The sequence below is a fragment of the Desertivirga arenae genome, assembly GCF_017355785.1.
Lineage (GTDB): Bacteria > Bacteroidota > Bacteroidia > Sphingobacteriales > Sphingobacteriaceae > Desertivirga > Desertivirga arenae.
Window position 1 is genome coordinate 346028 of sequence record NZ_JAFEWE010000005.1, and the last position, 57671, is coordinate 403698.

Annotated in this window: 43 protein-coding genes (1 of these 43 cut by a window edge); 13 read left to right on the forward strand and 30 right to left on the reverse strand. The window is 40.7% G+C overall.

Translation table 11 applies throughout. The annotated features are described in order from the left end of the window. The first annotated feature begins 156 nt into the window (after window positions 1–156). The 4 genes from J4N24_RS13240 to J4N24_RS13255 all read left to right on the forward strand — a co-directional run bounded on the left by J4N24_RS13240 (window position 157) and on the right by J4N24_RS13255 (window position 3370). Window positions 157–387: a hypothetical protein gene (locus J4N24_RS13240; RefSeq protein WP_207534169.1), complete on the forward strand. Its 231-nt coding sequence runs from the start codon at window positions 157–159 to the stop codon at window positions 385–387. Between the two features lie 273 nt (window positions 388–660). After that, window positions 661–1350 (forward strand): response regulator transcription factor, encoded by a 690-nt coding sequence (locus tag J4N24_RS13245; protein WP_207534170.1) that lies wholly within the window; start codon window positions 661–663, stop codon window positions 1348–1350. After that, window positions 1350–2714: a HAMP domain-containing protein gene (locus tag J4N24_RS13250; RefSeq protein ID WP_207534171.1), complete on the forward strand. Its 1365-nt coding sequence runs from the start codon at window positions 1350–1352 to the stop codon at window positions 2712–2714. The genes J4N24_RS13245 and J4N24_RS13250 overlap by 1 nt, the downstream gene beginning before the upstream one ends. Window positions 2715–2812: 98 nt before the next feature. Next, window positions 2813–3370: a sugar O-acetyltransferase gene (locus J4N24_RS13255; protein ID WP_242691617.1), complete on the forward strand. Its 558-nt coding sequence runs from the start codon at window positions 2813–2815 to the stop codon at window positions 3368–3370. Between the two features lie 83 nt (window positions 3371–3453). Here J4N24_RS13255 and J4N24_RS13260 read toward each other — a convergent pair whose 3' ends face one another. From J4N24_RS13260 to J4N24_RS13315, 12 genes are all read right to left on the reverse strand, one after another. After that, complete coding sequence (locus tag J4N24_RS13260; RefSeq protein ID WP_207534172.1) at window positions 3454–6312, reverse strand: response regulator; 2859 nt, start codon at window positions 6310–6312, stop codon at window positions 3454–3456. A gap of 174 nt (window positions 6313–6486) precedes the next feature. Continuing rightward, window positions 6487–6891, reverse strand: coding sequence for a GreA/GreB family elongation factor (locus tag J4N24_RS25725; protein ID WP_256439376.1), 405 nt, complete (start codon window positions 6889–6891; stop codon window positions 6487–6489). Window positions 6892–6973: 82 nt separating this feature from the next. Next, complete coding sequence (locus tag J4N24_RS13270) at window positions 6974–7372, reverse strand: GreA/GreB family elongation factor (protein ID WP_207534174.1); 399 nt, start codon at window positions 7370–7372, stop codon at window positions 6974–6976. Between the two features lie 6 nt (window positions 7373–7378). Then, window positions 7379–8623: a hypothetical protein gene (locus tag J4N24_RS13275; protein WP_207534175.1), complete on the reverse strand. Its 1245-nt coding sequence runs from the start codon at window positions 8621–8623 to the stop codon at window positions 7379–7381. A gap of 515 nt (window positions 8624–9138) precedes the next feature. Then, complete coding sequence (locus J4N24_RS13280) at window positions 9139–10374, reverse strand: peroxiredoxin family protein (RefSeq protein ID WP_207534176.1); 1236 nt, start codon at window positions 10372–10374, stop codon at window positions 9139–9141. A 164-nt stretch (window positions 10375–10538) separates the two neighbouring features. Further along, window positions 10539–10721, reverse strand: coding sequence for a BF3379 family histone-like protein (locus J4N24_RS13285; protein ID WP_207423314.1), 183 nt, complete (start codon window positions 10719–10721; stop codon window positions 10539–10541). Between the two features lie 100 nt (window positions 10722–10821). Further along, window positions 10822–11640, reverse strand: a complete 819-nt coding sequence (locus J4N24_RS13290) for a universal stress protein (RefSeq protein WP_207534177.1) — start codon at window positions 11638–11640, stop codon at window positions 10822–10824. A 146-nt stretch (window positions 11641–11786) separates the two neighbouring features. Continuing rightward, window positions 11787–13163 (reverse strand): aspartate kinase, encoded by a 1377-nt coding sequence (locus tag J4N24_RS13295; RefSeq protein ID WP_207534178.1) that lies wholly within the window; start codon window positions 13161–13163, stop codon window positions 11787–11789. 114 nt (window positions 13164–13277) lie between these two features. After that, entirely contained in the window at window positions 13278–14072 is a 795-nt protein-coding gene (locus tag J4N24_RS13300; protein ID WP_207534179.1) for an SDR family NAD(P)-dependent oxidoreductase, read from the reverse strand. 15 nt (window positions 14073–14087) lie between these two features. Further along, complete coding sequence (locus tag J4N24_RS13305) at window positions 14088–14762, reverse strand: type 1 glutamine amidotransferase domain-containing protein (protein WP_207534180.1); 675 nt, start codon at window positions 14760–14762, stop codon at window positions 14088–14090. A gap of 288 nt (window positions 14763–15050) precedes the next feature. Beyond that, a complete protein-coding gene (locus J4N24_RS13310; protein WP_369806230.1) occupies window positions 15051–15452 on the reverse strand; it encodes a Crp/Fnr family transcriptional regulator in 402 nt (133 codons plus the stop codon). A gap of 186 nt (window positions 15453–15638) precedes the next feature. Beyond that, the gene (locus tag J4N24_RS13315) at window positions 15639–17078 is read right to left on the reverse strand and encodes a hypothetical protein (RefSeq protein ID WP_207534181.1); all 1440 of its coding nucleotides are present in this window, start codon (window positions 17076–17078) and stop codon (window positions 15639–15641) included. A gap of 333 nt (window positions 17079–17411) precedes the next feature. Here J4N24_RS13315 and J4N24_RS13320 point away from each other — a divergent pair, with 333 nt between their 5' ends. The 5 genes from J4N24_RS13320 to J4N24_RS13340 all read left to right on the forward strand — a co-directional run bounded on the left by J4N24_RS13320 (window position 17412) and on the right by J4N24_RS13340 (window position 25082). Continuing rightward, window positions 17412–20561: a SusC/RagA family TonB-linked outer membrane protein gene (locus J4N24_RS13320; protein ID WP_207534182.1), complete on the forward strand. Its 3150-nt coding sequence runs from the start codon at window positions 17412–17414 to the stop codon at window positions 20559–20561. A 5-nt stretch (window positions 20562–20566) separates the two neighbouring features. Continuing rightward, window positions 20567–22054, forward strand: coding sequence for a SusD/RagB family nutrient-binding outer membrane lipoprotein (locus J4N24_RS13325; RefSeq protein WP_242691619.1), 1488 nt, complete (start codon window positions 20567–20569; stop codon window positions 22052–22054). 13 nt (window positions 22055–22067) lie between these two features. Then, complete coding sequence (locus J4N24_RS13330) at window positions 22068–22895, forward strand: glycerophosphodiester phosphodiesterase (protein ID WP_207534183.1); 828 nt, start codon at window positions 22068–22070, stop codon at window positions 22893–22895. A 1-nt stretch (window position 22896) separates the two neighbouring features. Next, window positions 22897–24435, forward strand: coding sequence for an alkaline phosphatase family protein (locus J4N24_RS13335; protein ID WP_207534184.1), 1539 nt, complete (start codon window positions 22897–22899; stop codon window positions 24433–24435). Between the two features lie 272 nt (window positions 24436–24707). Continuing rightward, entirely contained in the window at window positions 24708–25082 is a 375-nt protein-coding gene (locus J4N24_RS13340) for a BLUF domain-containing protein (protein WP_207534185.1), read from the forward strand. An 83-nt stretch (window positions 25083–25165) separates the two neighbouring features. Here J4N24_RS13340 and J4N24_RS13345 read toward each other — a convergent pair whose 3' ends face one another. Beyond that, complete coding sequence (locus tag J4N24_RS13345; protein ID WP_207534186.1) at window positions 25166–26188, reverse strand: LLM class flavin-dependent oxidoreductase; 1023 nt, start codon at window positions 26186–26188, stop codon at window positions 25166–25168. A 197-nt stretch (window positions 26189–26385) separates the two neighbouring features. On the opposite strand from J4N24_RS13345, the gene metA reads away from it, so the two are divergent. Then, window positions 26386–27330, forward strand: coding sequence for a homoserine O-acetyltransferase MetA (gene metA / locus J4N24_RS13350; RefSeq protein WP_207534187.1), 945 nt, complete (start codon window positions 26386–26388; stop codon window positions 27328–27330). A 205-nt stretch (window positions 27331–27535) separates the two neighbouring features. Here metA and J4N24_RS13355 read toward each other — a convergent pair whose 3' ends face one another. The 3 genes from J4N24_RS13355 to J4N24_RS13365 form a co-directional block, all read right to left on the reverse strand. Beyond that, window positions 27536–29350, reverse strand: a complete 1815-nt coding sequence (locus J4N24_RS13355; RefSeq protein ID WP_207534188.1) for a chloride channel protein — start codon at window positions 29348–29350, stop codon at window positions 27536–27538. Window positions 29351–29703: 353 nt separating this feature from the next. Further along, window positions 29704–30594: an NAD(P)H-binding protein gene (locus J4N24_RS13360; RefSeq protein WP_207534189.1), complete on the reverse strand. Its 891-nt coding sequence runs from the start codon at window positions 30592–30594 to the stop codon at window positions 29704–29706. A 50-nt stretch (window positions 30595–30644) separates the two neighbouring features. Next, a complete protein-coding gene (locus J4N24_RS13365) occupies window positions 30645–31073 on the reverse strand; it encodes a MarR family winged helix-turn-helix transcriptional regulator (RefSeq protein ID WP_207534190.1) in 429 nt (142 codons plus the stop codon). A gap of 209 nt (window positions 31074–31282) precedes the next feature. Between J4N24_RS13365 and J4N24_RS13370 the strand changes: the two genes are divergently transcribed. The 3 genes from J4N24_RS13370 (at window position 31283) to J4N24_RS13380 (ending at window position 35519) form a co-directional block, all read left to right on the forward strand. Further along, on the forward strand, window positions 31283–32380 hold the full coding sequence (locus J4N24_RS13370; RefSeq protein ID WP_242691620.1) for a sensor histidine kinase: 1098 nt from the start codon (window positions 31283–31285) through the stop codon (window positions 32378–32380). Beyond that, window positions 32380–32823 carry a response regulator gene (locus J4N24_RS13375; RefSeq protein ID WP_207534191.1) on the forward strand — a complete coding sequence of 148 codons (444 nt, stop codon included), beginning with the start codon at window positions 32380–32382 and terminating at the stop codon, window positions 32821–32823. The genes J4N24_RS13370 and J4N24_RS13375 overlap by 1 nt, the downstream gene beginning before the upstream one ends. Before the next feature lie 188 nt (window positions 32824–33011). Next, complete coding sequence (locus tag J4N24_RS13380; RefSeq protein WP_207534192.1) at window positions 33012–35519, forward strand: M1 family metallopeptidase; 2508 nt, start codon at window positions 33012–33014, stop codon at window positions 35517–35519. Window positions 35520–35788: 269 nt separating this feature from the next. On the opposite strand, the gene J4N24_RS13385 is transcribed toward J4N24_RS13380, so the two are convergent. From J4N24_RS13385 to J4N24_RS13450, 14 genes are all read right to left on the reverse strand, one after another. Next, the gene (locus J4N24_RS13385) at window positions 35789–36931 is read right to left on the reverse strand and encodes a TlpA disulfide reductase family protein (protein WP_207534193.1); all 1143 of its coding nucleotides are present in this window, start codon (window positions 36929–36931) and stop codon (window positions 35789–35791) included. Window positions 36932–36952: 21 nt separating this feature from the next. Beyond that, a complete protein-coding gene (locus J4N24_RS13390; RefSeq protein ID WP_207534194.1) occupies window positions 36953–38377 on the reverse strand; it encodes a PKD-like family lipoprotein in 1425 nt (474 codons plus the stop codon). A 12-nt stretch (window positions 38378–38389) separates the two neighbouring features. Continuing rightward, on the reverse strand, window positions 38390–39205 hold the full coding sequence (locus tag J4N24_RS13395) for a DUF4843 domain-containing protein (protein WP_207534195.1): 816 nt from the start codon (window positions 39203–39205) through the stop codon (window positions 38390–38392). Between the two features lie 25 nt (window positions 39206–39230). Continuing rightward, a complete protein-coding gene (locus tag J4N24_RS13400; protein ID WP_207534196.1) occupies window positions 39231–40724 on the reverse strand; it encodes a RagB/SusD family nutrient uptake outer membrane protein in 1494 nt (497 codons plus the stop codon). 27 nt (window positions 40725–40751) lie between these two features. Next, window positions 40752–44231, reverse strand: coding sequence for a SusC/RagA family TonB-linked outer membrane protein (locus J4N24_RS13405; RefSeq protein WP_242691621.1), 3480 nt, complete (start codon window positions 44229–44231; stop codon window positions 40752–40754). Window positions 44232–44437: 206 nt separating this feature from the next. Continuing rightward, a complete protein-coding gene (locus tag J4N24_RS13410) occupies window positions 44438–45586 on the reverse strand; it encodes a FecR family protein (RefSeq protein WP_207534197.1) in 1149 nt (382 codons plus the stop codon). Between the two features lie 184 nt (window positions 45587–45770). Then, window positions 45771–46352, reverse strand: a complete 582-nt coding sequence (locus J4N24_RS13415; protein ID WP_207534198.1) for an RNA polymerase sigma-70 factor — start codon at window positions 46350–46352, stop codon at window positions 45771–45773. A gap of 217 nt (window positions 46353–46569) precedes the next feature. After that, the gene (locus J4N24_RS13420; protein ID WP_207534199.1) at window positions 46570–48849 is read right to left on the reverse strand and encodes a GH92 family glycosyl hydrolase; all 2280 of its coding nucleotides are present in this window, start codon (window positions 48847–48849) and stop codon (window positions 46570–46572) included. A 10-nt stretch (window positions 48850–48859) separates the two neighbouring features. Further along, entirely contained in the window at window positions 48860–49576 is a 717-nt protein-coding gene (locus tag J4N24_RS13425; RefSeq protein ID WP_207534200.1) for a basic secretory protein-like protein, read from the reverse strand. 75 nt (window positions 49577–49651) lie between these two features. Continuing rightward, window positions 49652–51976 carry a GH92 family glycosyl hydrolase gene (locus J4N24_RS13430; protein WP_207534201.1) on the reverse strand — a complete coding sequence of 775 codons (2325 nt, stop codon included), beginning with the start codon at window positions 51974–51976 and terminating at the stop codon, window positions 49652–49654. 110 nt (window positions 51977–52086) lie between these two features. Beyond that, window positions 52087–53103, reverse strand: a complete 1017-nt coding sequence (locus J4N24_RS13435) for a glycoside hydrolase family 43 protein (RefSeq protein WP_207534202.1) — start codon at window positions 53101–53103, stop codon at window positions 52087–52089. A 258-nt stretch (window positions 53104–53361) separates the two neighbouring features. Continuing rightward, window positions 53362–54486, reverse strand: a complete 1125-nt coding sequence (ald, locus tag J4N24_RS13440; protein ID WP_207534203.1) for an alanine dehydrogenase — start codon at window positions 54484–54486, stop codon at window positions 53362–53364. Window positions 54487–54605: 119 nt separating this feature from the next. Next, complete coding sequence (locus J4N24_RS13445; protein WP_207534204.1) at window positions 54606–56759, reverse strand: S46 family peptidase; 2154 nt, start codon at window positions 56757–56759, stop codon at window positions 54606–54608. A gap of 27 nt (window positions 56760–56786) precedes the next feature. After that, window positions 56787–57671 carry the 3' portion of a peptide MFS transporter gene (locus J4N24_RS13450; RefSeq protein ID WP_207534205.1) on the reverse strand. Its footprint extends 636 nt past the window's final position, so only the last 885 of its 1521 coding nucleotides appear in the window; its start codon lies off the right edge, out of view; the stop codon is at window positions 56787–56789.

Sequence of the window (57671 nt, forward strand, 5' to 3'; positions counted from 1 at the left end):
ACACAAAGAAACTAAAGAAAAACTATAAATAGCTTCTACGCTATCAGCTATTCAAAGGATGAAATAAAATGTTAAAAAAAAATTAAAACCACGTAATATAGAAACAGAAAAGATTGTCAATAGTAATTTATCTATTACTATTAAATACACCTGCACATGAGCATACTTAAAGAACCGTTTAAAATTAAGGTTAATATGAGAGGGCAGTCTGTTAGTCTGCAAATCCTTCATAAAACAGAAACATTCGATTTTGAAATGGAAGGTAACAAGGTTTCGATGATTAACAATGGAGACAACTCCTGGAGTATTGTAAGTGGTAATATAAGTCAGGAAGAAGCAAATTTGATAGGCGCCGAAATCGAAGAACATTTTAAAAGGATACTTTAATCTTTACATATCCTCGATCGGAAAAAAAGCCCTGACGCTATGGGAGCACCAGGGTAACCTAAACCTTATCACAATTGATCTTGAAAGATAACTGAAGAGCTATCTTGTTATAATAATTATCCAAAACAAATGGTAAAGGCTATAAAGCCCTTATTTCATATACAAAGGATGTAATAAAAAATTAAAAAAAAATTAAATTGCCAGGCCTTCTCGCAGCGGTATTTTAAAACAACTAATTTAATCGAGAATTTAAAGCAATGAATTATCTACTGGATGGAGCAGGCAAAAGTATTATTATTAGAGGATGATAAAACCGTAGCATCGCAAATTAACTTATTCCTGACTAATAATGATTTTAGCTGTGATGTCATGGAAGACGGGCTTAGCGTGTTGAAGTCGGATTTGAGTGATTATAAGCTCTTTATCCTTGATATAAATGTACCTATAATAGATGGCATACAAGTTTGCAGAAAGATCAGGGAGATCTGCAGAGAAACTCCGATCCTGATGCTGACAGCATACGGCTCCTTATCGGATAAATTGCAGGCATTTAATCTTGGTGCAGATGATTATATCATTAAGCCCTTCTACTTCGAAGAACTACTTGCGAGGATACAAGCCTTGTTGCGCAGGTACACCAAACAGCCTTTGCAAGAAAATCAGTTTATAAAAATAGATGATCTGGAGGTGAACTTGATTGACAAAACGGTTTTTAGGGCGGGGAGAAGAATTGATCTTACGTTGAAAGAATATAAACTTTTGGAACTTTTATTAAATGCAAAAGGGAGGATCCTTTCAAAGCAATTTATTGCATCTAAAGTTTGGGACATCAATTTTGAAACCGGAACCAATACTGTTGAAGTATACATTAATTTTCTCCGGAGCAAAATAGATAAAGGCTTTACAAAAAAACTTATTCATAATAAATCCGGCTTTGGTTACTGTCTAAAATTGCAGGATTAATGAATCTAAAACGGCGCTTTTCCATCTACTTCAGCCTGCTCTTCTCTCTCGTACTGGCAACGGTGCTGATTGCTGTTTACCTCCTTTTTTCAGAATACAGACGAGATGATTTTCGGACGCGCCTATTTCAAAGAGGAGAAACGTCCATTAAGTTTCTCGTAAGGGTTGGAAAAATGAATCCTGCTCTGTTAGACATGTTCGACCAAAACAGAGCCAACAAGCTGATGGACGAGAAAACCACCATATACAATAAACATTATCAGCCGGTATACACCAGCAATAACAACGATTATTACCCCTGGACTTTGGCCGACTTTGATAAGCTTCGGGTTAAAAGCCATCTTGCTTTGCGTAGAAATGGGCATCATATAGTTGCCAAAGCCTATTACTTCAACAACAAACCTTATTATGTGGTTGTCTCGGCTTTGGACGACTTTGAAGCGAATAAGGTTCCCTACCTAAAGTATCTTCTTTTTCTGGGCTTTATTTTTGGCACAGCCTCAGTTCTCATCCTTTCATTTTATGTTAGTAAGGCGGGACTTAAACCATTAGACAGCTTAAGGTCTCAGATGCTGGAGATATCCGAAAAGAACCTTCAAACGAGGATAGACCTGCATCCAAGGAATGATGAGATCGCACAATTGTCAAAAGCGTTCAATCAGATGATGGACCGTATTGATTCAGCTTATCAACGACAAAAAGAGTTTACAGCAAATGCTTCCCACGAATTAAGAACTCCTCTTGCCAGGATCACCTCAGTCATCCAAAATTCAATAATGCCCGGGCAATCACAGCAGGAGGAAAATCAAAAAAAAATATTACACGATATTCACCAGTTATCAGAGATTGTGACCTCACTTTTATTGCTTTCAGAGATTGAAGGAGTATCAGAAAGAAAGGCTTTCAAGATGATCCGGCTGGATGAAGTAATCTTCGCTGTTGTTCAGGACTTTTCGCTGATCCATCCAGAACTTAAGTTCAGCTTCGACATTGTTAACAACTCCGAGTCGATCGGTGTAGAAGTCCAGGGAGATGAGATCTTGTTGAAGGTAGCTTTCTCAAACCTTATTAAGAACGCCTATTTCTATTCCGAAGATAAATCTGTTCGCTCTATAATAACTGTATTTGATCATACCCTCACTGTTAGCTTCATTAATAATGGTCCGGTTCCAGAAATTGATAATCCCAACCTATTATTCAACACCTTTGCACGCGGAAGCAATAGCTCCGGAAAAAGCGGTAGTGGTGTCGGTTTAAGTTTGACTAAACGTATTCTAAAAACCCACGACGCCATTCTTTACTATCAAACCAAAGGCGATAAGATTAACGAATTGACGGCGACTTTCAAACGTGTAAAATTTTAATAAGATTCCAAGTAAAACCACGCTTGTATTTCCCCTACAAATAACTTTGCAAAAAATCCTTTGAAATTTTAAGCTTATTAATTTAATAATAACAACCTATGAAAAATAAAACCGAACTTCAAAGAATGCTTGATGGCGAGTTATATCAGGCATCAGATAAGGAATTAGTTGAGATGAGAGATAAGGCGAGAGCCCTCTTATCTAAATATAATCTAATGATCGCAGCTCCGCTGGAAGACCGGAAGACTGTTTTAAAAGACTTACTGGGAAATTGCTCAACTATTGACATACAGCCACCTTTCTTTTGCGACTATGGTTCTCATATTTCTGCAGGTAAAAACTTCTTTATGAACTTTAATTGCGTTATCCTTGATTGCGCAAAGGTAACCATAGGAGATAATGTAATGTGTGGCCCCTACGTTCAAATTTATACGGCCTATCATCCGGTCATTGCAGCAGAAAGAATCAAAGGTCCTGAACTGGCTGCCCCTATTACCATCGGAGATAATGTATGGATCGGGGGAGGTGCTATTATCTGTCCAGGTGTTACCATTGGAGATAACACAACCATCGGAGCTGGTAGTGTAGTGACGAAAAATATTCCAGCAAATGTGTTTGCGGCAGGTAATCCTTGTAAGGTGATACGGGAACTTTAAATATCCTAATTAAGATGTAGCTGGAGTAGCGCACCAAGAGCTTACAGGAGTTCTCCAGCTATATTTTCCAGCTACTTCACGCCCTATCTTTTCACCGGAACTGATTCAAGCACTTTTATCAAAGCATCTAAATTTATCGGTTTCGAGATGTAATCGTCCATGCCTGCTTCTATACATCTGATCCGGTCTTCAGTTAAAGCATTTGCAGTCATCGCTACAATATGAGGCTGAACAATTGAAGCGTTCTCTCTTATTACCTGAGTAGCCTCAAGACCATCCATTTCCGGCATTAGCATATCCATAAAGACAAGATCGTACTGTTTGCTATCTACCATTTCAACCGCATGCTTTCCGTTAGGTGCTACCTCAGGCTCATATCCTAACTTATTCAATATCCTTACCGCCAGTTTTTGGTTGATCAGGTTGTCTTCAGCAATTAGAATCTGTAGAGGAAACCGTTCTGCAAAATCTTCCGATAATAAAGGAGCTTTCTCTTTTGATATCTGAGGTTCATCCTTCTTTTGCTTTAGCTGCGTCTGCACTACTTTATACAATTGCTGTTGTTTTACAGGTTTTGTAAGCACAGCACTAAAAAGGTGCGGATACTTTGACATACTTTCATCTCCTATTGAACTGAGCAAAATAATGGTCTGAGAAGGAGCTATTTGTTTTATTAACTGAGCGAGCTCCACCCCGTCCATTTCAGGCATTTGCATATCTGATATAACGAGGTCAAAACTTTCTGTTTTAAGAACACTAAGAGCTTCAGCCGCAGAAAGCGCTACCTTCACCGACAACTTCCATAGTTCCAGCTGGTTTCTAAGGATAGTACAATTGTTCAAGTTATCGTCAACCACCAAAATTCGCTTACCTTCTGTTTCACGTCCAAAAGTGATATAATGCTTAACCGCACTTTCAGCTGCCTTAGATAGTATGTTGAAATAGAACGTAGTTCCCTCTCCTTCTTTACTCTTCACACCAATTTCACCGCCCATAAGTTCTACAAGCCGCTCACTTATTGCTAAACCCAAACCAGTGCCTCCATATTTCCGCGTTGTAGAGGAATCAACCTGAGAAAACGCTTTAAAAAGTTTGTTAAGTTTATCTTCAGGTATTCCAATCCCAGTATCGGACACCTCGAAGGTTATGTTCAAACTAGAATCATTACTCATTTGTTGGTATACCTTAATAAAAACCTCGCCTTCCTTCGTAAACTTAACCGCGTTACTTACCAGGTTGATAAGGATTTGTCTAAGCCTTAAACTATCGCCAATAATTGTTGCAGGTAAACGATGGTCTATTTGATAGATCAGGTCTATTCCTATCTGAGCAGCTTTTCCTGCAAATACGTCCATTACGTTCTCTACACATTGACGTAACTCAAACTCATGATGTTCTATTTCCATGTGTCCTGACTCAATCTTCGAGAAGTCTAATATATCATTTATCACACCCAGCAGTGCCTCACCACTTGTATTGATAACTTGCACATACTCTTCCTGCTCCTCACTCAGCTCGGTCTGAGCTAGTAATGAAGCCATTCCGATAACTCCATTCATAGGAGTTCGAATTTCATGACTCATAGTAGCCAGGAAAATGCTTTTCGCCTTGTCAGCTTTCTCTGCTTCTGCCTGTGCCAATTCTGCCTCATAACGTTTCGCATGAAGTTGCTCGTTCAGCAGGAGTAAAGTTTCTGACTGGACTTGTAGATCCTCCGACTGGACTTGCAACTCTTCTGACTGTGCTTGTAATTCCTCAGCCTGCGATTGCAGTTCCTCATTCATATTCTGCAAGGTTTGTGATTGCGCAAGCAGCTCTTCGTTTACCTCTTTAAGGTGCTCGGACTGATCATGTAATTGTCCGTTAAGACTAAGTACCTCCGAGTTTTTACGTTCCAGCGCTTTATTTGCCTTTTTAGCCCGGATCCATTGTCTTAATGCAACTATTCCAAGTAGAATCGCCAGAAAAAGTATTACTACAATTACCCTTAAAGTAAACTGCTGGCTTTTATAGATTTCCTGTTGCGACTCCATCAAGCGCTGTTGCCGGATGATATCTTCCTGTTGCCCACTGATCACCTTCCATTGAAGCTGCATCAGGTGAACATTAGAGGAGTCGATAACAAGCGTCGGCAGTTTATTCTCCTTTATATAAGGTCGTTTTTTTAAAATGTTGACAGCTACTTTAATTACTTCCTTTCCCCCGGTTGGATATAAAACAGAAGCATCTATCTTTCGTTCCGCTACCATCTGAATACCTCCATTCGCAGTGGGAAGCGCATCAATGCCGATAAACTTAGCATTCCGGTTTATTCCTAAAGAATCAAAAACCTGGCGGGCAGCAAAGGCCATCTCATCATTGTGAGCATAAACGGCATCTATGTTTTTTAACAATGAAAGGTTTTTAAGTAACTGATCCTTTGCCACAGACCGGTGCCAGGCACCGGATATTTTGGAAACGATCTTTATCCCAGGATAAGCCTTTACTCCTTCAGAAAATCCCTTGCCTCTATCCCTCGCAGGAGATGAATGCTCAGTTCCTGTAATTTCCAAAACCCTCGCTTTAGGCTTCAAACTTCCTAAATACTTACCGGCTATTTTTCCTATTTCAAGATTATCTCCACCTACGAAAGCAGTGTAATGATTAGATGTAGTCCTGCGATCCAATACTATAACAGGGATCCCTTTTCTGTAAGCAGCCTCCACAGCAGGAGTAAGTGGCTCAGTCTCATTAGGAGAAATTATCAAAAGGTCTAGCTTTTGAGAAGCTAGTTCTTCAATCTGACGGACTTGTGTAGCACTATTACCGTTGGCATCGCGGTAGATCAGATCAATATCCGGGTTGAAGGATAACTCCATCTGTACATCCTCCATCATCTTCTTTCGCCAATCGTCAGCACCTGTACATTGAGAAAAGCCAACAGTATATCTTACTTCCTGCATATCTCCACAGCTGAAAAGACAAAAAAACAAATACACGCAAAGGAGCCGAAAGAGCGAACGTTTTAGATCTGGCATAATAAATGGAGATGGTCTTAGTAAGTTGCCTAAGGCCTTCCTTGTTATACTGACCACCTCCACAATATGTTTCAGCTAAAAAAGCCTTTAATACCTCATCTAGGAATAAATTTTTGAAGTCCCTTCTATTCTGCTTACAGACAAAATTTTAAACCTTTCGATTTCATCACCGAACTCCCATTCAATTATGCTCCCCTCCCTGTATCCCAGAAGGGCAACGGCCAGGGGATCATAAGAAGATATTTCTATGCTTTTATCTGAACCTGTGGGTACAAGCACAATTTTAATTGTAAAATTTTGTCCTTTACTCATGTTCCATAGTAATACCTTTGAAAATAAAGAAACAACATTTGACGGAAGATTATTCCGATCTACAATCTTTGGATTAGACAATTCATTACATAACCTGTTTTGGTTGTGCGGTGTTAATAGAGTGCTTTTTTTGTAAGATTCCTTCAGAATGTGAAACTCGCTTTCAGAAAGAATGAGAGGATCATTAGTCATAAAATTTGATAAAAAGTATTAATTAAACTTGAATGATTTCTTCAATCACCTTTAACGTTTGCCAATGCTTGAGACATGAACGTCATTCAACTTGCTGTTCAATTGCGTTCTGTACTACCTTCAAAATTTTAAAGCTTTTTAACCCTCCTGGCATTTCCCACTGAACTTCGGCTCCAACCAAATATCCTAAAAGTGCTATACCCATAGGCGCAAATACCGAGATCCTATTTTTCTTCAGATTGGCTTCTGCTGGTGCTACCAGTGTAAAGCTGAACTTTTGCTTGCTGACCAGGTCTAATACTTCAACAAAAGAATTAAGCGCAACTGCATCATAGGGAAGCTTTTCCAAGGGTACCACCCTAGCATGGTGGAGTTCAAGTAGTAATTTCTTCCTGTTAAAATCCGAAAGAACAGCTTTTTGAAGATGCTGACTTAATAGGTCCATATCCTTTTGAAGGATAATTAATTGGGAATCTTTCATTTGATCTTATTTAAGTGTGTGTGTGTGTGTGTGTGTGTGTGTGTGTGTGTATAGAGCTGAGATTGTATTTCTATGATAATTCGCTAACTGAACAGACCTTGTAATTGGTTTAGCGAAAGAAAATGAACTTGCGGTAATTGCTTTGATCAGCGCAACTGTAGAAACGCAGGCGGATGCCCCTAAGGAAATAGCCCGGAGTAAATCCAGCTCTGATACTATAGGACCGGAATAAATCAGGGTAGTTGGGATACGAAGGTTTTCGAAATAATCCTTAACATTTTTAAGGATTCGATAATCAGACAATTGATCGATAGTTATAAAGTCGGGAATGATTGATGTGCATTGAATTGCCTGGGATATGGTTATTACATCCTCTTCCTTCCTCAAAGTTAAGCGCAGCCCTACCGGCTTTCCTTCTGCAAGAAAACGAAGTCGGGAAAGAATCGTTAGAATTTGAGCGAGATCTCCAACGTTCTTCTCCCAATCTCTATTTTGTTTCTCAAAACTTATCCGATTGTACTCGTCGACCCACATTCCGTATTGCCACCTCTCATCCCGCCTGATATTAATCTCGACCATCTTTATGTAGGGACGCAGGGCATTCCTCCTAAAAAACACCATTTCATCTGAAGACTCGAAATCTTTAACGCTGGATATAAGGAGCGGAAACTGCCAGATCAGGTCAGCGCCACCACGGATATGAGCAGCGCTCAAACCCGTCAAGCCTGTAAACAAACCAAATTTTCCAAGCCTGGCTCCCTGACTTGTTATATAAACTTCTTCTGAAGAAAAAGCGCCTAAAGCAGTTGAGTTTAATATGCTTAAAAAATAGGGATTAGAGCATTGTTCCGTTCCAACCTTCACTCTTGTAATGGGGGCAGTAAGTACAGTTCGAAAATCATTAGCATTGGGTGTTAAACTGTCTTGCTTCACCTGGATATTTCTGGCACGTTTCCTAACCAGCGCCTTTTCTGCAATGGTTAATGGAGGGCTTACTTCTTCTGATGCACGAGCTGTGCTCTTATCTTTGAAAAAAGCGATGGCGGCTCGGCTTGAAGAAATTGTTCCTAAAAATCTGTGTTTGGCCCCGAAATAACCTAACAAGTAAAATTGAAGGATGGAAAATAAAATAGCTAACGTTGTTAGAACGGGTCCATCTTTAACTATAGATTGGAATACAATCTGGCAATTAAATACAAAAAGCAAGACGAAACATATCTCTATTAGAGATACACGACGATATATTTTCATAAAACTTTATTAAGACAGTAAAAAAACTTTCGTTTAGAAACTGGCCCCGAGCCTGATCCTGGTCGGGGCTTAATTAATAAAGTCTTTGCTTGCTGTTCTAAAGGAGTAACCGAAATGAGAGTAAGCAGAAACCAACGTACAATACAAAGCCAGAAGAGCTCGCATTAATACTTGAAAGATTATAGCAATTTGACGTAAATAAGAGATGTACTGTATTTGGTTATTCATAAACATTTATTAATCAGCAGATAACATGAAAATATCTCGCCGGCCCCGAACCATTCTGGTAGGGGCTTAATTAATAAAGTCTTTACTGCATTGGAGGAAGGAATACATCAAATGGTTGAAACACTTCCTCAAGCCTGCATTCTTTATAAATGCAGATTCCTTAGAAGCTGTATGTTTCAGATGTACCAAAGACAATTCCCGTTAAGTTTTTTATAATAATTTCATCTATAACGCGAAGTTCTGAAAATTATTGTGAGAATGATTTCAATTTTAAGGAATACAGCCTGTTAATGCTGTATAAGAAGCTTATCCACTTCTTTATTAAACTCTTCTATAAACTCATCGTAATACTTACCCGTAGCAGGGCCATTAAATCCCGTATGAATTTTAGAAACATTTCCGCTCCTGTCGATAAAAATGGTTGTTGGATAGCTCACAAAGTTATCCAGCGCTGGAAGCGATTCAAAAATTGATTTTTTATCCGTAAGTCCCCCAACTAGCTGTTCATACTCGATCCCATATTTTTCCTTAACACGGCTTAGTACTTTCTTAAGGTAATCCGGATCTACTTTTCGTTCGTAGTGTATCGAAACCACTTCTATTCCGCGGACCTTGTTTTTCTTATACCATGGAGCAAGGAAAGCAGCTTCATCCATACAATTAGGGCACCATGTACCTGTAAGTGTTAGAATGAGGGGTTTATTCTTGAACTTTTCATCTTTAATGGAAACCATTTCCCCACTTGCATTGGGAAGGCTAAAGGTGAATCCTTGATACCCCTGTTTAAGGTGGGTTAAGGAATAAGCATCAGGTAGTTTGGCACCAGAATTCCTGGTTCCCCTAATTCTTGATGTACTTGAAGGAGTTTTTGATTCTCCGTTAAAGGTATTTGAATCAAGGAAAGATCCGGTTATCAAATTAGGCGCTATACCAATAAAAGAGGACAAGCTAAATTCCTTTCCGGAAACATCGCCCTGAAGAAAACGAGCGTCTCCCGTAGTTTTGAGAAAAGTGCCAGTAAGGCGGGATCCTTCCTGTTTAAATACACCAACTGTTTTGGTTTCCACTCCATCTGCGTTAGTAAAGACCACATCCCAAGTCCCATTCAGATCAACTTGTTGCTTAGCCGGCGAAGATGTGAAGCGATATGTTTTTCCGAATTCTGCAATAACTTCCAGAGCTTGTCCAGATTTGTCTTGCCTTCGAAAGCTCCCTGACAACCTATCCTTTCCTTCAACCTTGAAGGCCAATTCATTGTCAAATTGATCAATAGGAATTATAATAGAGTCTTTTTTAAAGATCACACGATCAGCAGGTAGACGTTCATCTCCGTTAATCAGGTAAACCTTAGGACTAGAACGACTACCTGTTACTTCAAAATTGAAGGGCACTTCCGATCCGTCCTTAAAAGAGAATGTTCCTCGCCACTTCCCTGCCTGCAGGGTGGATTGAGCATTAGAGACACTTACAGAAAAGATAAGAGAAAGGCAGCTGGTATATCTAAGAATGGAAATAAATTTCATGTTGTATTAAAACTTTATAACGTTTAACTGATACAGGAGATTACATTAAATCCACCCTTAGGAAAATATTTTCTAAGCTATTTCCCACGGAATGTTTTAGTGGCATATATACGAAAAAAGGTTGCCAGAACGCTGGCAACCTCCCAAAACAATTGTTATTGTTCTTATTCTTTTTCTTTATTTTTCAGCTCACTTACCTCTGCCCTACCTTCTTGCGCTGCATTCTTGATTTCTAAATAGGCCTTACGTAGACGAGTACCTGCAGCCTTGTTTCCTTTTTCGTAAAATGCAGTTGCATCAGCCTCTGCTGCAGCAATTAGTTCTTTTAGTTTTGCAAATGATGACATAGTTAATTTTGTTTTAATACCCCTAAGGTAGTATTTATCGCGGAATTAGAGGAATTATTGAAATTTCTGATGAGATAATCTTAATTTTTTTCATTCGCGACTATCCATCCAGGCAATTACTATTGAAAATGATGATCGGCAGATAAGTTTTCAAGGCGAAATCCTTGGTTACGCTTTTGTGAAATAAACGCTGCAGGAAGCCGTGTTTTTTACCAATTACCGAGATTATTTGAACTTGCTGGCAAGTTGCAAATTCCAGTAACCCCTCCTTTATATTCGAAACATTGATATAGTGATATTCTGGTTGCTCGCTTTCAAACATCCGCTGTAAGGTAGCCAGTTCGGAATTAACATCCGGATCGGGCTCTTCCGAAAACCAAACGTTCACGATAAGTAGTTGTGCTTTGAGCTCTTTAACAAACCATTTAACAGTGGTATCAGGGGTAAATTTGGTTACTTCATTCAGGTCTGTTGCAAGGGCAACTTTCCTGATTTCTTCAAACTTAACATTTTCTGGAATTAATATTACCGGGATAGATGATTTGGAAATAATATGCAAAGTATTACTTCCTGCTATGGCTCTTTCTATTCTGCCTTTTCCTGTTGTCGACATAACAATTAACTCTACCTTATGCCTTTGAACTAGATCTGAGACCCCATCAATAAGAAGAGAATCATTTAAGTAGGTTTCTATACCTGTACCCTTTTTCACATGAGGTATAAGCCTTTCTTTAAATCCTTCTAATAAAGTTTTTGTTTGTTTATGTACGAGAGGTAACTCGGTAGCCCGGGAGGGCAAGGCTTTAGAATGGTATAAGAGGATAGACGAAATCTGTATTGTGTTGCTCAGATTGACAGCCCAAAGAGCTGCATTGAAAGACGATTCTGAAAAATCTGTTGGGATTAAGATAGCTTTCATATCAGTTAAATGAGGAGGAACAAACCTGTAGGTAAACAGTAGCTACTTCTAAATTGATTTCGGAGGTAGGAGTTTGACTAATGTTATACCCAATATTTTGATCCTCCCTTTACTTCCGGATCTGCTAATCCGGTTGATAATCTTCCCTACCCCACTGCATCATTCAGTGCGATTATAGCAGTTTTAAATTGCTCACGGGCAATAATAAATTGAATATTTACCTTCCTTAAGGCCACCCCCGCACTGATTATATTAATCTCATTTTTAGCAAGAGCGGTAGCACTTTTTGCCAGGAGGCCAGGCTGATCCATATTTGTCCCTAGAAGACAGACCATGGCAACAGGCTCAACGGCAGTCTTCTCAAAGGCTTGTTCCAGGTCTTCGATCAATTGCTTCTTAAAATCCGATTCCCATATAACGATCGAAATGCTGTTTGCGCTTGTCGTTTTAAACGTATAACTAACATTGTGCTTTGCAAATAGTTGCATGATCTGCAGGTCGCTACCTACATTACCAACCATCAAGGGATCATAAACATCGATCAAAAGAAATTTATCAATCCCGGTGATCACTTCTACCCGCTTTAGAACAGATACATATTCCCTTGTTATAAGTGTACCTGGATGAGCAGGCTCAAAAGTGTTCTTTATTCTAAGGTTGATGCCACTAATTTCAAGAGGTTTTGAAGCTTTAGGATGGATGGCCTCCATGCCTACATCCGCTAACTGATCTGCAATATCGTAATTAGTATATCCCACAGGCTTCACGTTGTCTATTCCAACAATACCAGGATCCGCAGTAGATAAATGGTACTCCTTGTGTATAATGGCCTCTTCAGGTTTAAGAATTCCTGCAATTTTACTGAAAGTAACTTCCGAGTAGCCACGGTCGAATTCGCGCATAATACCTTCAGTTCCTTTTGCGTAACCCGTAACAATACATAAGCAGCTATTCAGATCTATTGAAGAGAAAGTCTCTTTTATGCGTTGATCAATAGTGAAAGGGCGCTGGTCACCGAAGCCGCCGAGGTCTACAAATATTGCATTGATATCCCTTTTTCTTAGAATATTACTCAGTACAAATGCAGAATGCGTTTCTCCTATTGAAGCTAGAATCTCGCGTGCGGCAAGTAAGATACCCTCCCGGCTAACATATCCAGAAGCGAGAATGTTAGCAAGGTTTTCGAGATAACCCTGCGCGGTTAGTACGTGGCTTTCAATGAATGTATTTGCTGCAGCAAGATCGAGTCCGAGATGAGAATAAGACTGGTTGATCTCCTTCAATCGTACAACCAATTGTTGGAGCGGCTGATGGAAGTCTTCATTATTAGCCAGACGGTGATAAACGCCCGGCTCAGCGGTTTTCTTATCTTCGAGGAGCAGGTTAGTAACACCGGAAAATGCCGATACAACAAAGACACGATTGTAAAGCTCTTCGCCAGACCGATTGTACAAAATGATATTATCAATCACCTCAGAAAGAGCACTCATTGAAGTACCCCCAATTTTTTCTACTGTCAACATAATTAACCTTGAAGGGGCGAAGCTATTAAATATATTCCTATTATTCCATCAGAAGCTTGTACTAGAGTAAAATGCACCTTATACAGTAAAATGTATAAGGTGCACACTTCCCAACTATATGATTGTTTTTATCGTTCCGCCTTCAACCCTGATAGCAGCTCCATTGATGGCAGATGCCAAAGGGCTAACATAATAAGCTACGGTATTGGCCACCTCCTCCACTGATGCGAAACGTTGAATCAAAGATGTTGGCCTGATATCTTTGAAGAAGTTCTGCTCGGCTTCCGGTGCTGAAATCCCAGCAGCTTCAGCCATTTCAGAAATAAAGCTTTCAATTCCTCTTGATTTTGTTGGTCCGGGTAAAATAGAATTTACTGTCACTCCTGTACCCTTTGTAAGCTCGGCCATACCGCGGCTGACTGCTATCTGCGCAGTTTTTGTCATTCCGTAATGAACCATCTCACTTGCCACCGAAACGGCCGTTTCACTTGAAATAAAAATCACCCGTCCCCAGTTGTTTTTTAACATTTTAGGGAACAGGTATCGCGATAAGCGTACACCGCTCATTACGTTCATATCAAAAAAGCGGAACCAATCCTCATCTGAGATATCTTCAAAGGGTCTTGGTTCAAATATTCCTGCATTATTTATAAGGATATCAATAGGAGGAAGATTTCTGAGTAAATCGTTTATCTCATCTACCTTTAAAAAATCGGCAGCAATACCTGAAACATTATTATTAGATGATGTTTTTTTCAAAGCTAGAACAGCTGCATCAACCGCACCCTGAGTTCTTCCATTGATAATGACTGTGGCACCTTCTGCAGCGAGGCGCCCGGCTATTGCGTAACCGATTCCAGCTGTTGATCCGCTAATGAAAGCAGTTTTATTTTTTAATTGTAAATCCATTTTATTTTTGAAAATTTATTTGTTTATAATCTCTAAAATCGCCTTCCCCACACTACTGGCAGACTGTGGGTTTTGTCCAGTAATCACTCTTGCGTCAATAGCTACATGAACTTGCCAGGGTGCAGACTTCTCAAACTTTGACCCTCGCTCTATCAATTTCGTCTCGAGAGAAAATGGCACAATCTCATTCATTTTAACTTCTGTCTCTTCTTCGTTGGTAAATGCGTTGATCTTCTTCCCCTCAATCAGATATTTGCCGTTGCTAAGCTTGATATTTACAAGACCGGCTGGTCCGTGACAAACAGCAGCCACTACTCCCCCTCTCTCGTATATATCCCGGGCAATGGCTGCCAATTTTGTATCTTCTGCTAAATCCCACATGGCGCCATGCCCTCCTGCATAAAAAATTGCATCGTATTCTGCTGCCTTCACTTGAGCAGGACTCAAGGTATTATTAATCTTATCAGAATAAACCTTATCATTCCAAAACCGGGCATTAATCTCATCAGTTAAATCGAATCCGTCTATGGGCGCCTTTCCCCCCTTCGGACTTACAAAGTCGATCTCAAATCCCGCATTTCTCAACACCTCCCAGGGATGGGAGACTTCAGATAAATAATATCCCGTAGGTTCTCCAGTAGATCCCTTTTTGTCGTGGCTAGTCACCACGAATAAAATTTTCTTTTTCATAGCTTTTGATTTTTTGATGTGGGTATTTCCTTGTGAAAGTACTGCAACTGGTGTCAGAAACAGTATAAGCGCCGTGGAGAGGCGGCGTAGAACCTTAAAATTTATATTCATAGTCTTGCTTTATTTCCTTCGCAAAATTGTAGCTAAGGCAAGACTTAGCACAGGAATGAGGTCACTAATTTGATGTGAGGTAAGTCACACCTTAAAGGGCTCCCAATCGATGGAAAAAAGATCGTTGAAACTGAAAGGTGACTAAAAGATGCTAAGGCTATCACAAAAGGAAGCCCTTTAACTGGTTAAACGACTTAAAGTCTCGCGCGAAACTCCGAGATAAGCTGCAATAAGAGATTTGGGAACGCGCTGAATTAAAGAAGGATGTTGCTGCATAAGTTGCTCATATCTCTCTTTCGCGTTATTATTCATTAATGATAAGATTCTTTGTTGAAGGGCAATATAGCCTCCATTTGATTTCCTTCTGAAGAAATGCTCGACTTTATGTATTTCGGCACACAACTTCTCGCGGTTTAAAAGCGAGAGGCAAAGTACTTCAACATCTTCAAGGCAAACTATATCAAGAGTAGCATTAGTTTGGTTGAAATAGGCTTGGTAATCGCAGATCCACCAGTCAACCATTGCAAATTGGAGGATATGTTCCTTACCGTCGGAATTAGTGAATGAAGCTTTTAGCAACCCCTTTAAAAAAAAAAATCATTAAAAACAGGGCTATCAGCTTGAATTAGAAACTGATGCTTTTTAAACTTACGCGACGTAAAATGGGATAAAATGTACTCAAATTCCTGATCCGTAAGGGGGCTGAATTTCTCTATATGACTGCGCAATTCAATGCTCATCCAACAAATTTAGCTAAACTTGGTCCTATTGAAACTTAATCACTACAAGTTTCTTATCCTGCTTGTCATAATAGGCAAACTGATGATAATTGTTAGCAACAAATACAGATGAACCATCCTCTGGAATTTTGATGGACTCTGAAAATTCTTGTATTTGCTCTGCTACAGAAAGCTTCATTTCTCCTTCAATATGTTGCCCGGAAGAAGGATTAGCAAGTGCCTTAAAGCGGGTAACTCGATTCCAGGATGCACCTCCTCCAAAAGTAGGGTAAAATGACATGCTTGCACCTCCCATTGGCATAAACCCCCCGGTTGTCTGGGTTATTTTTTTATAAGCGCCAACAGTAATTTCGTCCTGGCCATAAGAATTCCTCACAGCCGTAATAACCGGATCTCCGTTGGTAACTTTTCTCAGAAACTGCTTTGTTTTTGAAAGCTCTCTACTGGCGTTCATAGAATATACCGTTCCACCCCCATCTTGGGTTATAGGCGTGTTTCTAAAGTGAATAAGGTCTTCTGCTGCTGTATAAAATTTAGCGATTTGCTCACCAGTATTAAAGTCGTTAATGGTGATACCAAGACCTTCGGAACTGGCAAGGACAGAATACAGGCGGTCTTTTAACAGAAAAGAATTAAACTTAGAAAAGTATTCATTCTCCTGATCACTACATTTTCTTTTTACTTCCCTAATGCTTACCTCACTATTACCCAAATTAAATATCAACAACTTTAATGATTCTGGATCTTTATCCATTAATAAAATTAAGCTATCATTCCTCAAGTATAATTTATTAGGCGCATCAGCAATATCTGCTTCACACTCTATCTCTGGGTCAACTATTGCTATGTCAGCAGATTTTGATAAGCCAGAATATGAAGACAGTTCGTTCCATAAACTCCCATTTCGTAGATTTTTGTTTATTCCGTTTACTGTCAGGTCAAAGCGTACCTTATTTATTTTATCAGCTCCGGCAAATTTATAAACATTGAAGACGGCGGATTTTTTGGAGGCAGTGATGTAGAGAAAATTATTAGGAGAATTGAGTTGTCCTAGTATCTTTTCACCCTTGAATTCCAATGGCAATGTATATTCCTTAACTACCCCGGTCACCACATCTACCTCCTTATTAATTAAATTACCGAGATAGGTCGACTTTAAATAAATCTCTATTTTATCCTTGTTAATAAAGCCGCCTAGAAATTGCTCATCTCCAGCTGTCGTTTCAACGTTTTTTATGGCCTGCATCTTACTGTCAAACAAAAACACTTTCAAGCGTTCATCATTTTTCAGCAACACGCAACTGCTACTTTTGGTGGAATCGGAAATACTTTTAATCCTTATTGGGCCATGCCCTCCGCGCCAGCCAATAATCTGCTCAAAAGGTTTATCCTGACTAAATGCAAATTGACTAAAGAAAATGCATAGGGAGGTAATTAGAATTCTAATAAAAATGTGAGGGTTCACGGCTATTAAATTTATAGGGTAAAGATAAGAAGATTCTCGTAAAGATTCGATTTAAGAAACGTAGACCCGCCATTTAACAGTTTCATTGCATATTTTATCTCCTTTCATGTTTCATTGCATATTCCCCAATTGAGAACTACTTGCACACTCCTCCTAAATATTTAATTATAAACCTAAAAACAGCCGGACATTACGTTGCTGTAATATCTTTATTAATACAACTTAAACACTTAATAATTATCAGTATTTAAAGTAACATAAGGATAAAAAACCAAAAGCTAATTCCTTAACCTCCATCTCTAACCTTTGCCCTGTCATTAATCAAGCTCTTATATGATGAATTTTCTACTTACCTACGTAAAGGGTATCCTTTTACTCTTCTTTCTTTTATCGGGCGTAGCTCAAGCACAAACAGCACTGGTAAAAGGCCAGGTACTCTCTCTCGAAACTAATAAACCTTTAGCAGGGGTTTCAATAAAGGTTAAAGGTACAAATCGGGGAACCTCCTCTGATCTTGAGGGGAAATTTTCAATTAATGCTAACTCCACCGAAACCCTAATCGCTACCTTTATTGGCTATACATCGGAAGAGGTTTTAGCAAGGGAAGCGTCTGTTATCTACATGGCTTCTGAATCAAAAGCACTTAACGAGGTAGTAGTAACAGCCTTAGGTATTAAAAGAGAGGAGAAGTCCTTAGGATACGCTGCACAAAGCCTAAAAAACGATGCAGTTACCGATGCAAGAACCACTAACTGGGTGAATTCCCTTTCAGGCAAAGTTGCAGGACTCAACATTCAGGGAACTGGGTCGGGTCCTGTGTCTTCATCGCGAATTACCTTAAGAGGGGAATCTTCGCTCAACCTTGACAATAATCAGGCGCTTATTGTCGTGGACGGTATCCCTGTCAGTAATAAGATAACCGGTACTGGTTTTAAAGCTCACCTTGCTACAGACAGTCCTGTGGATTTTGGTTCAAGTATGTCTGATATCAATCCTGATGATATAGAAACCGTCACTGTACTTAAAGGCGCAGGGGCTACTGCTTTGTATGGAAGCCGTGCAGCATCAGGAGCTATTATTATCACTACTAAGTCTGGTAAAGCACAAAAAGGTATTGGTGTTACCTATAACACTACAGTAAGTTTTGACCAGGTAAATCGCTGGCCCGATTATCAGTTCGAATACGGTGAAGGTCGGACAGATAGCTATTATTCGTATGGCAACACTGCCGATGGTATGAATACCAGTACAACGGCCTCAGCAGGCCGGGCCTGGGGACCAAAATTCGATGGCCAGATGTATTATCAATACAATCCTTCTGCTGCGGATGGAATTTCAACTGAAAGGACACCTTGGGTGGCAGACAAAAATTACATTTCAGACTACTTTAAAACAGGAAGAACGCTTACTAATAGCGTAAATCTTGAGGGTGGCTCTGATAAGGGTTCGATCAGGGCGTCAATTACTCATATGACGAATGACTGGATCGTGGAGAATACTGGTTTCAAAAGATTGACTACTGCCCTATCTGCTAACTATAAATTAACAGATAAATTAAAGGTTTCAGCTAAAGCAAATTACACCAACAAGAAAAGCGATAATCTTCCATCAGCGGGTTACAATAATCAAACACTGATGTATTTCCTGATCATCGGAACGGCACCAAACATTAAGGCAGATTGGTTTAAACCCATGTGGAAACCAGGTTTGGAGGGCGTTCAACAATTCCAGCCATTTAACCCTGGACCAGATAATCCTTACATTGAGATGTATGAGGTTTTAAATACCATGAACCGTCATGGTATTGTCGGAGGTCTTACTGCAAACTATACTTTTTCCCCTAAGCTGGAACTGATGGTAAGAAGCGGACTGGATTTGGCCTTTGAATATCGTTCTCAACAACGTCCGTATAGCATTACCCGCTATCCACGAGGAATGTACAGGGAGCAAAACGTTTTTTCGAATGAGATCAATACAGACGCATTACTAACCTTTAAAGATAAGATCGGCTCCGATGTTTCCTTTAGCATTTCAGGAGGAGGAAATATAATGTCTCAAACCTATGATTTCGCTGGCATGTACGCTGATCAACTTGCACAGCCCGGCATTTATCAAATTTCGAACAGCTTAGACCAGGCCGTTGCAGATCCTCTTAAGACACGAAAGTCAATCCATAGTGCATATGGTTTGGCCCAGTTTTCATTCAAAGATAGGATCTTTGTTGATTTGACCGGAAGAAATGATTGGTCAAGCGCCTTGCCATATAAAAACAATTCTTTCTTCTATCCTTCAGTTAGTACGAGTTTCATCGCTAATGAAATATTTAATCTTCCGAAAGCTATTTCTTATGCAAAGCTTCGTTTGTCGCTTGCACAGGTAGGGAATGACACACGGCCTTACCAGGATCAGAAATACTATGACCGGATCTATAGTAACAGCTTTACCAACCCTTCTACACTTTACAATCCGGATCTTCAACCAGAAATCACTACTTCCACCGAAGCGGGTCTTGATGTACGATTGTTTCAAAACCGTCTTGGCCTGGACCTGGCAATATATAACAACAACAGTAAAAACCAAATCCTTGCTGTGCCTTTGGATCAGACTTCCGGGTATTCAAGTGCTTTGGTAAATGCAGGATTGATAAATAGCCGTGGATTGGAAGTTTCACTAAACGGAAAACCTGTAAAAGGCAAAAAGTTTAATTGGAGCACGACTTTAAACTGGGCTGCTAACAGAAGCTACGTGCGTGAATTGAGGGAAGGTATTACTAGTCAGATCCTGTATTCACACGAATCCAATGTGAGTATAGAGGCCAGGGTTGGAGGACGAATGGGAGATCTTTACGGAAAAGGATTTCAAAGAGCTCCTGACGGACAGATCATTTACACTACGGAAGGAGTTCCAGCTACACCCGACCCGCTTCTTCGTAAATGGGGAAACGCATTTCCAGATTGGAAGGCAGGTTTGATGAACGAATTTTCGTTTAAAAATGTAAGAATAAGTGCATTAATTGAGGGTCAGGCAGGCGGAAGTATGTACTCTCAAACTAATCATAAGAATAATACATTAGGAAAAACAATGGTAACCTTACCTGGCCGGGATGAAGGGATCATTGGGTTAGGAGTTGTAAAGCAGACTGATGGCTCTTTTGTTCCAAATACTACACGGGTAAAGGCAATGACCTATTATGACAACTATTATCAAATAGGTAATGCCGAGACTAACATATTCAGTACTGACTTCCTGAAATTGCGGGAAGCACGTATAGAATGGGACTTGCCTAAAAAATTATTAAATAAGGTTCATCTGAATGCAACCACCCTTGCATTGTATGGAAGAGATCTCTTCGTTATCACCAAATTCCCAGCCTTTGATCCTGAGGGTGGAAACCTGAACGCGGGTACACTTACTCCAGGCGTAGAACTGGCGCAGTTTCCCTCCGCACGCACTTTTGGTTTAAACGCAACCTTCAAATTCTAATATTCATGAAAACTTTTATTAATAAAATAGTTCTAATTGCAATTCCGTCATTCCTGCTGCTGTCGTGTACCGATAACTTTCAGGACATCAATACTGACCCCAATCGCCCAAAAAAAATTACTCCTGGTGTTATGTTGGGACAAATGCAGTATAAGATGGTAAACACGACTATTAATTCGGCCTATTCATTCGGCCATGAATTGATGCAGTATACTGCGCCTCGCAATAGTACTAGTGGGGGCGTACATCGTTATATCCTTCAACCTTCTACAGCTACCAGCTTATGGAATAACTTATACAGCCAGTTGACCGATGTGGAAGATATGTATAATATCTCCAGCCAGCTTGGGGAAGATAATTACAAAGCCATTTCGCTAATCTACAAGTCATGGAGCTACTCCATTCTCACTGATTGTTTTGGAGACATCCCCTACTCTCAGGCAAGCAAAGCTACTGAAGGCGTATTAACACCTGCCTTTGATGCTCAAAAAGATATTTACACTAATATACTTGCAGACCTGGACAGAGCTAATTCTTTATTAAATAGCTCTAAAGCTCTCACTTACGGCGGCGATATCCTTTACAGTGCAAATTCCCTTAGTGGCGCAAATAACCCCGGTATAACCAAATGGAAAAAATTTTGCAACTCCCTTCGGTTAAGGTTACTGCTTCGTATCTCAAAGCGAAATGCTGAGATAAATGTGAATGAACAGATAAATTCAATTCTAGCAAATCCTGATAAGTATCCAATATTCACAAGTAATGCAGATGAGGCTATACTTAAATATCCGAATACACTGCCTTATTACAATCCCTACTTCAATGCCCGTCAAAGTGATTGGCGCGCAGACAATTCTTATACACGCTTCTTTATAAATAAACTTAACGCAGATTCTGACCCACGCCGCACGGTCTGGGCTTATACTGTTAAGGTTGGAGACCAACAGGTTTATCAGGGAATTGAAAGTGGGTATCCTGGCTCACAGCAAAATATCCCAGAAGGTAATTCCGGTTATAATGATGGCCTGAAATCACTGCCTCAACTGGGAATAATGATGAGTTATGCCGAATTACAATTCATCCTGGCAGAGCTTGCTCTAAAAGGTTTTAATACCGGAAACACCGCAAAAAACCATTACAATGCTGGAATTACGGCTTCTATGATACAGTGGGGTGTTACCCTTCCAACCGGTTATCTTGCTAAAGAAGGAATTGCGTATGATGAGGCGGCAACACCTGAAAAACAGCTGGAACAGATCATGCTTCAAAAATGGCTGGCCTTGTTTTTCACCGACCTTCAGGCATGGTACGAAAAACGCAGAACCGGATTACCCGCAATGCCAAGAGGATCAGGAATTCCAGCACAAAACACCTTCCCCTCCAGGGCTCTCTACCCTACTTATTTACAGTCCTTAAACAATGACAACCTGCAAAAAGTATTGCAAACAATGGGAGGAGACCAAACAACGGTAAAGGTTTGGTGGGATAAATAATCAGACATAAAATATGAAGAACTTCTTAATACTCTTACTATTAGCGAGCTTTACATGTATTGAGGCTCAGACTTCCATTCAATTACCTCAAAAAGGCCTTTGCGCTCATCGGGGAGCAATGGACACCCATCCGGAAAATACGCTACCAGCTTTCAAAGAGGCAATAAGACTTGGAGCTCAAATGATAGAGTTCGATGTCCAGCTAAGTAAAGACGGCAAGCTGGTGATCATGCATGATGATTCCATTGATAGAACTACCAACGGAAGTGGTTTAATAGCAGAGATGAACTACTCGGATATAAGGAAACTGGATGCAGGAATTAAAAAATCCGAAGCATTTAAGGGGACCAAAGTTCCAAGTTTTGAAGAAACCCTGGCCCTGATGCCAAAAAACATTTGGCTTAATTGCCATTTAAAGGGACATGCGAAACTTGGAGAAATGTGCGCGAAGGTACTTAAATCTACAGGCAGACTGCATCAGGCTTTTTTAACTTGTAATGAAGAAGCTGCCGACGCTGCTGTTAAAGCAGTTCCTCAAGTCTTGATTTGCAATGCCGACAATAAATACAGGAATCAGACGGAAACTTATGCAAAGGCAACTATAGCCAGGAAAGCACAATTTATTCAGTTGTTAAGGCCAGCCAAAAACGAAGATCAGAAAGAGATTCTCCAGTTATTAAAGCAAAACGGGGTGAAGGTGAACTTCTTTTATGCTAAGTCACCAGAGGAGCTCGCATCACTATTTACCAGTGGAGTGGACTTTGTGCTCGTAAATAATCTTTCTGAAATGATGCCTGCCGCTCTCGCCACTGGAATTAAACCTGTCATTAAATCGAAATAAAATGAGAACACCCTTAATCTTGATATTCTTTTCATTCCTTGCATTCTTTTCTAAAAGTAATGCTCAAGACACCAGTAACAATAAAAGTTGGCGTACTTTGATCGTGTTCTTTGATGGCTTGAGGCCGGACTATATTACACCTGCAATTATGCCAAATCTTCACGCCTTTAAACAGAAAGGTGCTTACGGGAATCAGCATCACAGTGTTTTTCCAACTGTAACTCGTGTCAATTCATCTTCCTACTCTACCGGCTCTTATCCGGAAAAACATGGTTTAATGGGAAATACGGTATACTTCCCCGAGGTGAACCGGACTAAGGGGCTCAATACAGGCGATGCCGAGAACCTCAACAAGATAAATCAAGCAAGTGGTGGCAAACTGCTCACCTCCGTTTCTATAGGGGAAGTGCTGGCTAAAGCAGGTCAAAAAATGATGGTGTTTAGTTCAGGCTCTACCGGTCAGGCTCTTCTTCAAAATCACACCCTGAGCGGAGGTGCTATTATCAACCCGGACATGATACTACCGGCAGAAATAAAAGAAAGTGTAATACAGCAAATTGGTGTTGTTCCTGGAACAAAAGCAGAAAGGCATAGATGGGTTGCAGATGCACTTATTCATTATGGATTCGCAAATGATGGCCCTCTCGTAAATGCGATCTGGTTTTCAGATCCGGATGGAAATGCACATGAACATGGTATAGGATCACCCGAGGCTATGGCATCAATCAAAGAGGTCGACAAACAGTTTGGCAGAATAATTAATACACTAACGAGCTTAGGGAAGATTAATAACTTTAATATCTTAATCTCTACAGATCACGGTTTTGTTACTTACATCGGTAAAGAAAACTTGACAGAGTTTTTAGTAAAGCAAGGATTAAAGGAAAGCGCAGAAAGCGAGGATGTAATTGTTTCAGAAGGTGCCATTTATGTAAAAGACCACAAGGAAGAAAAGATTCGCCAGATCGTTTCAATTCTACAGCGGCAGACCTGGATTGGTGGGATCTTTACAAAAGCATCTTCTAAAGATCCATTAAAAGGCTTCGTGGATGGAACCCTATCTTTCGAATCCATTCATTGGGCCCATCCCGAGAGGGCTGCAGACATTCTCGTAGATAAAAACTGGAACGATGATAAGAATGCCTTCGGTTATGCAGGGTCCTCCTATTCAAAGGGAGTTGCAGGACATGGAAGTTTAAGTCCCTACGAAGTCCACATTCCATTCATCGTATCTGGTCCTGCTTTTAAACGCTCTTTTACCTCAAAGCTGCCAACTTCAAATGTAGACATCGTGCCTACGGTTTTAAATCTTCACGGTCTTCAGATACCGGCTTCTATGAATGGTCGAGTAGTAACGGAATTAATGAAAGGTGGGCACGCTGTTCCGAAATTCCATAAAGAAGAAATCTCTGTGCAAGCCTCTAGCTTAGAGGGTACTTATTCCCAAACGCTGTACCGGACTGTTTCTGAGAAGTATCAGTATGTAGATAAGGTCAAAGTAAGTCGGGAACCATCGCAGACGATGGGAATAAAAAAATAAGTATAATCCGGAGCCTTGGAAAAGGGCCGCCCCAAAAGAGGCCTTTCGTTTCAAAATAAAAAAGATTGAGTGAAAATGGATTTCACTCAATCTTTTTTATTGATCATCATCTTTATTGCGCTTGCTATAGGTGAGTAACAGCTATCGAAAGTAAGGCAAAAACAGCGAAGAGTGTTGCTGCAAAATATCTTCCAACAAACATATCATCGAATTCAAACTTTTATCAGGCAAGTTTGTTAAGGCTGCATTCTATTCATATTCAAAAAAAGCGGATGGCTTTATATCAACTTATTTATTCCAGTATTCCAACCAGAATTTTATCTGATCATGAGCTCGAGGAATTGCTAAACACGTCTAGGGATGCAAATTCAAAGCACGGTATTACGGGCATGCTGATCTGTTTTAAAAGCCTGTACGTGCAGTTGATAGAGGGAGAAGACACCGAGATAAAGCAGCTTTATAACAAATTGCTGGTTGATAACCGGCATTACCGGGTTCAAACTTTAAAAGAAGGAAAGATCGATAAGCGACAATTTCCGGATTGGACAATGGGTTTCGAACGCAAAGAAGTAAGTCCGGAAGAACAGAAAGAATCGCTTGATGTGTTTGCTGATAAAAGCTTGTCCCTGCTTTCCCTGTTGAGGTAGCAGCTAAATAAGTAAGAACCTTCGCCTTCGGAATCTGTCCCGCAGTTTGCGAAGGCTCCTCTTAAGCTTATATACAATTATTTTTACCTCCACCCCAGTCCAGGAGCTACATGTTCCAGGATTGATGACAGAACATGAACGTTGTATTCCACGCCGAGGGTATTAGGTATGGTCAAAAGCAGGGTATCAGCTTCCTGTATGGCTTCATCCTCTGCAAGTTCCTTAATCAGTTGATCCGGGTCTGCTGCATAACTCTTTCCGAAGATCGCTCTTTTATCTCTTTCGATGTAACCAAATTTATCACTGCCTCGTTCCTCCTGCCCGAAGTAGTACCTGTCAAGATCATTAACTAAAGCAAAAATAGAACGGCTTACAGAAACACGACCTTCATGTGGATGTCCAGCCTTCTTCCAGGCTTCTTTATAAGCCCTTATCTGTTCTGCTTGCTGTACATGAAAGGGCTTGCCATTTTCGTCAAATTTCAGAGTAGAGCTTTGCAAATGCATACCATTTTCTGCAGCCCAAACCGCTGTAGCATTAGATGCAGCCCCCCACCAGATGCGTTCTCGCAATCCTTCCGAGTGCGGTTCTAAGCGTAGAAGGCCGGGGGGATTGGGAAACATGGGGTATGGATTAGGCTGAGCAAACCCAACACCTTTGAGTTTATCCAGGAATTCCAAAGCCTTTTTTCGTCCCATATCTGCATCCGTTTCACCTTCGGCAGGCTCATAACCAAAATGACGCCAACCATCGATCACTTGTTCCGGTGAACCTCTGCTTATTCCCAGTTGTAAACGCCCTCCAGAAATAAGATCTGCAGCGCCGGCATCTTCAACCATATAAAGGGGATTCTCGTAACGCATGTCGATCACACCCGTTCCAATCTCTATTTTGCTTGTTTTTGCACCGATTGCGGATAGTAAAGGAAATGGCGATGCGAGTTGAGCAGCAAAATGGTGAACACGGAAGTAAGCTCCGTCTAATCCAATTTCTTCCGCCGCAACAGCAAGGTCGATAGATTGAAGTAAGGTATCAGCAGCTGTGCGGGTATTATAAGAAGGATGCTTGGACCAATGTCCAAACGATAGAAAACCAATTTTCTTCATCAAACAAATTTAGCAAATACCCCTACCATTTTTGTCAGCCCTCCCTTGTCCCTTTATCAGAATAAAGTAAGATCTGTGGTTCGAGGATAAGGCAAAGTATTAGAATTGCCATTTAATAGTCAGAGACGTTGCTAAGTTTAGAGTTCATGCGTATTATTCTTATTTTTGCAGCCTTAATAAAAACAAGGGAGAGGTAAATGCCAGTTAAGATTCCGAATAATTTGCCAGCGATAGAGCTTTTAAAGAAGGAAAATATATTTGTAATGAGTGAGCTGAGAGCGAATACACAAGATATTCGCCCTATGCGTGTCCTTATCCTCAATCTAATGCCTCTAAAAATTACTGCAGAAACGGACTTCGTTCGCTTATTGTCTAACAATCCTTTGCAGGTTGAAGTGGAGTTTTTAAGATTGGATTCGCACACTTCTAAAAACATTTCCGAAGAACACCTGGAGATGTTTTATAAAGGCTTTGGTGAAATTAAAGAGAACTTCTACGATGGTCTCATCATTACCGGTGCTCCTGTGGAAATGCTCAGATTTGAAGAGGTTACTTACTGGAATGAGATCACTCAGATCTTCGACTGGGCTAGAAAACACGTTACTTCGACGCTGTATATCTGCTGGGCATCTCAAGCGGCGCTATACCACTTCTATGGTGTAGAGAAAAAGCCGTTGGAGAAAAAATTGTCTGGAGTATTTAAGCATACTGCTACTGAAAAAGGTCATTCCCTGTTAAGAGGGTTTGATGACGAGTTTTTCATTCCACATAGCAGGCATACTACTATTGCAAAATCTGATCTTTCCGGCAAGGACGATCTTCGCATTCTTGCTGAATCTCCTGATGCAGGGGTTGCTATTGTATATTCCCGGGGTGGCCGGGAATTTTATCTTACCGGTCATTCAGAGTACTCTCCTCTGACCCTTCATGAGGAGTATGTGAGAGACGTGAAGAAAGGCCTTGAGGTTCCGGTTCCGAAGAATTATTACCGGGATGATAATCCAGAGAATACACCACTCGTTTGCTGGACCAGCCATGCGAACTTGTTGTTCAATAACTGGCTCAACTATTTTGTTTATCAGGAAACTCCGTATGATTTGGAAGATGTTGCCAAGCTTGGTGATATTTCTCAGAACGGTTAAAAATATAAGTGAAAGAGAAGTAAAAGTGACGAGAATCATCTAGGAATTTAGATGAGAGCTCAATAGGTTTGACTCATTATTCAATTCGTCAGAATTTTGATATAGGTATAGGTAGACGCCGCACTCTCATAGTGTGGCGTTTTATTTATGGAGCTAATTCTGCACAGAAGAATATTAATGGTCTTAGAAGTTCTCACCTTCCACTTCACATTTCCGAATGCTCCTTAAGTATCTCCCTGTAGGTGTTTAAAAAAGTGGATTTAGATATAAATCCAACGAACCGGTCATCTGGATTAAGCACGGGTAAAACCCAAACCCCTGATTGGTCAAACTTATCGGCCACTACGGTCATATCCTCATCCTCATATACTACCACCGGAGGAAACTTTACGAGTTGACCCAGACCGATTTCCGAGCGTTTAATTTCATCAAAAAGAATGGGACGTAACTCGTCCACTGAAATAGTTCCAGCAAGGTGTTGATTTTCATCCAAAACTGCAACCAAATTTCTCCTTCCGGATTTAATAACTTCTATTAAGTCATTTACTGAAGAATGAATAGCAATCTTTGAAACGTCCTTCTCAAGTAGTGATGATATATTAATGAGGAGCAACAGGTTCTTATCATACTCGTGCGTAAAGATCTTCCCACTATCAGCGAGATCTTTTAAATCTGGAGAAATTGCAGAAAACCACTTGGCTATTAAAAAGGAAATTACACAAACCATCATAAGCGGCAGAAATAGATCGTAGCCGGAGCTGGATTCGGCTATCAGGAAAATTGCGGTTAAAGGAGCATAAAGTACGCCGCTCATAACCCCTGCCATACCTACGATAATCAAATTAGTAACTGGAACATTATCGATACCTAATTGAATACATATGGTAGCAAAGAGATAGCCGACCACCCCTCCTGCAAATAAAGATGGGGCAAAATTACCGCCATTGCCACCACTATGGATGGTAATGGAAGCGGCAAAGGCCTTGAATAAGCAAACTAAAGCAAAGAAAATAATAACGATCCAGTTACCCAGATCCAGATATCTGAAAAAGCTGTATTCAATAATTACCATAATCTTACCATTGATCATGTCCTTAATGCTCTGATAGCCTTCGCCAAATAAAGGAGGAAAGAGAAGACATAGCATAGAGAGAATCACTCCACCGGCAATCGCTTTCTGCAGGCGGGAAAGCTGCAGCTGTTTAAAATAATGTTCCACTTTCTGGGATATCACCACGAAATAGCGGGCGTAGAGGCCGCAAACAATTCCAAGGGCCAGGTAGAAAACGATGTTGTGGTAATCAAAGGAATGCCTCCTTCCAAATTGGAAAAGCGTCTCTTCATTTAAAATTACTTTTGAAAGTAGACTGCCACAAACAGCAGAAACTACTAAGGGAATAAAATCTGTAAAAACTACTCCGGTCAAGAGGATTTCGAAAGCAAACATCATTCCGGCTATAGGAGCATTGAATGCAGCCGCAATTCCGGCAGTGGCTCCAGCTGCAAGAAGAAGTGTTCTGTCTTTATAACTTAACTTATAGGTTTGTGCAAAATTGGATCCTATAGCAGATCCTGTAACTGCGATCGGGCTTTCTAACCCTGCAGAACCACCAAAGCCAACAGTTATTGCACTTTGAATAATCTGAGAATACATTTTAACAGGAGCAACATTACTCGAATTCTTTGCAATTTCGTAGAGGATCGCCGGGATCCCCTTCCTGTCCTGACCTTTGAAGATAAAGATCACGATTAATGAAGTAAATACCAGGCCGACGAATGGTAAGCAGGCATAATAGAAGATTTGTTCCTCAAAAATTACTTTCCGGGTAATTAAATTATGAATACTATGTACAAGCACCTTTAAAAACACCCCTGCTAAGCCAGCAGAACAACCAACCAGAACACCCGATAATAGGAGAAAATGATTTCTTGATAAGTTGTATTTCAGCCAGTAGAACAATATCTCATGAGCTCTCACTTTTTCAGTAGAAATAGGCCTCCGGCCAGAGAAGCGCCTCACTAATTTTAAATATTGTCTTAACCGTTTAAAATGTTTCAAATTACAATCAGTAAACCGCTGTTACCTTCGAAGGAATGATAATCTGGGATGAGAGATAAATGAATATAAGAACAATAAGTTTTACCTAATGGCTCATATTTCAGGTCTTGGTACCAGGATCATTATTCAGCAATGACCTTTACAAATAAGAGAGTTAAAAATTAAAAAAAAATTAAAGTTTATCGGCAGAGGGGAATACAAAAAACAGAAAGTGGTAGCTGTATGAATATGAACTTCAATAAACAGCAATTATAACGAAGGGAGCCATGGTAGCTACCTTCGTTATTCTAACAGATCAAAGTTTGTCTAGTCCCTTAACCTGCATTATATGCAGCTGCAAAATCTTTTGCAAAGTCCTCTAGCTTTATCTTCCCAAAGGTTTGAGGACGGTTTCTCAGGAAGTCTTCAAACATCTTTCCTGAACGCATCGCGCTTCCCATTTCTACATACTTTTTCGCCATTTCTTCCGGAAGTCCCGCTCCCAGCATTCCATTATAACTCTCTTCATCGGTAAATGCAATCCACGGTAATTCTGGCTTACCCACTGCAGTTCCTAAAATCTTGGCTACTTCCCCTTGTGTTCTTTCATCGCTTACCAGATAGCGAATTGACTGACCTTTAAATGAGAGACTTAAAAGCTCTTCTGTTGCAGCTTCTGCTATATCACCAGGATGAGAAAGGACAATTTTTCCATTCGCATCGCCTGAGTTATTACCAATGATATTCATGTTGGCTACCATTCCTAAACTTCCAAAGAAATTTGTGTAGAAGTACCCAGGTCGTAAATGCAGTACATTGACATCACTCAGTTTTGCAAATTCCTGTTCAACCAGGTATAAGCCGCTTACCGGTCCTACACCCTCTGGTAAATGCGCACCAATACTGCTTAAATTTACTACGTATGGAATGCCATTTTCCTTGATAGCTTCGGCATAATTGAGAGCCAGATCGCGATAAACACTTAAGTCAAGCGCAGCATATTGAGGTGGAAACATTGTATAAACCGCATCCGCGCCGGCGAAGGTATTTTTCAGGAATTCCAAATCTTCCAATTTACCAATAGCTGCCTTGGCTCCTTTATCAGTTAGTGATTTTAAATTCTCGGCATTACGTCCGATCACTGTAACCTCGTGACCTGCCGCTAATAACTGCTCTGCAAGCGGCTTTGATATGTTGCCCGCTGCTCCTGTAATAATGTATTTCATAACCTTAATTTATAATATATTTGTATATACAATCTTTGTATTAAATTTTTTTATAATTTCAATTTGTCAGCAATTGCCACCATGTCTTGTACCAGGCGACTACTCTCATCAACGCCTAACAAGTCGGCATACTGCTGTGAAAACTGCTGAACGCACTTTATCATTTTCGGTTGAAGTTCCTTTGCTTTAGGGGTCGGATAAACGTTAGTTAGCTTTCCTTCTGTTGTACGTACTACCAGCTTTTTTTCTTCAAGTTTCTCAATAAGACGCGTTACAGTACTAGGCTGTAACTGTAACTCGCCTGATAGAGCCGAAGGTTGCATACCCGGATCTTCCAGGACCGCCATAAGCAGGTAGGCATGACTGGGAGGAAGATCAACAGCCTTCCACACCTGAATTGCCAGCTTCTCTACTTTCCGTGCGAGAGCAGAAGAAGTAAAGTACAGACATTGGGCATATTTGCTATCTCTGATGTTCATTTGATACAAAGGTAAGGGTTATTGTTGTACATGCAAATATAATTTAAAAAAAGGTTCCCTCCTGCAATTCACTATCTATTGTAGAAAAGCATGCGCAGATTATTATATATAAGGGGAAAAAAATTCCCTTTATTTACAAATTCAGGCCGCCTATCCCTCATGGCAAGGTGAATTTCCTTTGGCGTAATCCTTGTTCCTTAAACAAATTCATGCTTAGAGATACAAATAGCAGCTACATTGAGAATATGATCGGTGAAATCGAAGATTACGCTATTCTATTTCTTGATACAGAGGGAATAATCAGAACCTGGAACAAAGGAGCAGAAAAAGTTAAAGGGTATCAATCGGAGGAGGTTATAGGAAAACATTTCCGACTATTTTATTCTACTAATGACCGTGAGAACCAGAAACCGGAAAATCTAATTAGCACTGCACAAAAAGAAGGAAAAGCGATAGACGAAGGTTGGAGAATCAAGAAGAATGGAGATCGCTTTTGGGCAAGCGTCAGTATCACAGCAATTCATAATGAAAGCTTAGAACTTATAGGGTTTACCAAAGTTACCCGTGATTTAACGGAACGCATGCTAGCTGAAGTTTCTCTGCGCCAATATTCCAATCAGCTCAAATTCAAGAATAGCGAATTGGAACAATTTGTTTATATCGCATCTCATGACCTTCAGGAGCCCTTGCAAACAGTTATTAATTTTATAGAGCTTTTCAATGCCGAGTACACTGAAGCTTTAGACGAAAATGCAGCACTATATTTACGGTTCATTGAAAGCGCATCATTACGGATGCGGGCCCTAATAAAGTCCCTGCTTGATTATTCCCGCATAGGAATGGCAAAAGAGGCAGAGAAAGTGGATCTGGACAAAGTTGCAGGTTCTGTCCTTCTCGACTTGAATTCCCAGGTGCAAGAAAAGAATGCAAGCGTAAACATCGAGTCCCTCCCCGTAGTCTATGGTTATTCAGTAGAACTTCGTCAGCTGCTTCAAAATCTTATAAACAACGCTATCAAGTTTAGTAAGCCAGGCATTGAGCCTGTAATAAATATTTCATCAGAAAGACTTCCAAATGAATGGAGGATTAAGGTGAGCGACAATGGTATCGGCATTCAAAAGCAGCATTTCCATAAAATTTTCATGATCTTTCAAAGGCTGCATAGTCGCGAAGAGTATGAAGGAAACGGTATCGGTCTTGCTAATTGCAAGAAAATTGTCGAGTTGCACAAAGGTGTATTAGAAGTCGAATCTACACCAGGGCTTGGAAGCACATTTTATTTCAACATTCCTGATCAGGTAAATTAATGAGTAAGTTTAAAAATCTAGATTGTATTTTACTGGTTGACGACGACCTTGCTACTAATTTTTTACATCGTAAAGTAGTACAGAATACAGGTATCAAAGCCCATATAGAGACTGCCAATTCAGGACAAGCAGCCTTGGATTTTTTATGTCAATTAAATAAATATCAAAATACAGGCGAAACACCGCGGCCAGGAATCATCTTCCTTGATATAAATATGCCCGGAATGAATGGTTGGGAATTTCTGGACGAATATGACAAATTAAATGAAGCCCAAAAGGCTAAGGTAATTGTTGTAATGCTTACTACATCTCTGAATCCCGACGATCATAAAAGGGCATTGGACAACAAGAACGTTACTACATTTCTTAATAAGCCACTGAGGAAAGAGGCCTTAATGGAACTAGCGGACAAGCATTTTGGATTAGCGGAGATTGAGGAGTAAATAGGCTTACCCTCGCTCCTTCCTTTTTTAAGCTTTCTCAAACATCTGAACCTTCAACAGTAGGAAGCTTTATAGTCCTGTATTTTGGCATTGAAAACGATGTTTCCTACTTAAAAATTTCGTTACTTGTAAAAGTGAAACTTCTGCTAAAACTCATCCTTACATGTTCTATTATTCTAAGTACTGTTATGGCGCAACAAAAGTCTGTAGTAGTAGAACCAGGGGTATCGATTCAACTCGCTAAGTACCGAAAATCTGTAATTGATCAGATCCATTATAACATCATATTAGACATTCCTGGGAGAAAAACAGATGAGATCAAAGGCACAGTGGATGTGTCATTCTACCTCCAGTCAACGGAACAAGACCTGCAACTGGATTTCAAACAGGATGCATCTCACATTAAAGATGTTCGTATTGATGAAAAACCAGTTCTTTATAAGCTGGAGAGGGAACATTTGATCATCCTTTCAGCTAGTCTACGTAAAGGTGTCAACAGGGTAAAAATAAATTTTATTGCTGGAAACGAAGCTTTGAACCGGAATGAAGAGTATATCTACGCTTTATTTGTTCCGGATCGGGCGCGACTTACTTTCCCATGCTTTGATCAGCCCGATCTAAAGGCCATATTTACATTAACACTTCGAGTTCCAAAAGAATGGACAGCAATAAGCGTTGCGAGAGAAAAAAACGTTCTGGATCATCCTACCCGGCGGGAATACCAATTTTCTGCTAGCGAAAAACTTCCAACATATTTATTTTCATTCACAACGGGAAAATTCAGTACAGTTGAAAAACAGGTAAGCGGCTTTAGGGCAAAACTGCTATATAGGGAAACGGATACTGCCAAAATTAAATTCAGCACCGATTCTATTTTCAAGGCACACCAGGATGCGATAGCGTTTTTGGAAAACTGGACAGGTATCCCCTTTCCTTTCCAGAAAGTCGGATTTGCAGCGATCCCTGATTTTCAATTCGGCGGCATGGAACACCCGGGAGCTGTACAGTATAAAGCTTCCAGCTTATTCCTCGATGAAAGCGCTACTAAAGATCAGCATATAAATCGCGCTAATTTAATTTCACACGAAACTGCTCATATGTGGTTTGGAGACCTGGTAACTATGGAATGGTTCAATGATGTCTGGATGAAGGAGGTATTTGCCAATTTTATGGCAGATAAAATTGCCGGAAAAATAATGGGATCAGAAGCTTTCGACCTGAAATTCCTGCAAGACCATTACCCTGCAGCTTATAGTGTTGACCGCACACAAGGAGCTAACCCCATACGTCAGCAGTTGGATAATCTTCAGGAAGCAGGATCGATGTATGGAAATATTATTTACCATAAGGCTCCGATTATGATGCGTCAACTGGAGTCTTTGATGGGTGAGGATCAATTCAGGCAAGGAATACAGGAATACCTTAAAAAATATGCTTACAATAATGCTACCTGGCCAGACCTGATCTCTATTTTGAGTAAGTACAGCAACTTTAACCTGTATGAATGGAACAAAGTATGGGTCAATCTACCTGGTCGACCTGTATTCGATTACGTTATAAAATATGAGGGAAATAGAATAAAGAATTTTACGCTATTACAAAAACCAGAAAGTGGAGTTAAAAGGTGCTGGCCACAAGTTTTCCAATTAATAATGGCCTATCCAAGCGGGAACAAGATTATTTCCGTGAACATAAAAGATGCGGAAGCAGATATTCCAGAAGCAATCGGACTTCCAAAACCTGAATATATCATTTTTAATTCAGATGGAACAGGATACGGTTTATTTCCAAACGATAGAGACTTAGATTCGCTTTTATTCTCTCTGAAGAATCCTTTGCACCGGGCTGTAGCTTATATTGCTGCGTATGAAAACATGTTGGCAGGACGTTATTACAAGCCTGCAGAGTTACTGCAATTACTTAAAATCGGTATCACGAGAGAGAACGATGAAATGAACCTGCGACTGTTATGCGGCTATATTTCCAGCATCTACTGGAACCTTACTTCAGCAGCGGATAGGCCAGCAGTCTCAGCAATTTTAGAAAAAAAACTATGGGAGGCGATTCCCAGACGATCAGAAGCAAATCATAAAAAAGTTATTTTTCAAACGTATCAAAGTGTTTATATGAGTTCTGCAGCGAAGTCAAGGATGTTGAACATCTGGCAAAAGCAGGAAGCGCCTGAAGGGCTTAAATTATCGGAGGATGACTATACTTCAATTGCCTTTTCTATTGCTTTGAAAAGTGACACACTAACGCCTGTTTTGCAGGATCAGCGAGATCGGATAAGTAACAATGACCGGAAAGAGCGGATAGACTTCCTTATTCCGGCTTTATCGGCAGATCCAAAAGTAAGGGATGCTTTTTTTAACAGTTTAAAAAAGCCTGAAAACAGACAAAAAGAAGCCTGGGTAACTACGGCATTAACTTACCTAAACCATCCTCTACGTCAGAACTCTGCTATAAAATATCTTGGGGAAAGCTTGAACATGCTCGATGAGATACAACGGACTGGCGATATATTCTTTCCCCAATCCTGGCTCAACAGTATCTGGAATACATACCAAAGTTCAGAGGCAGCACAGGTAGCAAAAGAATTTCTGAGAACTCATCCTAATTACAATCCCCGGTTAAGGGATAAAATACTTCAGGCAGCAGACAATGTGTTCAGAGCCGAAAAATTGTTGAAAGAATAAAGTTGCTTCGGCGTTTAACAGTTTGACTTTTTCAAAAGCTAGCTACCAGTCGTATACACCTGAATTAGATACAGCACCCATTTTTTAGGAGTGGTTACGTTTTAAAGATGAAATGCATTGCTTAAAGAGACTTTCATTATATGTCTTTCGGAGGTCGTGTGTGTGTGTGTGTGTGTGTGTGTGTGTGTGTGTGTAAAAATGGGGGCAAAAGAAGAAGCTCTTACCTCCTTGCGGCGAGTAAGAGCTTCTCAAGAAATAGCTCTGCCTTATTAATTTCCTAATAAGCTTTCAAGCTTTGTGAATAGTTCCTTGCCCCTTAGATTTTGAGCAACGATCTTTCCGTTAGGATCGACAAGAAAATTCTGAGGTACCGCCCGTACTCCATAAAGCTTAGCTGCCTGATTATTCCAGTAGTTAAGGTCAGAAACATTGGTCCAGGTAAGCCCGTCTTTTTCAATTGCTGCAAGCCATGCAGCCTTTTTACCGGGTTGATCAAGTGATACACCCAGTACTGTAAAGTTCTTATCCTTATATTTATTGTAAGCTTCTTTCAGGTTCGGGTTCTCTGCCCGGCATGGACCGCACCAGCTTGCCCAAAAATCGATCAGTACGTATTTACCTCTGAAATCTGAAAGCTTTACCGGCTTATCGTTCACATCATTTTGTGTGAAGTCAGGAGCTGTTGCTCCATTAACCGTAATTTTTGCAGCATTTATCCTGACGGCAAATTCTTTTCCTGCATCTGAATTTCTAAGAGTAGGATTTAACGCAAGGAATATGGGTTCGAATACAGGCAGATCTACTTTAGAGCCAGCAGCCTCAGAAAGAGCAACTACGCTGAAAAATGAATTTGGATTCTCTTTCGCAAACTGGATCATCTTGGTTTCCCTTTGTCTGATAGCCTGGCGGAAGTTCCTGTCAACTACATTAAAGAAGGCAGTATCCTTTTGCTGTTCAGGACTAAGCCTGGAAAATTCAGCGTTTGCATTGGCGGTTAGCTCTTGCATAGTACCTCCGATTCTCTTTATAAAGGCTTGATATTCATCATTAATTTTAGAGCCTTTTACAGTTGCGTATTTTAATGAATCTTTAGAGGATAGTGTCATTTTTTCCGCTCCCATATAGAACAGCATCAAATCACCTCCATAAGCTACCTGTTGCTTTGGTTCTCCCTTATGTGCTATAATAATCCTCGAGTAAGATGGCCCAGTTACTTTGCCCTGAAAAGTGAATACACCGTTTTTCAGTATGGCCGAGTCAGACATGCTCTTACCCTCCGACATATAGTCCAGGTAAACCTTTGCAGGAGAATTTAAATTACCCACTTTCCCACTAAGGGTAAAAGGGCCCGTTTGAGCCATACCTATCGCAGGAATAGCTGATAATAATGTTATAAAAAGTTTATTTTTCATGTTTTTCTATTATTCATTAAACTAACGGACAGCCATATCTACAGGAGTCCCTGGTATTCCACTAATTTTCTTAATAAATGCTCCATTCTTTCCGGTACTGATATCGAGGTAATGCAATTCATTTTCTACGCCAACTACCAGTGTTTGCTCATCTTCTGAAAGTTTGATCATCGTCACCTTCTTTCCACCAAGGTCTGGCGCTAAATCCCTTAGTTCCTCATTCAGTGGATTGTAGCGATACACTTTATTTCCGGAAGCGAGATAGATCACGCCAACTTTAGCTCCCTGCCATAAGGTGTTTGCATCGATAATGCTTTGATTAACAAAAACCCGTTTATGCTGTGGAGTAAATTGGAAAGGACCGTTGAATTCCACGTTAAACTTAAGTTCATATACCTTACCATCCGTACCTTTGAAGTAAGCGAAGCAATCCGCATTATTCAACTGCTCCATATGAATAAGATCCATTCCAACGTTCAAGGGGTCAAAAATGGTTGTGCTGGAAACGGCATACTGTGTTCCAAAATACATAGGTGCTCCATACAAATTGAATCTCAAGAACTGTTTCCTGTTTTTATCGAAACCGATGAAGTAAGTACCATTTTGAGCCGAACTTAAAATGAAAGAGCTTGCCAATTCATAATCACCATCAGCCGGAAACCCGAACATTCCATAAGTAGCTGCCTGATCCCAGGTTGATGTGGTACCTCCATAGAGCTTACCATTAATAACTCCGGTTAAAACGCCCTGACTTTGTGCTTTCAAAGACCCGATATTAATAGTTTCGGGTGCATCAAAAAAGTTATTAGCAAGGGTTGATGGGTTTTTCGGATCCTCCAGCATAGTATTATGTTCCAGGCGAACACCACCATTGCTGGTAATAATCCAGTAACCGAGAGGGGTATTTCCAGTAAATTGGTTCTTCAACAGATACAGATACCTGGGATTAGCAGGTAAGTCCTTTTGATGCATGGCTTCGTAAAGGCGGGCCTGAACCGTTCCATCTGGTTTGATGAAGGAGAATTGGGTTTTACCGTTCTCCTGACTCAAAACCGATGTTCCGCTGCCAAATTGAGTTTTACCTTCTATACTAAAATTATAAAAATACCTCATCCCGTTACTTTTATTGATGACCGTAAGACGAGCTGGATAACGTTTTGCCTGTAAACCGAATATAGTTTTCAAGGAGGATCCTTTATAATTAAATACCTGACCAGTTTCGATTACTGTAATACGCCACTCAAACTCGAAATCGGAGGTATTTTGAACACTTAGCTTAGGTGTGATAATAAGACTATCACCAACGTTTGCTTTATAAACAGTGTCAAGATTGGTAAGTCCGGGATTCTCGGGCATATTTATATCATAGTCACCCAGATCTTCATAACAAGCAGTCAGTGAGGTCAGGAATACAGCTAGTAGTATTAATGTTCTTCTAAAATTCATAATTCAGTATTTTTAATTTACCTCTTGCCCGTTTTCATCAATAAAAAAGTACTTGTTGATCTGATTATTCTTCCGCAGAAGCATCTTCCTTGCAGGGTTAGCTGTATTGTAGAAATAATAACTATCGGTTGAACCTTCATTAACAGGCGTCAAAACATATCCTTTAGCAGGATTTTTCTGAACCCAATTGAAAGGGTTGTTCAGCATGGTGGTAAGAATACCTGTGAAATAAAGGTTCATTGGAGCATCAAGACCAGCAGTAGTTAGAGAGGTCCTCCCTGTGGTAAGAATAAATAACTCATGCTTGGTCCTTGAATAATAGCCTCCCAACCACATATCCCACCAACTTGGCTTCTCAAGCTTCGACGAAAAAACGACTTTAGCTCTGATGATCGATGGATTTTCAATTCCAAAATCCTCAGAAGGATTTAATTTGATGATTGCAGACACAGAACGGTTTTCCAACTGTTTGTCTTTGTTATAAACAACAAATGGGATATAAGTCCAGCCCCGATCTGCAGGGATAGCGTATTGTTCTTTCAAAGGCTCATAATGCAAGCCTTCCTGAGCGGTGGAAGAATCTTTCTCGATACGCGCGGTAAAATAACGATCAGTAGCTGTACGTGTACCGGTTAAGCGTACCAGTAACCACACTGTGTCTTGTGGAATTGTAGGGCGGTAAGCAAAGGTGTAAACCATACTGTCCCGGTCTGCTCCACTATTAAACTGGAAAAAGATATTTGCAGAATGGCTGTACTTCAACTCCTCGGCTTTCTCACAGGAAGCCAGGAACAATACAGTCATTATTAGATATATATATGCTTTCATTGTATATTATTTAAGGAAAAACTCTTTATCTGCCGCCAAAAAGGATCTCATCATTTGGAAGAGGCAAAACGAAAACATTGTCAGAAGGAGGAGTAACAACTCCCGTTTGACCGACAATTCCCCGGTTTAGACGCTTGTACATGTAAAAGATCTGACCTTCTGCATACCATTCCTTTCTACATTCTTTCAGTAGTTCGGTAATAAACTGTTCTTCAGAAGACACCTGCAGAGGTTCACCGATTCCTCGAATAGTCCTTACCTGATTAACATATGCAACTGCCCTTCCAGGATCAGTTGAATAAGTACATTCAGCAGCGATATAATACATTTCGCTTAACCTAATTGCAGGTGCTACCAGATAATGGAGATTTGCTGATTCCTCACTACTTAACGGGTTTCTTCGATATTTAACTATTTCCATCGGATTTCTCCCCTGCTCACTTCTTGGGCTTAACCATTGCTTATAGCGAAGGTCATTTCCACCCACTCCTCCTGTTTCGTAAAGCGTTTTGGCCGGATCTGATTCGATATACATACCTGAAGAACCTGTTCTAAACCAGTTATCCTGGAACTCTTTCTTCATTTGAGGTATGTACCAGGAAAAGATTAATTCCTTATATAAGATCCTGTCTTTTTTCGATTCATCGAAGGCATTAAAATCACTTGGATTTGTCCAGGGAAATCTATTGGCTTGAATAACCGCAAGAGCATTATTTAAGGCATTCGTTTTATCATTCTTATAGAGATAAACACGGGCCAGCGTTCCACAAACAGCAAAGTAGTTCATTCGGTGTCTCCGGTTTTGCAGGAAAAGAACAGGTGAGTTTTCTTCGGTATTCTTTGTGGTATCCGTAACGGTGGGATAATTTATTATATAAGCGGCACTTCTGATTGGATCTGCGGCCATTAAGGTTTTCGCTGCCTCCAAATCTGCTATAATTTTATCTAAAGATTCCCGCACGCTTGACATGGGAGTAACATCCTTTGAATAGGTGTTAACGTAAGGAATACCTGTCGCATTTGGGTTTCGGATAAACGATGGAGCGAATAAGCGCAGCAGATCAAAGTGAAGATAGGCCCTTAAAGCAAGGGATTCCCCTTTGATCAAATTGTAATTTTGACCTGCAAATATGCTCTGTTTCTCGTCAATATTGGAAAGAATAAGATTGCAATTTGTTATTGCATTGTATAGACCAATCCAAATACTATCCTTTCTTTCTATAAATTTTTGATGTTTGTAATTATACAATCCTGTCTGCCTGTAATCAAAAGCATCCGCGGAAACAAGTGTGTAATTCTGAGCGAGCACCTCAGGTGTGCCGACTGTAAGTTCTTTTCCATATAAATCAGGCTGTGTACCGCGGTTGTACACGCCGTTCAGCGCCTCCTGGAAACCACTCTCAGTAGAAAACAAGATTGGGGCCGAAATTTCCGATTCAGGTTGGACATCCAGCCACTTATTACAGGAGGAGAAAAATAACCCCGCCAGTATAATGGGTAAAAAGACTTTTATATTCATATCTTTTCCGTTCTTAATAATTAATGATTAGAATCCTGCCTGTAAAGAGAAGGTTACACTGTTTGCAAATGGATAATCAATCCCTCTTTCCTGCTTGATGGACGACCACCGTGCTATATCGTTCGCATTCAAACTGAAGCGTAAATTTGACATCGAAATTTTAGTGGCGACCTTTTTAGGAACATCGTAGGATAGATATAATGACTGCAAGTTTATCATGTTGTCCGCCTGAACAAATCTTGAACTCACGTTGGTAGTACGTAAATCCGCGATATTTCTGTAAAAGGTCCTGTCTCCGGCTTGTTTCCATTTATCATCAAACACTCTCCTATCTACATTGTACCGTGGGTCTGCATTTTCAACCCTGTCAACAAGTGTTTGATTGTATAATTCTCCTCCAAACCTGGTCTCAAAATTGGCTGTAAGCATCCAGCGTTTGTAAGAGAAAGTTCCTCCCAAAAATCCATAAGCCTTAGGGGTGCCATTACCGACAACCGTAATATCACGGGCATCCCAATCATAGGTTAAACTGCCATTTCGCTTAACGAAAACTTCTCGTCCATTTTCCGGATCAATCCCTAATGAAGGAACAGCATATATTGCATCAATCGATTGTCCTTCATTAAATCTGAGGAGTGGTACGCCTTTATAATCATCATCATTGCTTTGAGCATCATTAACTCTGTCATTAAATTTCTTTAAGGAGTTCGAAATCCTCACGATCTTATTTCTATTACTAGCCATATTTGCAGTAATGCTTAATGAAAGATCCTTTGCCCGGATAGCCTCGAACCTCAGATTTAACTCCAGCCCTTTATTTTCCATATCCCCAAGATTCTCTTTGTATGACTGGAAGCCGGTTGATGGAGGCAAGGTAATATCAGCCAGGATATCCTTAGTCAGTTTGTAATAAACCCTGGGAGATATAAAGACACGGTCTTTGAACAATCCCAAATCAATGCCCAAATCTGTGCTTTGGGTTTTTTGCCATCCAAGGCCTTCATTTCCGTAATTTCTTACAGTTGCCCCTATCCCTGTTGAGTACCAATTTGATCGGTAGTATTCATAGGTGGTTTTTGAAAGGTAAGGATCAAAAGAAACCGAACCAGTAATTCCAGTGTTTGCCCTTAAGCGGAGTTGACTGATTACTGTACTTTTGAAGAAGCCTTCACGATGTACGTTCCAACCAAGTCCAAATGACCAGAAAGGAGCAAGCTTATTATCCACTCCGAATTTGCTTGAACCATCCGCACGTAGGGTTGCGTCCATCAAATATTTATTTTTAAAGGAATAATTCAGACTAAGGAATGAACCAAACAAGCGGGATTTTTGCAAGCTACTATAAGGAGTTGCATTCTCACCGTAACCTGCGGCAAAGCCAATACTGGTGAAACGGTCGTTGGCGAAACCAATCGCTTCAAAGTCTTTCAGATCTGAAAGCTCGGAGCGAACATTAACACCACCTACGAAGTTGAAAGAATGATCCACTATTTGCTTCAACCAGGTTAATCGCATGTTACCATCCCAAATTGTTTCCCGGTTTTCTCTGTTCCAATACCGGCCTTTTTCATCTAACCGTGATGGTGCGTAATAGAAGAACTCGTTAGCCTGAGGAGATGTAAATCTATCAGCTCCCGACATCCGGTTGGTTAAACTCATCTGAGCTCTAAACCTTAATCCTTTACTTAGCTGCGCTTCTGTTGATAGGTTATCTATAATTTCTGTGTAACCTGATTTATCAAAACTACTTAAGGCAGCATCATATAAAGGATTGAGAACATTCTCAGTTTGCCTGGTTCCTCCTGGTCCATTTGCATCCATCCACCTATCGATTTCCCGGATCATATTACCGTTAGCATCTGCCAAAGGATAATAAGGGTTCATACGAACGTAAGTAGAAAAATTTCCAAAAGGAGATTCTTTTGCTTTAACCTGGGTTATTGCTAAATCGTTACGGAATTGGAACTTATTATTCTTATTATAGCTAAAGTTCATTCCGCCACTATATTGATCTCTTGCAGAGCCTTTCATTACTCCAGGCCTGTTTTGATAGCGCAAGTCCACCCCGTAACGGAACAACTCAGATCCTCCTTCCAGGTAAACAGAATGTTTTTGCCCCGCAGCCGTTCTAAGGGGCTGCGACATCCAATAGGTGTTCACACCTCCAACCACATTAGCCATTTTTCGATAGTAAAGTTCGTCAAGATCATCCTGAGGCACGTTCTGTTCCTCAGATGAGTAAACTCCAGCCATCTGTTCATATTGCAACTTCTCTGCGGCATTAAGGACATTATAATCGCTGAGATCTGGCGCATTCACATTTAACTCATAATTATAAGAAACCTGTAACTTGCCATCTCGGGGAGCTTTTGTAGTAATCACTAATACTCCGTTGGCCGCCCTTGATCCGTAAATTGCAGTAGCCGCCGCGTCTTTAAGAAGGGTAATTGACTCGATCCTGTTAATATCAAGGTCGAATACTTTTTGCAAGCTCACTTCATAACCATCAAGCATAAAAGCAGGAAGGTTTACATTTCCGTTAAAATTATCCCTTCTCAAAACACCTCCGTTCCCTGTTGGTAATGCAGAGGAACCCCTTACATTAATATTAGGAAGGGCATTAGGATTTGAACCAACCAGATTATTGTCCATAAGTTTAAAAGAAGGATCAAAGGCCTGGATACTTTGTAATAAGTTCTGAGGATTGATTCTTTTAAGATCAGCACCTTTGATAGTTACTGCCGTTCCCGTAAAGCTCTCCTTGTTGATCTCCTGATAACCGGTAACCACAACATTCTTCAGTTCCGTCATATTTGGCTGTAGCTTTACATCTAGAACTGCCTTACCCTGGTACTTAACTTCCTGGGTTTTAAAACCGATCATCGTGAAAACAAAGGTTGCGTTTTCAGGCACTGCGGTGAACTGGAACTTACCATTAATGTCAGTTACAACTACCTTCGCCGTTTCCCCGGGTACTTTCAATTGCACATTCACCCCAGGTAAGGGCTCTCCTTTTTCATCGGTGACCACCCCTTTCACCGGTTGATCGGCAAAAAGCTTTTCTATGGTCCCAGAGACAAGTCCAGTAACTTTATCGGAAAAAGACTCTCCCTTTTCTTCAACAATTATGGTGTTCTCTATTATATCATAGCTCAATGGCTGACTTTCAAATACTTCTTCAAGCACTTTCTTCAACTCAGACCTCTGCATCTTAAGCGTAACGGGTCGCGCTTTTTTTAATAGCTTATTATTATAAAGAAAATTATAACCTGTCTGTCGACGGATTTCAGTAAATACCTGATCAAGTTTGCTGTTTTTAACATCAAGGGTTACGCTTTGTGAGTAAACAGCAGCACTGAGCTGCATACATGCCAATAGAATAAAAATCCCGGTAAGCTTCATAATTCTGAGAACTTGAGCTAGCACAGGGCGGGGACGGGCCCCGCCTTTGCGGAGCAAATGATGGTCAATAGCTACATACCATTGGGAATGTAAAGCTTCTTTCATACTTTTGTACTGTTTGGGTTAATGCAAAAAAGAAATAAGTGTCGCAACTTTTGGATTTAGGGTTTAACCTGAACACGAGACAATTACGGAATTACCGTAGCTCCTCTGACTGCTTCGGAGGTCCAAGTCCGGAGCAGTTATTCATTTAAACCTCTTTGAAGATTCTAACTACTGTTCATTGAAAGTTTTTTAAGAGTTTCTATATATTATTTTGGTTCTGCACTTTTAACTACCAGCTTTCGTCCGTCGAGGCTAAACTGCACTCCAACTCCCGGCTCAAGCATCTTTAATACTGAGCTTATGCTGACCTTTCTCGAAATAAATCCTGTAAATTGTGCTTCGGGTAGGTTGCCCTCATATTTTACATCCACGTCATACCAGCGTTGGACCTCTTGCATTATGTCTTTAAGCTCCGCGTTTTTAAATCTGAAGAGGCCATCTTTCCAGGCCATCACCTCTTCTATATCCACATTGGGCTCCTTTAACAGCGAACCATCTGCTCCGCTCAGTCGGGCTTGTTGAGATGGTTTAAGAACAATTGAATTATTCGCGCGGGAAACCTTAACTGCTCCCTCTAGAAGAGTTGTTTTGAAATTCTGGTCCTGAGCGTAAGAACTGATATTAAAATGAGTACCCAAAACCTCTACCTCGGTGCCGTCAGCTTCCACGTGAAAAGGCTTAGCCTTATTTTTGGCAACTTCAAAATAGCCCTCTCCGTCAAGCTGTACTCTGCGCTCCCTGCCTTTAAATACTGTGGGATAGTGCAGCGATGAAGCAGCATTTAGCCATACCTTCGTCCCATCAGGCAGCAAAATGACAAACTTTCCACCTCTTGGTGTCGTGATAGTATTATAAGCAGCTTTTGCAGATTGATCGTTTGTTACCTTATATTCCAACTGCCCGTTCCTTTTGCTTATCCGGATACCGTTTTCCACTTTAACTTCCCCCTCCTTCAAATCGGTTAAGTTAAGTACGGACCCATCGGCCAGGGTTAGTGTAGCTTTATCAGAAGCGGGGGCAATGTCGTTTTTAAACCTCTCGCTCTGGCTTAACCTCTGTCCCTCTTTCGAATTGTATTGGTATATCCCAATAAAGAGGAAAATAAGTAAAGCGGCAGCTGCGGAAAACCATTTAAGATATCTAACCTGAGGCTTTTGTGCGGAAGATAACCTCCTATCGGTGCGAAGAAATAGTGCCCGGCCCAAGGCATCCTGATCCCCCATGACAGAAGAATCCCAACTATCGCGTCCATTCTGGAAGTTATCCAGGCATTGGTTAACAAATTCCACCTCCTGGGGACTTGCCTTTCCAGCTATATATTTATCAATTATTCGTTCAAACTCAACCCTTTTCATCGAGATATTTAGTGTATGTACCCTAAGTACCCCTACTACCCCCAAAAGAATTCATAATTATTTAATAAAAAAGTAAAACAAGAAACATTTCACTGTAAATACCCAGAAAAAAGAAGCATTTCTTACCAAAAACAAGAAATACAAAAGAAAAAAAATAAGAAATAGTCGAATAAATACTACAAAACTACCCACCGAGGATCAAAACAATAGCAGAAAGAAACAAAACATCACCTAAATCTGACCTCAGGCGTCGGATAGCTATTGTAATTTGGTTTTCCACGGTCTTAATTGAGATCCCGAGACGCTCAGCTATTTCACGGTTCGAAAGTTGTTCCTTCCGGCTTAACAGGAATATCTCCCGGCATTTTCCGGGTAGTTCGTCAATACGTGCGTCGATAAGGTTTGCAAGGTCTTTTTCTTCCAATTGTTCAGCAGGAGTAGACATTGACATTTTTTCGATCTCCTGAAAAAATCCTTCTCTAACCTTCCCGCTTCTAATCACTTTCAAAACCTGGTATCTCACAGCAGTGAATAAAAAAGAACCAAGAGAGTCAATCTCCTGCGACTCCCGTTTCACCCACAAGCTCACCAGAACCTCCTGAACAATGTCTTCGCAAACGCCCTTATCTCTAAGAATGTTGTAGGCATAGAGATAGAGTTTTGACCAGTAAGAATTAAACACCAGTTCAAATGCCTTCCGGTCGCCCTCTTTTAACAAATTGAGATGCATTTTTTCAGATGAAAAAGGAGTACCAGCAGCTGACATTTCTCTTAAACTCAAATCGGGAACTAAAATACTAATTTAGTAGACTATTTTATTATTTGTGATAAAAAAACTAGCCATCACACAATTTACGAATTATTTTGAGAAACCTTGCTTATTCATGAAAGGAAGGATAAAAGAAGTGATAAGAAAAACGCATTAACAAAGAAAGCGGAATGATCCGCTTTCTTTATAGTATCTCCGCTTTTAACAGAATGGTTTATTTACTCATGTAATAAGTGAGTTCTCCTCCTTGTATCAGGTCAGGAAACTTCAACTTATAGTCTTCTACTACCTTGCCATTAAACATTACCTTCTTAACATGCACATTCTTAACAGACTGATTAATAGCCTGCACCCGGAGGGTTTTTCCGTTGCCCAATTGTATCAGAGCTGACTTGATGGCGGGACTCCCAAGCCAATACTCATCTGAAGCAGGTGCCACAGGGTAAAAACCTAATGAACTAAAAATATACCAGGCGCTCATCTGCCCGCAATCATCGTTTCCTCCAAGGCCGTCCGGACCATTGTGATATTGATTCTTCAGGATCATCCGAATCTTCTCCTGCGTTTTCCGAGGCTGTCCAACGATGTTGTAAAGGTAAGCTACGTGGTGGGCGGGCTCATTTCCGTGAACATAGTTTCCAATAATACCTTCCCGGGTGATGTCTTCAGTATGTGCAAAAAACTCATCGGGCAAATGCATACTGAATAGAGAATCCAGGTAGCGTTCAAGTCGCGCCTTCCCTCCCATTAACGTCATCATTCCCTCAGGATCGTGAGGCACGTACAAGCTGAAGTTCCAGGCATTTCCTTCTATAAATCCCTGCCCATCTGTTTTCAATACATCAAAGTCTTTTTTGAAACTGCCATCAGCCATTTTCGGTCTCATAAATCCTATGCCCGGGTCGTATACATTCTTCCAGTTTCCTGCCCTTTTGATAAATGTATTGTAAACATCTGTCTTGCCTAGCTTTTTAGCTAGCTGAGCTATGCACCAGTCGTCATACGCATATTCTAAAGTATTAGACACCGAAGTACCGGAGTACTCTGATGGTAGATACCCTTTATCTATATAATGGCCGATACCTTCATAATTTCTGCTATTTGCAGTTTTCACGCAAGCTTCAAGTGCAGCCATTGCATCACCCTTATACACCCCTTTTAGTATTGCATCTGCAACAACAGATACACTATGGTAGCCACTCATGCACCAGTTGTCATTTGCATAATGAGACCAGATAGGTAACATCGGCAATGCACTTTGCTGATAATGAGCCATCATAGAGGCCACCATGTCGGCATTTCTGGACGGGTTAATTAGATTTAAATAAGGATGAAAAGCCCTGAAGGTATCCCATAGAGAGAATGATGTATAGTTTGTAAAGCCTTTAGCCTGGTGCACTTCCTGATCCAAACCCTTATACTCGCCGTTTACGTCCATATAAACAGTTGGCATTAAGGCGGCATGATACATTGCAGTGTAAAAATTAATTTTATCCTCCCGGGTTGGAACATCAACGATAATCTTGTTAAGCTCATTCTCCCAAAGATTCTGCCCTTCCTGACGAACACGATCAAAGTTCCAATGAGGCACTTCTTGCTGCATGTTCTGCAGGGCGTTACGCATACTAACCGGACTTATGGCAAACTTGACTTGCACCTGCTCTGCACCCGCGGTTGAAAAATCAAAATGCATACGAAGTTTACGGCCCGCCAGGTCAGGAAAATTCTCTGTTTGATTGAACTTGCGCCAGAAGCCCCTGTAAACCTGGTTCTGTTCGCCGTTCCTGCTGCCATAACTTTTAAAAGGCTTGGAGAAAGCCATAGCAAAGTAAACCGTACGCGTCCTTGCCCAACCAGTTGTTTGTCTAAAACCTGTTATCAGGGTATCATTCACTACCCTGACTACAGTCCAAACATTCTTATCCTCATAATTATAGATGCCTGCTGTCAGATCAAAGATAATATGAGCATCATCTGCTTTCGGAAAGGTATAGCGATGAAACCCAACCCGGGTACTTGTAGTAAGCTCTGCCAGAATATTTTTCTCATCCAGCTTCACTTTATAATAGTTCGCTTCAGCCTGTTCGTTTGCATGATTAAAACGCGAGCGATAGCCATTCTCAGGATGATCTGCAGTACCTGGGTTAAGTTGGACAGGACCAACGGTCGGCATGATCAGGAAATCTCCAAGATCAGAATGACCGGTGCCACTGAAATGGGTGTGACTAAAACCAACAATAGTTTTATCGGAGTACTGATATCCGGAGCAATACTTATACACGTCAGGATTATACTTTCCACCTACAGAATAAGGTATCGTATCAGTATCAGGACTTAATTGAACGGCTCCAAATGGGACTGTTGCTCCCGGAAAAGTATGCCCCATTTTAGCAGTTCCTATAATTGGTTTAACATACTGCACCAGCGACTTCTGCGCAGAGGAAGCCAATGGAGTTAATGCTAAGAGAAAAAGAGCTTTGAGAACTGTCTTCATCCTACCACCTTTAAATCACCGGATTTTTGCCATAATTGCTCCATAACTCGTCGATCGTTTTTCCTGTTTGATCTTTCCAAAAGGAATCACTATAGGTTTTCGTTCTCATGGCATTATCCAGCTTTTTAACCAGCCCTTTTTTCACATTCTTTTCCATCCAGTAGAAAAAGCGGGCGGTAATACGATAGGCATTTGTATAGGATTGGGATGCTTTATAGTCAGGCACGCTCCATCCTGCCCCTTTATTGTCTACCCCCATTGTTAAACGTACATAGTCTGCAATTCCTTCGGTTACCCAGCCAGGACCGGCGCCGCCAGGATAACTTTGAACCAGGTGCATCACCTCGTGAGTAACTACGTCAATATCGCCGGGATTTTTATCAAACCAGGCAGGATTAAACCGAATAGTTCTACCGGCCGCTGCAGCGACGCCATCATAACCAGGATCTATCACAAAAAAGACAGAGTCGGTAGTGTTCTTATTATACATCTTTGCCTCTTTCGGATACACCTCGAAAAAAACATCCTTAAGCCTATTAGTCACAGACTCACTGAAATCCGGCTGCATGCTAACAAATACCAGCGTGTACTTACCTTTTTTTGTGGTGTCAGACACCGCGATCTTACTCCTGTCTATATATTCCCAATTATCCTGGGCCAGGGCCGAAAAACCGATGAATGAAAGAAAAATAGAAAAAAGCGTCTGTTTGAATTTTATCTTAAGCATGGGTTGAATTGTTTTACAATTGTTTTTTATACCGCCCGGCGGTTTAATCTTTTGAAGATTTGAAATTTGTTTTTTTTACTGCGCAGTTGCTTCAAGTGAATAAGAATAAGGAACGGAAGACTGACCTGTACCACGAGCTTTGTTTGGTTCTGACTGCATTTCCACATTCAATTTTCCTCCTTTGATAATTGCCTCGTGACCGATCCAGTTCTTTTCGTATCCTTTACCGTTTAAATTTACTTTCCTGATATATCTGTTCGAGTCGCTGTTACCCGGTGCAGTAATTTCAAATACCTTCCCATTCTCAAGCTTTAAACTAACCTTGTCAAATAAGGGGGCTCCCAAAACATATTGGTCTGTTGCAGGACAAACAGGGTAAAAACCAAGGGCAGAAAAAACATACCAGGCCGAGGTTTGTCCATTATCCTCGTCACCGCAATAACCATCGGGAGTCGGTTTATAAAGACGGTTCAACACTTCCCTAACCCAATACTGGGCTTTCCATGGCGCACCTGAATAATTATACAAATAGATCATATGCTGAATTGGCTGATTACCATGTGCATACTGGCCCATGTTCGCGATTTGCATTTCCCTGATCTCGTGGATAACGCCTCCATAATAGCTGTCATCAAAAAGTGGCGGCATCGCAAATACTGAATCCAACATACCAGTGAACTTCTCTTTGCCTCCCATTAATTGTATAAGCCCATTGATATCATGGAATACACTCCAGCTGTAATGCCAGCTATTTCCTTCAGTAAAGGCATCACCCCATTTTAAAGGGTTAAAAGGACGCTGGAACGAACCGTCTTTATTTTTCCCTCTCATGAGATTCGTTTCGGGGTCAAAGAGGTTCTTATAATTCTGACTCCGCTTGGCATAAAGCTCTATTTCCTCTTTCGGACGCTTCAATGCTTTCGCCAGCTGATAAATTGCAAAATCATCGTAGGCATATTCAAGTGTACGCGCAGCGTTTTCATTAATATCAACATCATAAGGAACGTAGCCCAGTTTATTATAATACTGAACACCTTTACGTCCTACCGCAGTCATAGGTCCTTCATTGTTGGCACCGTGGATCAAAGCCTCGTAAAGCTTCTCAATATCGTATCCTCTTAATCCTTTTATATAGGCATCGGCAACCACCGAAGCGGAGTTATTACCAACCATAATATCAGCAAAACCAGGACTACTCCATTCTGGTAGAAATCCACCTTCTTTATAATCATTGATGAGTCCCTCCTGCATTTCTTTGTTAATTGAAGGGTACATCAAATTCAGAAAAGGGTATAAGGCACGAAAGGTATCCCAGAATCCAGTTCCACCGAACATATAACCTGGTAACACCTGACCATTGTAGGGACTATAATGAACGATCTTTCCTTCCCCATTTACTTCGTATAGCTTGTTTGGGAAGAATAAGGTGCGGTAAAGACAGGAATAGAATGTCTTACGCTGTTCCTCGCTGCCTCCTTCTACCTGCAGGCGTCCAAGTTTTTCATTCCAGGCTTTGCGGCCCTTCGCTGCAAGTTGATCAAAAGAATCGTTTCCCAGTTCCTTCAGATTAAGCTCGGCCTGTTCTGCGCTGATAAAAGACGACGATACTTTGGCATAAACGGGGTCGGATTTCCCTTTCACCGAGAACCCAACTATTGCGCCTACGTGATTTCCTTTGCGGTCGGTCTTATTCTTGAATCGTTGCTTACCTTCCCATACGGAATAATTGCTAAAGGGCTTGCTGAACACAATGCTGAAGTAATTTCTAAAATTCTTCAAATTGCCCCTGCTGTATTTTGTCGAATAGCCTATGATCATTCTTTTTTCCGGAATGATCTTCACTTCTGATCCCGCATCAAAAGCATCGAGCACAACGAAGGAACTATCGCTTTTTGAAAAACTGAACCTGAACATTGCAGCCCGTTCTGTAGGAGTAACTTCAGCAGTAACGTCGTGGTCTGCAAGATATACGCTGTAATAATAGGGTTTTACTGTCTCCGCCTTATGCGAAAACCAACTGGCTCGTTCTTCCTGATCGAAAACCGCTTTTCCACTTACCGGCATGAGCGAGAATTGTCCATAATCATTCATCCAGGGAGAAGGCTGATGCGTTTGTTTGATTCCTCTGATCTTGTCAGCACTGTAAGTATATTGCCAGCCATCGCCGTTTCTGCCGGTCTGGGCTGTCCACATATTCATACCCCAGGGGAGGCCGATAGCCGGATAGGTGTTACCATTAGAAAGATCGCCTTTTGAATCTGTCCCCATCAGGGGATTAACATAATCAACCGGATCAGAAATCTTCTTCTGAGCAGAGACAGAAGTAAAACCAAGAAATGATACGAGAATACTAAAAGCGAAAATCTGTATTTTCACTTGAGGGAGCTTGTGAAGACTCATAAAAAGAGAAGGTGATTAATTAACAGAAAGTATAAATTTAATATCTTTCCTCTATCCTTCCTGTTAATAGAGGTACAATGAATTGTTAATGAAAACTAAATGCAGGGGAATTATTTCCTTTTTCCGACACCCTGATGAGTGATTTTTACAGGAAGGATAAAGCCCTTCTCGTCAAAGCTCATTTTATCGATACAAGTAACACGATGATTAGCATCAGTCTCACCCAAAGGACGTCGGTGATAAACAATGTACCACTCATCTTTTCCGGGTACCTGGATTACGGAATGATGTCCGGCTCCGGTAGCAACATTTGCATCTTGTTGCAATACCGTTCCTATGCGTTCAAAGGGGCCAAAAGGAGAATCTGCAATCGCATAAGCCACACGGTAATCCGGACCACCCCAGCCGCCTTCTGACCACATAAAGTAGTATTTGGAATTCCGTATAAACATAAAGGGACCTTCAACATATCCTTTAGGAGTAATTTCGCGGAAAATATTTCCATCCGCCCATGCAGTGAATCCTGTAAAATCGCTTTTCAATTTCACCATATTACACCGACCCCATCCGCCATAGATCATATAATACTGCCCATCCTTGTCATGGAAGACAAACTGATCAATAGGTTGTGCACGGTTATTTATTTTATCAAGGAGAGGCTTTCCTAAATAATCCCGGAACGGACCTTCCGGTTTATCAGAAACAGCTACCCCGATTCCCCCTGTTTCCTGCTCATTTTGTATATCATTTGCAGAAAAGAAGAGATAGTACTTTTTATCTTTTTTAACAATACTTGGTGCCCACATTGCTCTTCGGGCCCATTTTATCGAGGCCGTGTCAATGATCCGGGAATGTTTTTTCCAGGTAATAAGGTCTTTAGAAGAAAAAGCATCCATAAATACCTGATCCTCGTACGGAGCTGAATAAGTGGGATAAATCCAGTACTTTTTATCAAAGACTACTCCTTCTGGATCAGCATACCATCCTGGAAATACAGGGTTTCCTTGATTTTTGGCTCCAGACTTGATATTTTGAGAGAAACAGTCTTTGGCTGGATTAATAAGAAAAGCAAACAAAAGAAGCTTTTTTGCTGCAGGATGTGAATTCGAAAGGATTTTTGTTAGCATATAATTTGGCTTTTGGTGCGTAGACAAAGGCGAAAAAGACTTTCAGAAACAAACCTATAAAAACAAATCCACATTGCTAAAACGTTTAAGTAAATATTCAAATTTTTTTTCCACTCCTATCATTAATGGAATCAATAGAGTTGCAGATGGATGAACGAGACGAAAAGGTTAAGGATAGCTTTTCAAGGCGATCTAAATAAGAAGGCCCTGGGAAAAACCAGGGCGCTTAAAATTACTGTATCTTCTTGTTTTATAAAATCAAACCCCTTGTGCGGTAAAAACCTCTGAAACATCAGTAAAAGGCAGATCGAGTGCCTCTGCAACCGCAGCATAACAAAGTTTACCCTCACAGGTATTAAGCCCGAGTTTCAAAGCATTAGAACCTCCAATAGCTGCCTGTACACCTTTATCTGCTAAAGTAATAGCATAAGGCAGCGTTGCATTGGTTAATGCCAAAGTAGAAGTACGCGGAACTGCTCCTGGCATATTTGCTACTGCGTAATGCAATACTCCTTCTTTGATATAAACAGGATTATCATGAGTGGTAACTCTGTCTACCGTCTCAAAAATTCCTCCCTGGTCGATAGCAATGTCGACAATAACAGAACCAGGTTCCATTGCAGCTACCATCTCCCTGCTTACCAATTTTGGAGCTGCAGCGCCCGGAATCAAAACTGCTCCAATAGCCAGATCTGATTGCTTTATTGCCTCTGCAATGTTATAGCTGTTAGAAGCCAGCGTATGAATAGTGTTTCCAAAAATATCTTCAATCTCGCGTAAACGGTTAAGATTAAGATCAAGAATGGTCACATCTGCCCCCATTCCAACAGCTATACGTGCAGCGCTCGTACCAGCTACGCCTGCACCTATTATACAAACTTTCGCTCTTTTAACTCCGGGTACTCCCGAAAGGAGAATCCCCTTCCCCCCTGAATGCTTCTCCAGAAACTGAGCACCTACCTGAACAGACATCCTGCCGGCAACTTCGCTCATAGGCGTTAATAGCGGCAAGGTTCTGTTAACTTCAATAGTTTCATAAGCAATTGCTGTTACTTCACTTCTCAGTAAAGCTTCAGTCAGGGCTTTATCCGCTGCCAAATGCAAATAAGTGAAAAGGATAAGGCCTGGTTTGAAAAAACCATATTCCTGGGCAATCGGCTCCTTCACTTTCATTACCATCTCTACATCCCAGCATTCCTGAGCAGTGGCAGCAATGCGTGCACCAGCCTGCTCATAATCAGCATCTTTAAAATCTGCGCCTATTCCTGCTGTGCTTTGAACAATTATAGTATGTCCTTTTGCACTCAATGCCTTAACCCCCGCGGGACTCAGGGCCACACGGTTCTCATTGTTTTTAATCTCTTTAGGAACTCCAATGATCATATCTATTTAATTTATTCTCCGGGAGGTAAAGACATTTGAGTGTTCACAACACGAAGATGATTTTACAAAGGGAGGCGCCACCTGAATAACAGATAAGCAACCTCCCAAGAATTCTATTATTATTTCTTAATATCCAATTCAGCGATTATGTTCTTTGCTCCGCCTAACACATCAATACACCAAAGCACGTATCTTGCATCTACACATATAGTTCGTTTGAAATTTCTGTCAAATGCGATGTCGCCAGACATTGCTTCCCAATTACCATCGAATGCAAGACCAATTAGCTCGCCTTTCCCGTTGATCACCGGCGAACCCGAGTTTCCACCTGTAATATCATTGTTTGTAATGAAGCCGACGGTAAGGGTACCATTGTTGCCGTATTGACCGAAGTTTTTGTTTTTGTATGCCTCAAGCAGATTAGCAGGAAGATCAAACTCTCCATCCTTAGGAACATACTTTGCAATCATTCCATCCATTGTAGTGGTGATATTATAAGTAATACCATCCTTTGGAGAGTAGTTCTTTACATTTCCATATGAGATCCTCATGGTAGAGTTGGCATCGGGATAGATCGGCGAATTGCCATTTTTATCCAGCAAAGCCTTCAAATACGTATTGTCCAATTCAGCTTTTTCTTTATCGAAATCAATGAGGTAGGGATAAAGGTTCTCTTTCATATACCTCTCAGGAACTAAATTTGAAGCGTACTGATAGGCCGGATCTTTCTCCAACTGCTCCAGCGAAGGCTTCTTTACAAACTCCTGCAATCTAGCTGGCGATATTAAAGCTGATTTGGCCCAAAGATCTTCCGCATAGCTGGAGAAGGTAGGCTCAGCCGCATTTTTCCAGTACTTTTGAGTAATTTCTCTTATGAACTTTGGATGCTGTTCTTTAGGGATGTCCTCATAGAATGCGGCAAGGATCTTACTGAAGATTTTTTTATCAACTTGTTCATTATAAGAAGACTGATAATTAGCAACAAGACCATTTATGGCGTTTGAAGCTTTCGCTTTATCCTCAGCACTACCTTTCTCCATCACTGTTAGTGCCTGACGTAACTGCTGCACTACCCTAACCCAATCTGAGGCAAGTAAACCTTCTCCCAGATAAGTCCGATGTTTTGCATAAGGACGGTATTTAGCGTAGATGGATTGATAATCAGACATCAGGCCACTAAATTCAGGCTTCGAGGAAGTCCATTTAACAAAGTCAGCTTCCTGAGCTTGCTTTTCTTCAAAAACATGATGACTTTTCAATTGCTCTGTTTGACCGATGAAATATTTCCAGTAATTAGCTACCTGAGCATATTTTGATGATAAGTTCAACCTGTACTGCAAGTCTTTATCCATCTGCTCTTTCCAGGCCTTCAGGCGGATATCCCTTAACTTTACTATGGTTGGCGAAACTTCTTCTGTAGCTAAGGATACTCCATAAGATGTCAGGAACCTGTCAGTCCGTCCCGGATATCCGAAAATCATGGCAAAGTCGTCCTGCTTTACTCCTTTTATCGAAACCGGAAGGTGTTTTTTAGGAACATAAGGAACGTTTGTTTCTGAATACATGGCAGGCTTATTATCCTTTCCGGCATAAACTCTGAAAACAGAAAAGTCTCCCGTATGGCGCGGCCACTCCCAGTTATCTGTGTCGCCACCGAACTTTCCTATAGATTGTGGAGGTGTTCCAACCAGGCGAACGTCGTTGTATTTTTGATAAATAAACACAAAGAACTGATTAGCCTTGTAAAAATCTTTTACAACAGCCTCATAAGTTGTCCCTTTAACTGCCTCTTCAGCAATCTTTTGAGTTATTTCAGGCAATGCAGCCCTACGTTTTGCTTCCGGAACTGCAGCCAGAGCGGAATTCACTTTTGCCGTTACATCGTCCATTCGGACAAGGAAGTTTACAAATAAGCCTGGAATTGGCTTTTCTTCCGCATATGATTTAGCCCAGAATCCATTATCAAGAATATTGTTTTCAACAGTTGAGTTGGATGCAATCGCATCATATCCGCAATGATGATTGGTGAATAACAAGCCGGAGCGTGAAACAACTTCTGCTGTACAAAATCCGCCAAAAGAAACTATGGCATCTTTGATACTCGCCTTATTTACGTTATACAAATCTTCTGGCGTTAATTTGAAGCCCTGTTTTTTCATGGCATCATAATTTTTACCGATAAGCATGGGAATCCACATCCCCTCATCGGCATTTACATTGACCACTGCAAAAAACATTAGCAGCAGCATGCTCATCTTTTTTTTAATATTCATTTCTATTGGTGTTATTACTATTATAAACTACAAAATATTATGCATCCTCTTGATCAGGAATCCTTTCAAGCCAAGCAAAACAATTGCGGCAAGCGCACTTGCTATAACAAAAATTGAAAAGAACATTGAAAGCGAGGATTGAGCAGCAATCTTATCCATGAATGAAGCAATGAAGCCCCCCAGGTAATTAGCTATAGCTGCCGCGCAAAACCATATGCCGAACATCATGCTGACATATTTTTTAGGCGAAAGCTTACTAATATAGGAAAGACCTACGGGAGAAACACAAAGTTCGCCCATGGTATGAAACAGAAAAGCAAGACAGATCCATATCAGGCTTACTTTTGCGGAGGATGCACCCGCCGGAATTGCAGATGAACCAAAAACCAAAGCTCCGAAACCGATCGAAACAAGCAACAAACCAATGGCAAATTTAACAGGACCAGAAGGGCCTCCAGACATTTTAGCCCATATTTTCGAAAATACCGGGGCTAAAAGAACGATGAATAATGAATTCAATGTTTGAAACCAGGATGCTGGAATTTCGAGCGAGGTAGCCGTGAACTGTCTTGATAACATCCATAATGCCAACGCCCAAATCAAGATTACGCTTAATCCCATCGTTGCAACGGCAAGCGGATAATTGCGACCTGCACGTCTAATCATATTAACAAGCAGCCACACCAAGACTCCCAGAGGAATTAAGGTGATCAGGGTATTTAAGATCCGGAAAAGGTTTAATCCCCAACCAGCTTCCAGACTGCGGTCTGTATAATCCCGGGCATATAAACTCATAGAAGACCCGGCCTGCTCAAAGGCCAGCCAGAAAAAGATTGTGAAAAATGAAAACACTGCGATAACGATAAGGCGATCTCTCTCGACAGCTGCTGGAACAGTATTTTCAGGATGCTC

Coding starts and splice junctions, on each gene's coding strand:
- J4N24_RS13240 (WP_207534169.1), top strand. CDS start 157: ATGAGCATACTTAAAGAACCGTTTAAAATTAAGGTTAATATGAGAGGG.
- J4N24_RS13245 (WP_207534170.1), top strand. CDS start 661: ATGGAGCAGGCAAAAGTATTATTATTAGAGGATGATAAAACCGTAGCA.
- J4N24_RS13250 (WP_207534171.1), top strand. CDS start 1,350: ATGAATCTAAAACGGCGCTTTTCCATCTACTTCAGCCTGCTCTTCTCT.
- J4N24_RS13255 (WP_242691617.1), top strand. CDS start 2,813: ATGAAAAATAAAACCGAACTTCAAAGAATGCTTGATGGCGAGTTATAT.
- J4N24_RS13260 (WP_207534172.1), bottom strand. CDS start 6,312: ATGCAGGAAGTAAGATATACTGTTGGCTTTTCTCAATGTACAGGTGCT.
- J4N24_RS25725 (WP_256439376.1), bottom strand. CDS start 6,891: ATGACTAATGATCCTCTCATTCTTTCTGAAAGCGAGTTTCACATTCTG.
- J4N24_RS13270 (WP_207534174.1), bottom strand. CDS start 7,372: ATGAAAGATTCCCAATTAATTATCCTTCAAAAGGATATGGACCTATTA.
- J4N24_RS13275 (WP_207534175.1), bottom strand. CDS start 8,623: ATGAAAATATATCGTCGTGTATCTCTAATAGAGATATGTTTCGTCTTG.
- J4N24_RS13280 (WP_207534176.1), bottom strand. CDS start 10,374: ATGAAATTTATTTCCATTCTTAGATATACCAGCTGCCTTTCTCTTATC.
- J4N24_RS13285 (WP_207423314.1), bottom strand. CDS start 10,721: ATGTCATCATTTGCAAAACTAAAAGAACTAATTGCTGCAGCAGAGGCT.
- J4N24_RS13290 (WP_207534177.1), bottom strand. CDS start 11,640: ATGAAAGCTATCTTAATCCCAACAGATTTTTCAGAATCGTCTTTCAAT.
- J4N24_RS13295 (WP_207534178.1), bottom strand. CDS start 13,163: ATGTTGACAGTAGAAAAAATTGGGGGTACTTCAATGAGTGCTCTTTCT.
- J4N24_RS13300 (WP_207534179.1), bottom strand. CDS start 14,072: ATGGATTTACAATTAAAAAATAAAACTGCTTTCATTAGCGGATCAACA.
- J4N24_RS13305 (WP_207534180.1), bottom strand. CDS start 14,762: ATGAAAAAGAAAATTTTATTCGTGGTGACTAGCCACGACAAAAAGGGA.
- J4N24_RS13320 (WP_207534182.1), top strand. CDS start 17,412: ATGATGAATTTTCTACTTACCTACGTAAAGGGTATCCTTTTACTCTTC.
- J4N24_RS13325 (WP_242691619.1), top strand. CDS start 20,567: ATGAAAACTTTTATTAATAAAATAGTTCTAATTGCAATTCCGTCATTC.
- J4N24_RS13330 (WP_207534183.1), top strand. CDS start 22,068: ATGAAGAACTTCTTAATACTCTTACTATTAGCGAGCTTTACATGTATT.
- J4N24_RS13335 (WP_207534184.1), top strand. CDS start 22,897: ATGAGAACACCCTTAATCTTGATATTCTTTTCATTCCTTGCATTCTTT.
- J4N24_RS13340 (WP_207534185.1), top strand. CDS start 24,708: ATGGCTTTATATCAACTTATTTATTCCAGTATTCCAACCAGAATTTTA.
- J4N24_RS13345 (WP_207534186.1), bottom strand. CDS start 26,188: ATGAAGAAAATTGGTTTTCTATCGTTTGGACATTGGTCCAAGCATCCT.
- metA (WP_207534187.1), top strand. CDS start 26,386: ATGCCAGTTAAGATTCCGAATAATTTGCCAGCGATAGAGCTTTTAAAG.
- J4N24_RS13360 (WP_207534189.1), bottom strand. CDS start 30,594: ATGAAATACATTATTACAGGAGCAGCGGGCAACATATCAAAGCCGCTT.
- J4N24_RS13365 (WP_207534190.1), bottom strand. CDS start 31,073: ATGAACATCAGAGATAGCAAATATGCCCAATGTCTGTACTTTACTTCT.
- J4N24_RS13370 (WP_242691620.1), top strand. CDS start 31,283: ATGCTTAGAGATACAAATAGCAGCTACATTGAGAATATGATCGGTGAA.
- J4N24_RS13375 (WP_207534191.1), top strand. CDS start 32,380: ATGAGTAAGTTTAAAAATCTAGATTGTATTTTACTGGTTGACGACGAC.
- J4N24_RS13380 (WP_207534192.1), top strand. CDS start 33,012: ATGGCGCAACAAAAGTCTGTAGTAGTAGAACCAGGGGTATCGATTCAA.
- J4N24_RS13385 (WP_207534193.1), bottom strand. CDS start 36,931: ATGAAAAATAAACTTTTTATAACATTATTATCAGCTATTCCTGCGATA.
- J4N24_RS13390 (WP_207534194.1), bottom strand. CDS start 38,377: ATGAATTTTAGAAGAACATTAATACTACTAGCTGTATTCCTGACCTCA.
- J4N24_RS13395 (WP_207534195.1), bottom strand. CDS start 39,205: ATGAAAGCATATATATATCTAATAATGACTGTATTGTTCCTGGCTTCC.
- J4N24_RS13400 (WP_207534196.1), bottom strand. CDS start 40,724: ATGAATATAAAAGTCTTTTTACCCATTATACTGGCGGGGTTATTTTTC.
- J4N24_RS13405 (WP_242691621.1), bottom strand. CDS start 44,231: ATGAAAGAAGCTTTACATTCCCAATGGTATGTAGCTATTGACCATCAT.
- J4N24_RS13410 (WP_207534197.1), bottom strand. CDS start 45,586: ATGAAAAGGGTTGAGTTTGAACGAATAATTGATAAATATATAGCTGGA.
- J4N24_RS13415 (WP_207534198.1), bottom strand. CDS start 46,352: ATGTCAGCTGCTGGTACTCCTTTTTCATCTGAAAAAATGCATCTCAAT.
- J4N24_RS13420 (WP_207534199.1), bottom strand. CDS start 48,849: ATGAAGACAGTTCTCAAAGCTCTTTTTCTCTTAGCATTAACTCCATTG.
- J4N24_RS13425 (WP_207534200.1), bottom strand. CDS start 49,576: ATGCTTAAGATAAAATTCAAACAGACGCTTTTTTCTATTTTTCTTTCA.
- J4N24_RS13430 (WP_207534201.1), bottom strand. CDS start 51,976: ATGAGTCTTCACAAGCTCCCTCAAGTGAAAATACAGATTTTCGCTTTT.
- J4N24_RS13435 (WP_207534202.1), bottom strand. CDS start 53,103: ATGCTAACAAAAATCCTTTCGAATTCACATCCTGCAGCAAAAAAGCTT.
- ald (WP_207534203.1), bottom strand. CDS start 54,486: ATGATCATTGGAGTTCCTAAAGAGATTAAAAACAATGAGAACCGTGTG.
- J4N24_RS13445 (WP_207534204.1), bottom strand. CDS start 56,759: ATGAATATTAAAAAAAAGATGAGCATGCTGCTGCTAATGTTTTTTGCA.